This is a genomic window from Rhodococcus sp. IEGM1428 (assembly GCF_050321865.1).
In the GTDB taxonomy this organism is placed as follows: Bacteria; Actinomycetota; Actinomycetes; order Mycobacteriales; family Mycobacteriaceae; genus Rhodococcoides.
The window spans coordinates 114038-171708 of record NZ_JBNQFW010000001.1 but is presented as its reverse complement, the minus strand read 5'-3'; the positions used below and the strand labels follow the sequence as shown (position 1 = coordinate 171708).

Annotated in this window: 51 protein-coding genes and 1 tRNA gene (2 of these 52 running past the window's edge); 24 read left to right on the top strand and 28 right to left on the bottom strand. The window is 64.8% G+C overall.

Annotated elements, in window-relative coordinates; translation table 11 throughout:
• The 9 genes from ACQR3T_RS00845 to ACQR3T_RS00805 all read right to left on the bottom strand — a co-directional run.
• On the bottom strand, positions 1–174 hold the 5' end (the start) of the coding sequence (locus ACQR3T_RS00845) for a hypothetical protein (protein ID WP_428692239.1). It extends 1773 nt beyond the left edge of the window; 174 of the gene's 1947 nt are visible here — the first part of the coding sequence; the start codon lies at positions 172–174; the stop codon falls past the left edge of the window.
• The gene (locus ACQR3T_RS00840; protein WP_094616916.1) at positions 174–1559 is read right to left on the bottom strand and encodes an ATP-binding protein; all 1386 of its coding nucleotides are present in this window, start codon (positions 1557–1559) and stop codon (positions 174–176) included. Before ACQR3T_RS00840 ends, ACQR3T_RS00845 begins: the two co-directional genes overlap by 1 nt.
• Positions 1560–1675: 116 nt before the next feature.
• Positions 1676–2491 carry an endonuclease domain-containing protein gene (locus ACQR3T_RS00835; RefSeq protein WP_428692238.1) on the bottom strand — a complete coding sequence of 272 codons (816 nt, stop codon included), beginning with the start codon at positions 2489–2491 and terminating at the stop codon, positions 1676–1678.
• Positions 2492–2694: 203 nt separating this feature from the next.
• Positions 2695–4245, bottom strand: coding sequence for a bifunctional phosphoribosylaminoimidazolecarboxamide formyltransferase/IMP cyclohydrolase (purH, locus tag ACQR3T_RS00830; protein ID WP_428692237.1), 1551 nt, complete (start codon positions 4243–4245; stop codon positions 2695–2697).
• On the bottom strand, positions 4242–4934 hold the full coding sequence (purN, locus tag ACQR3T_RS00825) for a phosphoribosylglycinamide formyltransferase (RefSeq protein ID WP_428692236.1): 693 nt from the start codon (positions 4932–4934) through the stop codon (positions 4242–4244). Before purN ends, purH begins: the two co-directional genes overlap by 4 nt.
• A gap of 5 nt (positions 4935–4939) precedes the next feature.
• On the bottom strand, positions 4940–6376 hold the full coding sequence (locus tag ACQR3T_RS00820) for a cell division protein PerM (RefSeq protein ID WP_428692235.1): 1437 nt from the start codon (positions 6374–6376) through the stop codon (positions 4940–4942).
• Positions 6377–6447: 71 nt separating this feature from the next.
• The gene (locus tag ACQR3T_RS00815) at positions 6448–7641 is read right to left on the bottom strand and encodes a DUF5336 domain-containing protein (protein WP_428692234.1); all 1194 of its coding nucleotides are present in this window, start codon (positions 7639–7641) and stop codon (positions 6448–6450) included.
• Between the two features lie 95 nt (positions 7642–7736).
• Positions 7737–8861 carry a dimethylsulfone monooxygenase SfnG gene (sfnG, locus tag ACQR3T_RS00810; RefSeq protein WP_428692233.1) on the bottom strand — a complete coding sequence of 375 codons (1125 nt, stop codon included), beginning with the start codon at positions 8859–8861 and terminating at the stop codon, positions 7737–7739.
• 23 nt (positions 8862–8884) lie between these two features.
• Entirely contained in the window at positions 8885–10108 is a 1224-nt protein-coding gene (locus tag ACQR3T_RS00805; protein ID WP_428692232.1) for an acyl-CoA dehydrogenase family protein, read from the bottom strand.
• A gap of 301 nt (positions 10109–10409) precedes the next feature.
• Between ACQR3T_RS00805 and ACQR3T_RS00800 the strand changes: the two genes are divergently transcribed.
• The 3 genes from ACQR3T_RS00800 (at position 10410) to ACQR3T_RS00790 (ending at position 12790) form a co-directional block, all read left to right on the top strand.
• A complete protein-coding gene (locus ACQR3T_RS00800; RefSeq protein ID WP_032377327.1) occupies positions 10410–10928 on the top strand; it encodes a hypothetical protein in 519 nt (172 codons plus the stop codon).
• 7 nt (positions 10929–10935) lie between these two features.
• Complete coding sequence (locus ACQR3T_RS00795; RefSeq protein ID WP_428692231.1) at positions 10936–11946, top strand: hypothetical protein; 1011 nt, start codon at positions 10936–10938, stop codon at positions 11944–11946.
• Positions 11947–12334: 388 nt separating this feature from the next.
• On the top strand, positions 12335–12790 hold the full coding sequence (locus ACQR3T_RS00790) for a hypothetical protein (RefSeq protein ID WP_428692230.1): 456 nt from the start codon (positions 12335–12337) through the stop codon (positions 12788–12790).
• A gap of 6 nt (positions 12791–12796) precedes the next feature.
• Here the strand turns inward: ACQR3T_RS00790 and ACQR3T_RS00785 are convergent, their stop codons facing one another.
• From ACQR3T_RS00785 to ACQR3T_RS00770, 4 genes are all read right to left on the bottom strand, one after another.
• Entirely contained in the window at positions 12797–13138 is a 342-nt protein-coding gene (locus ACQR3T_RS00785) for a DUF2200 domain-containing protein (protein ID WP_032377330.1), read from the bottom strand.
• Between the two features lie 162 nt (positions 13139–13300).
• On the bottom strand, positions 13301–14212 hold the full coding sequence (sucD, locus tag ACQR3T_RS00780; protein WP_032371251.1) for a succinate--CoA ligase subunit alpha: 912 nt from the start codon (positions 14210–14212) through the stop codon (positions 13301–13303).
• 8 nt (positions 14213–14220) lie between these two features.
• Positions 14221–15384, bottom strand: coding sequence for an ADP-forming succinate--CoA ligase subunit beta (gene sucC / locus ACQR3T_RS00775; RefSeq protein ID WP_032377331.1), 1164 nt, complete (start codon positions 15382–15384; stop codon positions 14221–14223).
• A 146-nt stretch (positions 15385–15530) separates the two neighbouring features.
• Positions 15531–17396 (bottom strand): hypothetical protein, encoded by a 1866-nt coding sequence (locus ACQR3T_RS00770; protein ID WP_428692229.1) that lies wholly within the window; start codon positions 17394–17396, stop codon positions 15531–15533.
• A 232-nt stretch (positions 17397–17628) separates the two neighbouring features.
• Here ACQR3T_RS00770 and ACQR3T_RS00765 point away from each other — a divergent pair, with 232 nt between their 5' ends.
• Entirely contained in the window at positions 17629–18636 is a 1008-nt protein-coding gene (locus ACQR3T_RS00765) for a M23 family metallopeptidase (protein WP_032377333.1), read from the top strand.
• An 85-nt stretch (positions 18637–18721) separates the two neighbouring features.
• Here the strand turns inward: ACQR3T_RS00765 and ACQR3T_RS00760 are convergent, their stop codons facing one another.
• On the bottom strand, positions 18722–21211 hold the full coding sequence (locus tag ACQR3T_RS00760; protein WP_037155096.1) for a UvrD-helicase domain-containing protein: 2490 nt from the start codon (positions 21209–21211) through the stop codon (positions 18722–18724).
• 331 nt (positions 21212–21542) lie between these two features.
• Here ACQR3T_RS00760 and ACQR3T_RS00755 point away from each other — a divergent pair, with 331 nt between their 5' ends.
• Positions 21543–21833 (top strand): chorismate mutase, encoded by a 291-nt coding sequence (locus ACQR3T_RS00755; protein ID WP_032378292.1) that lies wholly within the window; start codon positions 21543–21545, stop codon positions 21831–21833.
• A 44-nt stretch (positions 21834–21877) separates the two neighbouring features.
• Here ACQR3T_RS00755 and ACQR3T_RS00750 read toward each other — a convergent pair whose 3' ends face one another.
• On the bottom strand, positions 21878–23329 hold the full coding sequence (locus ACQR3T_RS00750) for an NAD-dependent succinate-semialdehyde dehydrogenase (RefSeq protein ID WP_428693024.1): 1452 nt from the start codon (positions 23327–23329) through the stop codon (positions 21878–21880).
• A gap of 82 nt (positions 23330–23411) precedes the next feature.
• On the opposite strand from ACQR3T_RS00750, the gene pgi reads away from it, so the two are divergent.
• Both pgi and ACQR3T_RS00740 read left to right on the top strand, forming a co-directional pair.
• On the top strand, positions 23412–25061 hold the full coding sequence (gene pgi / locus ACQR3T_RS00745; RefSeq protein WP_428692228.1) for a glucose-6-phosphate isomerase: 1650 nt from the start codon (positions 23412–23414) through the stop codon (positions 25059–25061).
• A 125-nt stretch (positions 25062–25186) separates the two neighbouring features.
• A complete protein-coding gene (locus ACQR3T_RS00740) occupies positions 25187–26197 on the top strand; it encodes a type IV toxin-antitoxin system AbiEi family antitoxin domain-containing protein (protein ID WP_428692227.1) in 1011 nt (336 codons plus the stop codon).
• 9 nt (positions 26198–26206) lie between these two features.
• Here ACQR3T_RS00740 and ACQR3T_RS00735 read toward each other — a convergent pair whose 3' ends face one another.
• Positions 26207–27823, bottom strand: coding sequence for an acyl-CoA dehydrogenase family protein (locus ACQR3T_RS00735; protein WP_428692226.1), 1617 nt, complete (start codon positions 27821–27823; stop codon positions 26207–26209).
• Positions 27810–28412: a TetR/AcrR family transcriptional regulator gene (locus tag ACQR3T_RS00730; protein ID WP_428692225.1), complete on the bottom strand. Its 603-nt coding sequence runs from the start codon at positions 28410–28412 to the stop codon at positions 27810–27812. Before ACQR3T_RS00730 ends, ACQR3T_RS00735 begins: the two co-directional genes overlap by 14 nt.
• Positions 28413–28474: 62 nt before the next feature.
• Between ACQR3T_RS00730 and ACQR3T_RS00725 the strand changes: the two genes are divergently transcribed.
• The 3 genes from ACQR3T_RS00725 to ACQR3T_RS00715 are packed head-to-tail and all read left to right on the top strand — an operon-like array spanning position 28475 to position 30748.
• Positions 28475–29239, top strand: a complete 765-nt coding sequence (locus ACQR3T_RS00725; protein ID WP_037175462.1) for a crotonase/enoyl-CoA hydratase family protein — start codon at positions 28475–28477, stop codon at positions 29237–29239.
• Positions 29236–30486 (top strand): hypothetical protein, encoded by a 1251-nt coding sequence (locus ACQR3T_RS00720; protein WP_428692224.1) that lies wholly within the window; start codon positions 29236–29238, stop codon positions 30484–30486. The genes ACQR3T_RS00725 and ACQR3T_RS00720 overlap by 4 nt, the downstream gene beginning before the upstream one ends.
• A gap of 16 nt (positions 30487–30502) precedes the next feature.
• Positions 30503–30748 (top strand): DUF2630 family protein, encoded by a 246-nt coding sequence (locus ACQR3T_RS00715; protein ID WP_032378297.1) that lies wholly within the window; start codon positions 30503–30505, stop codon positions 30746–30748.
• 36 nt (positions 30749–30784) lie between these two features.
• On the opposite strand, the gene ACQR3T_RS00710 is transcribed toward ACQR3T_RS00715, so the two are convergent.
• The gene (locus ACQR3T_RS00710) at positions 30785–31543 is read right to left on the bottom strand and encodes an SDR family oxidoreductase (RefSeq protein ID WP_032377338.1); all 759 of its coding nucleotides are present in this window, start codon (positions 31541–31543) and stop codon (positions 30785–30787) included.
• A 29-nt stretch (positions 31544–31572) separates the two neighbouring features.
• Between ACQR3T_RS00710 and ACQR3T_RS00705 the strand changes: the two genes are divergently transcribed.
• The gene (locus tag ACQR3T_RS00705) at positions 31573–33015 is read left to right on the top strand and encodes a dihydrolipoyl dehydrogenase family protein (protein ID WP_428692223.1); all 1443 of its coding nucleotides are present in this window, start codon (positions 31573–31575) and stop codon (positions 33013–33015) included.
• Here the strand turns inward: ACQR3T_RS00705 and ACQR3T_RS00700 are convergent.
• Positions 33009–34415 (bottom strand): APC family permease, encoded by a 1407-nt coding sequence (locus ACQR3T_RS00700; protein WP_428692222.1) that lies wholly within the window; start codon positions 34413–34415, stop codon positions 33009–33011. The two genes, ACQR3T_RS00705 and ACQR3T_RS00700, sit on opposite strands and share 7 nt — an antisense overlap.
• An 80-nt stretch (positions 34416–34495) precedes the next feature.
• Between ACQR3T_RS00700 and ACQR3T_RS00695 the strand changes: the two genes are divergently transcribed.
• Both ACQR3T_RS00695 and ACQR3T_RS00690 read left to right on the top strand, forming a co-directional pair.
• Positions 34496–35089, top strand: a complete 594-nt coding sequence (locus ACQR3T_RS00695; protein WP_428692221.1) for a TMEM175 family protein — start codon at positions 34496–34498, stop codon at positions 35087–35089.
• A gap of 9 nt (positions 35090–35098) precedes the next feature.
• Entirely contained in the window at positions 35099–35875 is a 777-nt protein-coding gene (locus ACQR3T_RS00690; RefSeq protein ID WP_032377342.1) for an IclR family transcriptional regulator, read from the top strand.
• Here the strand turns inward: ACQR3T_RS00690 and ACQR3T_RS00685 are convergent.
• From ACQR3T_RS00685 to ACQR3T_RS00665, 5 genes are all read right to left on the bottom strand, one after another.
• Positions 35863–36852: a 2-hydroxyacid dehydrogenase gene (locus tag ACQR3T_RS00685; protein ID WP_428692220.1), complete on the bottom strand. Its 990-nt coding sequence runs from the start codon at positions 36850–36852 to the stop codon at positions 35863–35865. The genes ACQR3T_RS00690 and ACQR3T_RS00685 overlap by 13 nt on opposite strands.
• The gene (locus tag ACQR3T_RS00680; RefSeq protein ID WP_428692219.1) at positions 36849–37772 is read right to left on the bottom strand and encodes a hydroxymethylglutaryl-CoA lyase; all 924 of its coding nucleotides are present in this window, start codon (positions 37770–37772) and stop codon (positions 36849–36851) included. The genes ACQR3T_RS00685 and ACQR3T_RS00680 overlap by 4 nt, the downstream gene beginning before the upstream one ends.
• Positions 37773–39014 (bottom strand): CaiB/BaiF CoA transferase family protein, encoded by a 1242-nt coding sequence (locus ACQR3T_RS00675; RefSeq protein WP_037175471.1) that lies wholly within the window; start codon positions 39012–39014, stop codon positions 37773–37775.
• Between the two features lie 11 nt (positions 39015–39025).
• A complete protein-coding gene (locus tag ACQR3T_RS00670) occupies positions 39026–40417 on the bottom strand; it encodes a GntP family permease (RefSeq protein ID WP_428692218.1) in 1392 nt (463 codons plus the stop codon).
• 151 nt (positions 40418–40568) lie between these two features.
• A complete protein-coding gene (locus tag ACQR3T_RS00665; protein WP_428692217.1) occupies positions 40569–41129 on the bottom strand; it encodes a molybdenum cofactor biosysynthesis protein in 561 nt (186 codons plus the stop codon).
• A gap of 74 nt (positions 41130–41203) precedes the next feature.
• Here ACQR3T_RS00665 and ACQR3T_RS00660 point away from each other — a divergent pair, with 74 nt between their 5' ends.
• Positions 41204–42748, top strand: coding sequence for a carboxylesterase/lipase family protein (locus tag ACQR3T_RS00660; protein ID WP_428692216.1), 1545 nt, complete (start codon positions 41204–41206; stop codon positions 42746–42748).
• Here the strand turns inward: ACQR3T_RS00660 and ACQR3T_RS00655 are convergent.
• Positions 42741–43607: a DNA-formamidopyrimidine glycosylase family protein gene (locus ACQR3T_RS00655; RefSeq protein WP_094608328.1), complete on the bottom strand. Its 867-nt coding sequence runs from the start codon at positions 43605–43607 to the stop codon at positions 42741–42743. The two genes, ACQR3T_RS00660 and ACQR3T_RS00655, sit on opposite strands and share 8 nt — an antisense overlap.
• A 29-nt stretch (positions 43608–43636) precedes the next feature.
• Between ACQR3T_RS00655 and ACQR3T_RS00650 the strand changes: the two genes are divergently transcribed.
• Genes ACQR3T_RS00650 through ACQR3T_RS00640 form a run of 3 tightly spaced genes read left to right on the top strand, consistent with a single transcriptional unit; the run spans position 43637 to position 45324 of the window.
• Positions 43637–44437, top strand: a complete 801-nt coding sequence (locus ACQR3T_RS00650) for a thymidylate synthase (RefSeq protein WP_283164489.1) — start codon at positions 43637–43639, stop codon at positions 44435–44437.
• Positions 44434–44943, top strand: coding sequence for a dihydrofolate reductase (locus ACQR3T_RS00645; RefSeq protein WP_428692215.1), 510 nt, complete (start codon positions 44434–44436; stop codon positions 44941–44943). Before ACQR3T_RS00650 ends, ACQR3T_RS00645 begins: the two co-directional genes overlap by 4 nt.
• Before the next feature lie 54 nt (positions 44944–44997).
• Positions 44998–45324 (top strand): cupin domain-containing protein, encoded by a 327-nt coding sequence (locus ACQR3T_RS00640; protein ID WP_032377351.1) that lies wholly within the window; start codon positions 44998–45000, stop codon positions 45322–45324.
• Here ACQR3T_RS00640 and ACQR3T_RS00635 read toward each other — a convergent pair.
• Complete coding sequence (locus tag ACQR3T_RS00635) at positions 45317–46177, bottom strand: universal stress protein (RefSeq protein WP_032377352.1); 861 nt, start codon at positions 46175–46177, stop codon at positions 45317–45319. The genes ACQR3T_RS00640 and ACQR3T_RS00635 overlap by 8 nt on opposite strands.
• 98 nt (positions 46178–46275) lie before the next feature.
• Positions 46276–47181 (bottom strand): acyl-ACP desaturase, encoded by a 906-nt coding sequence (locus ACQR3T_RS00630; RefSeq protein WP_428692214.1) that lies wholly within the window; start codon positions 47179–47181, stop codon positions 46276–46278.
• Positions 47182–47509: 328 nt separating this feature from the next.
• Here ACQR3T_RS00630 and ACQR3T_RS00625 point away from each other — a divergent pair, with 328 nt between their 5' ends.
• The 6 genes from ACQR3T_RS00625 to ACQR3T_RS00600 all read left to right on the top strand — a co-directional run bounded on the left by ACQR3T_RS00625 (position 47510) and on the right by ACQR3T_RS00600 (position 55517).
• Positions 47510–48742 carry a PucR family transcriptional regulator gene (locus tag ACQR3T_RS00625; protein ID WP_032377353.1) on the top strand — a complete coding sequence of 411 codons (1233 nt, stop codon included), beginning with the start codon at positions 47510–47512 and terminating at the stop codon, positions 48740–48742.
• 87 nt (positions 48743–48829) lie between these two features.
• On the top strand, positions 48830–49531 hold the full coding sequence (locus tag ACQR3T_RS00620) for an ABC transporter ATP-binding protein (protein WP_428693023.1): 702 nt from the start codon (positions 48830–48832) through the stop codon (positions 49529–49531).
• A 50-nt stretch (positions 49532–49581) separates the two neighbouring features.
• The gene (locus ACQR3T_RS00615; RefSeq protein WP_428692213.1) at positions 49582–51999 is read left to right on the top strand and encodes an FtsX-like permease family protein; all 2418 of its coding nucleotides are present in this window, start codon (positions 49582–49584) and stop codon (positions 51997–51999) included.
• A 388-nt stretch (positions 52000–52387) separates the two neighbouring features.
• Positions 52388–52463 (top strand) — tRNA-Arg (locus tag ACQR3T_RS00610).
• A gap of 102 nt (positions 52464–52565) precedes the next feature.
• Positions 52566–53909, top strand: a complete 1344-nt coding sequence (locus ACQR3T_RS00605; RefSeq protein ID WP_428692212.1) for an HNH endonuclease — start codon at positions 52566–52568, stop codon at positions 53907–53909.
• Positions 53910–54131: 222 nt separating this feature from the next.
• The gene (locus ACQR3T_RS00600) at positions 54132–55517 is read left to right on the top strand and encodes a DEAD/DEAH box helicase (RefSeq protein ID WP_428692211.1); all 1386 of its coding nucleotides are present in this window, start codon (positions 54132–54134) and stop codon (positions 55515–55517) included.
• A gap of 44 nt (positions 55518–55561) precedes the next feature.
• Here ACQR3T_RS00600 and ACQR3T_RS00595 read toward each other — a convergent pair whose 3' ends face one another.
• Positions 55562–56827 (bottom strand): MFS transporter, encoded by a 1266-nt coding sequence (locus tag ACQR3T_RS00595; RefSeq protein ID WP_428692210.1) that lies wholly within the window; start codon positions 56825–56827, stop codon positions 55562–55564.
• A 39-nt stretch (positions 56828–56866) separates the two neighbouring features.
• On the opposite strand from ACQR3T_RS00595, the gene ACQR3T_RS00590 reads away from it, so the two are divergent.
• On the top strand, positions 56867–57671 hold the 5' portion of the coding sequence (locus ACQR3T_RS00590; protein ID WP_428692209.1) for a DUF2232 domain-containing protein. The gene runs 1229 nt beyond the window's last position; 805 of the gene's 2034 nt are visible here — the first part of the coding sequence; its start codon is at positions 56867–56869; the stop codon falls past the right edge of the window.

Below are 57671 nucleotides of genomic sequence, written 5' to 3'. Positions count from 1 at the left end.
GTCGAGCCCACGCATGTTCTTCGTCCCACGCCGCAGCATCTCCTGCAATGCCCGACGCGGCGACGCCCCCTCGAGTACATCCTCGCCGATGGCGTCGAGCGCCTCGCGCAGATCCACCGGTGGCGCAAGGGGATCCGGCCCGTCGTGATACCGCCCGTATCTGGAGCGACGCATCAGCTGTACACCGTCTGACCGTCGTCGTCGGGGTCCTTGGAGATCCGACGTGCGAGGTAGAGACCTTCGAGTGCGAGTTCGACCGCAGCTGCTTTCTCGCCGTCCGAGGTCGCGTTCAGCCGCTCGTGGATGTCGCCGATGACCTCGACGTCGGGTAGCTCGTCGAGCAGAGCTTTGGCGGTGATCCGGTCGCCGGTGACGATCGGCTCACCGGTCTCGACTGCGGTCACCAGCGCTGCGAGGTTGATGCCGCCGAGATGTGCCCGGACGGTATCGGCGGTCGCGCGGCGCAGCATGTGCTCGAGTACCTCGATTTCGCGTCCTTCCTCACCCGACTCGAACTCGACCTTGCCGCGCAGCACCTCGATGATGGTGCCGAGATCGACCGGCCGGGCCACGGGCTCGGCCTCGCCGAGTATCGCGGCCCGGTGAACGGCTGCGGCAGCGATGGTTTCGGCAGCTGCGATCGCGAATCGAGCGGAGACGCCGGAGCGCTGATCCACCGACGGCGACTCCCGCAGCAGTCGAGTGAAGCGAGCGAGCACCTCGAGGAGGTAAGTCGGGACGGCGGCCTGAAGATCCGCTTCCTGATCGATGACGGCTACTTCGTCGTCCAGTTCGAGGGGGTAGTGCGTCCTGATCTCTGCACCGAAGCGGTCCTTGAGCGGGGTGATGATGCGTCCGCGATTGGTGTAGTCCTCGGGGTTCGCGCTCGCCACCAGCATGACGTCGAGTGGCAGACGCAGGGTGTAGCCGCGGACCTGGATGTCGCGCTCCTCCATGACGTTGAGCAGCGAGACCTGGATGCGCTCGGCGAGGTCGGGAAGCTCGTTGATGGCCACGATGCCGCGATGGCTGCGCGGAACGAGACCGAAGTGAATGGTCTCCGGGTCGCCGAGGCTGCGGCCCTCGGCCACCTTCACCGGATCGACGTCACCGACGAGGTCGGCCACCGACGTATCCGGAGTGGCGAGCTTCTCCGCGTATCGCTCGCTGCGGTGCCGCCACTCGATGGGAAGGTCGTCGCCGAGTTCTCCGGCTTTGCGAATACTGGCCGGCGTGATCGGCTCGTAGGGATGCTCACCGAGTTCGGCTCCGGCGATCACCGGCACCCACTCGTCGAGCAGCAGATTCAGGGTGCGCAGCAGACGCGTCTTGCCCTGACCACGCTCGCCGAGCAGTACCACGTCATGACCGGCCAGAATCGCGCGCTCGAACTGCGGCAACACCGTCGAGCCGAATCCCACGATCCCCGGCCACGGATCTTCGCCGTCACGCAATGCCTTCAGAAGATTCTCCCGCAACTCTTCCTTGATCGACCGCTGCCGATGTCCGGATGCCTTGAGTTCGCCGAGAGTGGAGATGCCAGGTTTGGTAGAGGTCACTTCTCTACGCTACGAGCGTTTGGCAATTGCTGCCATCGAGAGTTGAAGAGCGCTGCCGCCGAGTTCGCACCTATGCCACTTGAACTAGACAAATCGCCCGCATAAGTGCGACCTCGCTACACCGGGGCACCCGCAGCCCGGAGCTTTGCCCTCACCCGGGCAACCACGTCGTCAGGTCGCAGCCGCATCTGCTCGGAGTTGACGCGGACGATCTGCCACTCGGCTCGGTCGAGATCCTCGAACCGCTCGATGTCACGGGTCCGCTGACGCTCATCGAGCCAGTGGTGAACACCTTCGTACTCCACCCCTACCTGCCAACGACGCCACCCCATGTCGATGCGTGCCACAAACCTGCCCGAACGGTCACGAATTTCGATCTGCGTCTCGGGCTTCGGTAACCCCGCCTCGACGAGCACGAGCCGGGTTCGCGTCTCCTGTGGTGATTCCGCACCGCAGTCGACGACATCGAGCGCGCTGAACAGGCGCCGGACGCCTCGGGTGCCCGGTCGCTGCAGCGCATACGCACGTATGGCTTCCCTATCGACGCAGGTTGCGGCAAGTAGCGAGTCGAGAAAGACCACAGACAGTGGAGACGGCACCCAGCGCCCGATATCGAATCCGGTGCGCACGGGTGTCGACACCGCGAATCCCTGAGCGATCATGACGTCGTCGGTGTCGAACGCGTCGTGGTGGATACGCAGCCCGGGCAACTGGTGTGATCTACCGTTCGCCAGCACACTCGGAGGGGTGCTCGGATCGATCCACTTCGCGCCGTGGACTGCCGCCGCGGAGACCCCTGCAATCACGGCACCATCTCCGACGCAGACCGACGCAGCGTGGGCCAATGCTTGTGCATCCAGCGTGGTACCAGTGCGCACATAGGTGTCACGGAACACGCGAACGTAGTCGCGGCCCAGTTGGTGACGGCTCACCGAACCGGAATTTAGCGCCTCCGACCCCCGAAACGGCCCGACCTGAATCCCCATGGGTCGACACTGGCACGCCCGACACTCCGGAAACGGCCCACGATGCAATATGTGGATAACTTTCTATCCATCCACAGATCGCCGAATTCGCAGTTATGCGGCCGAAAATGGGGTAAAGGCCTGCATAACTGCGAGCTCGGCGTCTCGCGCTAGTGAGCGAAGTGCCGCGAACCCGTCAGGTACAGCGTCACGCCTGCGTCCTGTGCGGCAGCGATCACTTCGTTGTCGCGAACCGAACCACCGGGCTGTACAACGGCTTTGACGCCTGCACTCATCAGAACCTGCAGACCGTCGGGGAACGGGAAGAAGGCATCGGAGGACGCGACCGAACCGGCCGCGCGATCCCCCGCTCGCTGGACAGCGAGGTGGGCGGCGTCGACGCGGTTGACCTGCCCCATTCCTACGCCCACCGACGCACCGTCGTGGGCGAGCAGAATCGCGTTGGACTTGACGGCTCTTCCTGCGCGCCAAGCGAATTCGAGATCTCTCAACGTCTGCTCGTCGGCAGGTTCGCCGGCCGCGAGAGTCCAGTTGGCCGGGTTGTCGCCGTCGGCATCGAGTACGTCGCGCTGCTGCAGCAACGTGCCGCCGGAAATCGGCTTGAGCTCGACGCCGGACGTGGGCGGCGCCTCGGCCAACAGAACGCGAATGTTCTTCTTGCGCTGCAACACTCCGAGGGCGCCGTCGGCGTAAGCCGGCGCGATGATGACCTCGGTGAAGATCTCGGCCACCTGCTCGGCCATCTCGACGGTGATCTCACGGTTAACTGCGATGACGCCGCCGTAGGCACTCACCGGATCACATGCGTGCGCCTTGCGGTGCGCCTCGGCGATGTCCTTGCCGACGGCGATGCCACACGGGTTGGCGTGCTTGATGATCGCGACGGTGGGCTCGGCATGATCGAAGGCCGCCCGCCACGCCGCGTCGGAATCGGTGAAGTTGTTGTACGACATCTCTTTGCCGTGCAGCTGCTCCGCCTGCGCGATGCCCGTGCCCGCAGCGTCGACGTACAGCGCCGCAGCCTGGTGCGGGTTCTCGCCGTAGCGAAGCACGGCCGCGCGGTCCCAGGTTCCGCCGATCCATTCGGGGAACGAGGACTCGGACTCGACCAGCACATTGCTCATCCACGACGCCACGGCGACGTCGTAGGCAGCGGTGTGCTGAAATGCCTGTGCTGCAAGCGAAGTCCGCTCGGCGAGGGTGAATCCGCCGCCTGCGACCGCAGTCAGCACGTCCTCGTAACGGTTGGGGTCGACAACCACGGCAACCGACGGGTGGTTCTTGGCCGCGGCGCGCACCATCGAGGGTCCGCCGATATCGATCTGCTCGACACATTCGTCGGGCGTCGCACCACTGGCGACAGTCTCGGTGAACGGGTACAGGTTCACCACGACGAGCTCGAATGCCTCGATGCCCAGCTCTTCCAGCTGCGAAAGATGTTCGGGCTTACGGGTATCGGCGAGCACTCCGGCGTGTACCCGGGGATGCAGCGTCTTGACGCGTCCCTCGAGGGTCTCGGGGAATCCGGTGAGGTCCTCGACCTTGGTGACCGGGATTCCGGCGTCGGCGATCTTGCTCGCCGTCGATCCGGTGGACACCAGAGCGACGCCCGCGCCGTGCAAGCCGGTCGCCAGTTCGATCAGTCCGGTCTTGTCGTAGACGCTGACCAGTGCGCGGCGCACTGCTTTACGTTCACTCATCGGATTATCTGAGCCTTTCGTCCATCGGAGGTGACACCTGTGGTGGCCACGGCTGCGATCACGTCGACCAGCAACCGTCGCTCGACAGTCTTGATGCGTTCGTGCAACGCGGCTTCGTCGTCGTCGTCGAGAACCGGAACTGCTTCCTGCGCCAGGATCGGCCCGGTATCGACGCCGGAATCGACCAGATGAACCGTCGAACCGGTCAGTTTGACGCCGTGATCGAGTGCATCCCGAACGGCGTGCGCACCCGGGAACGACGGCAGGAGCGCGGGGTGAGTGTTGACGATGCGTCCGGCAAAAGCGTCGAGAAATCGTCCACCGAGGATTTTCATGAAACCGGCGGTGACCACCAGGTCCGGCTCGTGACCCAGGACGGCATCGGTGAGCGCAACATCCCACTCGGCACGATCGGCATAGTCCCGCAGCCCGATCCGAAAGTGCGGTATCCCGGCCTCGTCCGCACGCCGGGCTGCGTCGCAGTCGCGATCGACTCCGACGGCGACGATGCGCGCAGGATAGTTCTCGGACGCTGTCGCCGCGATGATCGACTGCAGCAGCGAGCCGGTCCCCGACGCGAGGACGACGACCCGCGCGGGTGTCTCACGCAAGGCAGTCAGCGCACTACTCCTGAGGTATCGAGGGGGAACGTTCGAGCCAGCAGAAAGCCTAGTCGCTGCGCCCCACACACCGACTACCGGGCAGGTCCGTCCGTGTCCCCGGGCGGGGCGACGATCTCGGCGTCCAGCGGCTCGTCGGTATCGGCATCGACCGCCGGCTCGGCGACCGGTTCCTGGGCAGGCTCGGCCGGAAGTTCGTCCACGACCTCCGCCTCGACGACGTCTTCGACGTCCGGCCCGTCTTTCGGCTCGGCGGCGGGAGCAGCTTCGATCGCCACCTCGGCGGCGGGCACCACAGTCGAGGCCGGTTCGTCGTGTTCGGGTTCGGCTTCGGGTTCTGCTCGACGCCACACGACGATGGCCGCGGATATCGTGCCCGCGACGGCCAGCCATGCAAATGTCAACAGTCCGAAGCTCCAGACGGTCACCTCGACGGTTCCGAAGGTGCCGAGGCTTCCACCTGCGGCGTATCCGAACAGGGCTGCGAGTACTCCGGCTGCAGCTGCGACCACCCACACCGAGGACGCAGCGACCTGGATGTCGGCGCTGCGGATGGCGCAGTCACGGCCGAGCAGCAGCCCCGCGCCGATCGGGACGGCGAGCATGACGACCCAGATCGTCTGCGCAGGGCCTTCTGGAAGGACGGCCAGGATCGGCAACGGCGGAAGCGGGCCACCCGTCGTCGCGAAGAGACTTACCGACGCGTCGCCGAAACCAGCCGTGGACCCGGTCGCCACGGCGAGCGCGCCGATCAGGACGTTGGGGAGGTAGAGCACCGACAGAGCGGTCAGGCCGAGCATGCCGACGACGTCGCGGCCGCTCTCGACCAGTGCGCCGGCGGTTTCCCAGGAAGCGAGCAGAGCAAGCAGCACCACGGCTGCGCCACCTGCGACGAGGATCGACAGTGCGCGCACGAACGGTGCGACGAGGGCACGAACCCATTCCGGGACACCGCGGCGAAGCACAAGGGAATCCCAGCGCGCAAGGATCAACCCCGTTCCGGACGCTGCCGCGTGAACGCCGGCCACCCAGGAGAAGGCCGCGAGAGCATTGGGGCTCGACAGGCCGATGACGGTGGACGCGTCCCCGGCAACGGCCAAGGCGATAGCGGTGACGGCGAGCGGACCGGCCAGGGAGGCGGCGAACACCCACCGAACCATGCGACGGTCGGTGTCCGGATCCACCGCGCGGTGCACGGTACGAGCGACGGACCAGCCGATGATCAGGGTGGGCAGTAGCGGTGCGACGCCGAGGGACGTCCCGCCGATGGTCAGGGGAACCAGATGCATGGCGAACCACGTGCCGGCGATCGCTCCGAGAGTTCCGGTGAGATCGCTGTTCACCGAGACGAGAGTGACCAGAACGAGGGTGGTGGCGATCACCACGACCAGCCCGGAGGTCTTGAACGCCACGGCGGCGAGCATGCGCGACTGGTCCGGGGTAGGCCCGGTGCCGACCCGGGCAGTCCTCGCAGCCGCGCGTCGAGTGTCTCGGTTCAATAGATCGCTCATTGCAACGAGAGTCGCATCAACTTCGCGGCACGCCGGTCAGGCGCGCCGCGAAGTGGGATGTGATGCCTGAATCAGTCGTGCTTCTTCTCGTCGCCCACGGCGGGCGTGGCACCGAACGACTGCGTGGGCGCGCCGTAGGGCGTCGACTGATCGCCCGATGCGGGCTCCTCGGGCTTCACCGGGGGCTGGCCGTAGCCCGACGGCTGACCGTACTGATACTGATTCGGTGGGTACGCCTGCCCCGCGGCGGGAGTGCTCGGACCGGTGTAGGGCGGCGGTGAGTAGCCGCCCTGCGGCGACGTGTTGGGCGCAGATGGACTGCCGTACGACGGCTGCCCACCTGGATTGTACGAATGCTGACCCGACGACTGTCCGCTCGGAGCCTGACCGTAGTTCGACGGAGCTCCCGGAGCCTGTCCGTACGACGGCGGATTGCTGTAGTTCTGGGGCTGCGACGGCCCACCGAACGATGTCGTGGGCGCGTTGTACGGGTTCTGCTGGCCGTAGCCGGACTGCTGGTTCTGGCTGCCGTAGCCTGCGGGCTTGGGGGCAGGTGCCTTGACGATGCCTGCGTCGAACAGCAATGCCACCACAGCGGCCGCAGCCTGTACGAAGCCGAGGACCAGCACCAGGATTGCACCGATACCGAGCGAACTGGTGGTGCTGGCGAACTCGTTGCCCTCGGCGCTCGGCAGACTGAACGACTGGAAGACCAGCACCAGGAATCCGGTGATCGCCAAGGCGGCAACCACGGCCTGGTTCTTGGCATCCTTCTGCAGCAGCGACGCACCGGCGATCAGGCCGGCGGCCAGCAGCAGCGCCACCGACACCGCGCTGCCACCGGAAGCGAAGAACGTGGTGCTGAACGACGTCTGGATGCTGCTCGGCAGTTCCTGCGCCGAGCTGACTTCGGCAGTGACGAGATCGAGCAAACCGAGCAGGAAGTTCACGATGCCGAGCCCGAGCACCACGAACGTGAGAATCCTCGGCAGGTTCGTCAGTCCCGATCCGGGCGACTTATGTTCGGCTGCAGGGGATCCGGGCGCTGACGTCCCGGGCGCGCCTGGCGCCGAGGTGCCCGGCACCGGAGGCCCGAAAGGATTGGATACCGACGGTTGATGGAACGGCTGACCCTGACCGTGGCCCTGCGCAGGTGACGGAGGCTGATTCGGCGAGGAGGACTGACCGTAGGACGGTCCGCCTCCGCCGTAGCCACCAGAGTTGGAGCTGCCCCCTGATTCAGGGCCGCCGGGCGAGTAGGTCATCGCGTCTCCTCATCCTGATAGTTACGTACCCAGGGTCGGTCGGGTCCTTTCGACTCACGCTACTGCACGGACCCGACCGATCCAGGCACTCCAGGTCAACGGGCCCCGACGAGCTCTTGGTCGTCGGCTTCGGCGGCCTCGAGCTCCCGCACCAGCGGCAGCACCTTGGCTCCGAAGTACTCGATCTCCTCCTGGAAGTGCAGGAAGCCACCGAGAATCAGGTCGACACCGCGGCGACGGTAGGCAACGATCCGCTCGGCCACTTGCTCCGGCGTCCCGATCAACTGGGTCTTGAAGCCGTCGTTGTACTGGACGAGATCCTCGAACGACGAGTCGGCCCACATCCCTTTCTTGTCGGCCGTCGAATTGCCCGCCTGTTGCACCGCCGATTTGAACCCCTCGACGGCAGGCTTGTTCGCCTTCTCGATGATCTCGCGCAGGGTGTCTCGGGCTTCCTTTTCACTATCCCGCGCAATGATGAAGCCGTTGAGCCCGAACTTCACCTCGCGTCGGTGATCACGCGCAACGCGACGGAGATTGTCGAGTTGCTCGGTGACGCCGTCGAAATCCTTGCCGTTGCTGAAGTACCAGTCCGAGTACCGACCGGCATTCTCCTGCGCCGCAGAAGAATTGCCGCCTTGGAACAGCTCGGGATTGGGCCGATCCGGGGTGTTGAGCGGTTTCGGCTTGAGGGTGAAATCGTGGATCCGATAGAAGTCGCCGCGGAAGTCGACGTCGTCCTCGGTCCAGATCTTGCGCAGTACCTGCAGGAATTCGGCGCTGCGACGGTATCTTTCGTCGTGCTCGAGCCACGGTTCACCCAGGTGGGTGAACTCGTCCTTGAACCAACCACTGACGACGTTCACCGCGAAGCGGCCGTTGGACAGGTGATCCGCAGTAGCGCCCAGTTTGGCCAGAACGGCCGGCTGCCACAGCCCAGGATGCACCGCCGCAATGACTTTGAGCCTCTCGGTGGCCAGCAGGAGTGCGAGCGAGAAGCTGGTGGATTCGTGCTGGAACTCCGCCCCGTAGCTGGCCTCGTACCGAACCTGGCTCAGCGCGTACTCGAAGCCGTTGTTCTCGGCGGTCTGCGCCAGCTTCTTGTTGTACTCGTAATCCCAGCTGGTGCGTTGCTCGATGGTGCTGGTGACCAGACCACCCGAGACATTGGGAACCCAGTACGCGAATTTGATTGCGTCGGGGATTTTTTCGGTGCTCACAGTTGTTCTCCTCCGAACATGTTCTACGAATACCAGGTGGGCTCGGGCAGCTCGCCGGTGAGAACCCAGCGGCCGACCTCGCGTCGCTTGTACGCGACCGGATCGTGCAGGGTGTGGGTACGCACGTTGCGCCAGAAGCGGTCGAAGCCGTACTTGCTGGCCGTCGCACGCGCACCGAGGGCCTCGAACACCGTCGACGTGATCTCGAGCGACACCTCGGTGGCGCGAGCCTTGACCGCGGCCACCCGAACCTCGTGATCACCGCGCTCCTCGGCGGTAACGTTCCAGGCGTTGTCGTGAATCTTTTTGCCTTCCAACGCCACTGCGTCGGCAAGGGCTTCGACGGCCCACAGCTTGGCGGTCAGGTCGCCGTAGATGTCGATGATGTACGGCTCGTCGACCGCCTTGTCCACGGTGCTGTGCAGCCACGCACGCGTCTTGTCCTTGGTGTACGACGCCGCCTCCTCGAGAGCACCCCTCGCGATTCCGAGGTAGAAGTTGACGAACACCAGTTGGATGGTCGGAACGTTGAGCGTGTTGTAGACGCGAGGCTGAAAGGCCTTGTCCACGAATCCTGCTGCACTGGCCCAGTCGACGCGAACCTTGTCGATGGTGACGCTGCCGCTCTCGGTCTGACGCTGGCCGATGTTGTCCCAGTCGTCGTGGAAGGACAGGCCTTCGATGTTGGACGGCACGATCGCGAACACGTGATCGGTACTGCCGTCGAGCGCACCTTCGAGCACGGTCACGTCCGAGACGCGGCTGCCGGTGGAGAAGGTCTTGGAACCGTCGAACACGATGGTGTCACCCTCGTCGGTGACGGCAACGTCGTTGTCCCGAGGATTGACGGCACCGCCGAAGAACCACTTGTTCTTCGTTGCGTCGGCTTCGACGGCCTCGATCTGCTCGGGTGTGCCGACGAGTCGGGCGGCCCAGAACCACAACAGGTGGTAGCCCAACAGCTGACCGATGGAACCATCGGCGGCGGCGACGGTACGGATCACCTGGTACGCCGTCGGCCAATCCTGACCTGCACCGCCATGTTCGACGGGACCCAGCAGCGTGACGAGACCGGCGTCCTTGAGTAGCTGAACTTCGGCGGTGGGAGCCTCACGCCCCTTGTCGCGGGCGACCGCGTCGACGGCGAGGAGCTGAGCTACCTCACCGGCGCGCGAGATCCACCCGGCAGCGGTGGTGGGAGCGTCGGGCCAGTCCTTGGTGAGAACACGGTTTTCTGTGGTTGTCATGACGCACAGTGAAGTCTCGCTCCGAGCCCGTGACCACACTTCGACTCAGCGTGATTCTGAGAAGAGATGGCCGGTTTCTCAGCATGTCGGTCACCGCGAGACGGATATCGGAGGCCTTCGAGCCCACGGGTCGGTGTTGCTGTACTCAAACAAGACCGTCGTTCGACCCGTTATCCAGGGTCGAAAAGTACTTCGTGACAGATACTGCCAATCTGTAACGTGTCACAACTTGCGGCGATTAATGTTGTGCTCACCACAAACCGGCGGGTCCGAACACTCGCCCTCCCCTAGGACGCCCCTCATGCGCAAGTCACTCTTCGCCACTGTCGCCGTAGCCGGCGCATTCGCCGCTGCCGTCATCTCGCCCGCCGTGTCCAACGCCGTACCCACCAACGTGACCTTCACGGTCGCGGGCGGTGCGCTCACCATCACAGCCCCGACATCCCAGGCGCTGACCGTGACCGGCAATACAGCGAGCGGAGGCATCACCCCCGTCGTCGTGTCCGACCAGCGACTTGGAATCAACGGCTGGACTGCGTCGGCGATCAGCACCGCATTCGACAAGCCCGCGCCGGACCCCGCGTCCATCCCAGCGACCGCAGTAACCTACTCGGCGCCGCTCCTACCTGCGCGCACGGGCGTCTCGACGGTGGCCGGAGTATTGGTTCCTCAGACCATCGACTCCACCAAGCCTGTCGTGGTCGCGACAGCGGTCATCGGAGCGAACACCGCCACCTGGACCGGCACCGTCTCCGTCGCACTGCCCAGTGACGTCGTGGCAGGTACGTACACGGGCGTTGTCACGCATTCGGTGGCCTGATCTGTACATGTCACTTCATCGGGGATTGGCGGCCGGAGTCCTGACCGTGCTGATGTTCGCTTCGGCGTTCGTCGCGCAGGCTCCGGCCGCCGCTCAACAACCAACCGAATCGGCACCGGTGGGCAGCGTGGGTATTCGCCTGCTCGAAGCGCCCGTATCGCTACAGGACGATCCGCGGGCACTGGCCTACATCATCGACAACCTGCCGCCCGGCACCACCATCACCAGGCGCATCGAGGTCAGCAACAGCACCGATCAACAGCAGCCGGTCACTCTGTACCCCGCTGCTGCATCGATCGGAGCGGACGACTCCGGCTTCGAGGTAGGTGACGACCGCGCCGTCAACGAGCTCACGACGTGGATGTCGGTGACGCCGACAGACCTCACGCTGGCTCCGAACTCGGCGGCCGAAGCGGTGGTGACCATCGCAGTTCCACCCGACGCCCCCGAGGGCGAGCAGTATGCCGTCGTATGGGCTCAAACTGCCGGCGCCCCAACCGGAACCGGAATTCAGAACGTCAGCCGCGTCGGTATTCGCACTTATCTCTCGGTCGGAGCCGGGAACGGACCGGCCGCCGATCTGGAAATCGGCGATGTCGCGGCGTCACGGAACGAATCGGGTGCGCCGGAGATCGTTGCCACCATCTCCAACACCGGTGGGCGCGCCCTCGACCCGAGCGGAACCGTGGAGTTGTCGGGCGGTCCCGGCGGGATTTCGACTGCACCGGTCAAGGGTTCGGGCGGATCTATCGCGCCAGGGCAATCGGGAAGTGTTACCTTCACGCTCGACCCTGCGCTCCCGGCGGGCCCGTGGCAGGCAGCACTCACCATCACGAGCGGATTGGTGAGCAAGACATCGGCCGTCGAAGTGACGTTCCCTGATCAGGGCTCGGTCACGGCGGCGGGAACATCGTCGGATTCCGGTGTTCCTGTGTGGATCTGGGGACTCGCCGCGCTGGTCGTCTTCGCGATCGCAGCTGCGGTCGTTGTGCTGATGCGGCGGCGAAAGGTCGGTTGAGATGCGACGTCTCGCGGTAGCTGTCGGGGTGGCGGTGGTTCTTGCAGCCACCGCCAACCCGGCGGTGTCTGCGCAACAATTGGCAGATCCCCCTGCAGCCGAACAGAATTGCGTCGTCGCACCTACGACAACCACAAGTCCCGTCCCGACCACCTCCACGGCGGTTCCGACACCGGCGTGTACGACCACCTCGACCCCGCCGGTGCAGATCGCTACCACTGACGCTCCGGCACCACCCGCAACAACCACGACCACGACCACAACGGATGCTGTGTCCAGCGCGCCGACCGAAACATCGAGCGCCGTACCGACTTTCGAGGTTCCGACGTCAGTGTCAGCCGTGACGCCGACAACCACGGCAACATCGCCCCCGCCCGCGGCGACGCCGATGACCACTGCCCCCCGCCCGGCCGCGAGGGCCGCAGCACCGGCCGCAGCCGCAGCGGACAATCTGCTGAACATTTCGGTGCCATCGACGATGACCGGATCATCGACCGTCATACCGGGAACGACGTGGACGGGAACCATGAGCCTGACGGTGTTGGGCGTCGGATTGGCCGGCTGGAAGTCCGATGTCAGTCTGTCGAACTTTGTCGGATCCAACACCGGTCGCATTCTGGCTCCGACGTCGGCGACCTACCGTGCGCCCCAGTCGAACTGCACGGCCGGTGTAACCGGCAACTCCAGTGCAGTCAATGTCGGATTGACCGCTCAGCCCACCCTCGCCAAAACGGGCGGGGCGCTCTGTCTGACGAGCTGGATTTCGACAGTGTCGGTGGACGTCCCATCATCTGGCGTCATCGCCGACACCTACACCGCAACCCTCACTCATTCGATTTACTGATCACGGTCAGCTGCGCAGAATCTTCTCCATCGCCTTGCCCTTGGCGAGTTCGTCGATCAGCTTGTCCAGCAACCGGATTTTCTTCATCAACGGGTCCTCGACATTCTCGACGCGAATGCCGCAGACGACTCCGGTGATCAGTGTCGCGTTCGGATTCAGGTTCGCCGCCGCGAAGAAGTCCTCGAATGTAGTCTCGGCGTCGAGATGGTGCTGGAGAGTCTGTTGATCGAATCCGGTGAGCCACCGAATGATCTCGTCGACCTCCGCTGCGGTGCGACCCTTTCGCTCCACCTTCTTGATGTAGAGCCGATGGACCGTCACGAAGGCGGTGGTGAAGATGTTGTGCACGCCCCACAATCTAGACCCCTTCGTGTCGACGTGACATGGCGTAGCCGGGCTCACTCCTTGTGCGCGTTTTGCGTAGGCAGAGGTACGCAAAACGCGCACAAGGGATGGGGCACGAAAAAGCCCGCCACCGGATTCGGTAGCGGGCTTCTTACGATGTGAAACTTACTTCACAGAAAGCGATTCCAGGATTTCGCGCGCGAGTGCAGCGGTCTCGGACGGCGTCTTGCCGACCTTGACGCCTGCAGCCTCGAGTGCGTCCTTCTTCGCCTGCGCCGTTCCCAGCGAGCCGGAGACGATGGCGCCGGCGTGGCCCATGGTCTTGCCCTCGGGAGCGGTGAAGCCTGCGACGTAGCCGACGACCGGCTTGGTCACGTTGGCCTTGATGTAATCGGCTGCACGCTCTTCGGCGTCGCCGCCGATCTCACCGATCATGACGATGATCTTGGTCTCGGGGTCCGCCTCGAACGCCTCGATGGCGTCGATGTGGGTGGTTCCGATGACCGGGTCGCCGCCGATGCCGATGGCCGTCGAGAATCCGAAGTCGCGGAGCTCGAACATCATCTGGTAGGTCAGCGTGCCACTCTTGGAGACCAGGCCGATGGGGCCGGTTCCCGAGATGTTGGCGGGCGTGATGCCGACGAGAGCCTCACCGGGAGTGATGATTCCGGGGCAGTTCGGGCCGATGATGCGGGTCTTCTTGCCCTTCTCCACGTTGTAGGCCCACGCGTACGCGGAGTCCTGCACGGGGATGCCCTCGGTGATGACGACGAGCAGCGGGATCTCCGCGTCGATGGCCTCGACGATGGCGTCCTTGGAGAATGCCGGCGGCACGAACGCGATGGACACGTCGGCTCCGGTCTTCTCCATGGCCTCGGAAACCGAAGCGAACACCGGCAATTCGATGTCGTTGCCCTGAGCGTCGACGTGCTTGACCGTGGTTCCGGCCTTGCGTGCGTTGACGCCGCCGACGACCTGGGTGCCGGCCTTGAGCATCAGGGCGGTGTGCTTGGTGCCTTCGCCGCCGGTGATGCCCTGGACGATGACCTTGTTGTCCTTGTTCAGAAAGATAGACATTGTTTCCTCTACTTCGCTGCCAGCTCGGCGGCCTTGTCGGCGCCCTCGTCCATGGTTCCGGCGAGCGTCACCAGCGGGTGCGCGGCGTCGGCGAGAATCTTGCGGCCCTCTTCGACCTTGTTGCCGTCGAGACGGACGACCAGCGGCTTGTTGGCGTCGTCGCCCAGCTTCTTCAGCGCGCCGACGATGCCGTTGGCGACTGCGTCACAAGCGGTGATGCCACCGAAGACGTTGACGAACACGCTCTTGACCTGCTCGTCACCGAGGATGACGTCGAGGCCTGCGGCCATGACCTCGGCCGACGCTCCGCCGCCGATGTCGAGGAAGTTGGCAGGCTTGACGCCGCCGTGTGCCTCGCCTGCGTAGGCGACGACGTCGAGGGTCGACATGACAAGTCCTGCACCGTTTCCGATGATTCCGACCTGTCCGTCGAGCTTGACGTAGTTGAGGTCGTTCTCCTTGGCCTTGGCCTCGAGGGGATCGGCTGCGTCCTTGTCCTCGAACTCGGCGTGGCCGGCCTGGCGGAAGTCTGCGTTGGCGTCGAGCGTCACCTTGCCGTCGAGGGCCAGGATCTGATCGTCGGGGGTGCGAACCAGCGGGTTGACCTCGACCAGGAGAGCGTCTTCGTTGATGAAGACCTCCCACAGCTTCTGGATGGTCACCGCAGCGGCGTCGAGCACCTCGGCGGGCAGCTTGCCCTTCTCGGCGATCTCACGAGCGAAAGCGAGGTCGACGCCCTTGACTGCGTCGACCGGGATACGTGCGAGTGCGTCGGGGTTCTCCTCCGCCGTCACCTCGATCTCCACTCCACCCTCGACCGAACACATCGCGAGGTAGGTGCGGTTCGTGCGATCGAGCAGGAAGGAGATGTAGTACTCCTCGGCGATGTCGGAGGCTTCTGCAACGAGAAGCTTCTTGACGACATGGCCCTTGATGTCGAGTCCGAGAATCGCTTCTGCGTTCTCGGTGGCTGCTGCGACGTCCTTGGAGTACTTGACTCCGCCGGCCTTGCCGCGGCCGCCGACCTTGACCTGCGCCTTGACCATTACTGGCTTGCCGATTTCTTCGGCAATCTGTGTTGCTCCGGCGACCGTGTCGGTGACACGACCGGCGGAGGTGGGTACGCCATGCTTGGCGAACAATTCCTTCGCCTGGTATTCGAAGAGATCCATCAGCTCACCGTCTCGTCTACGTTGACGCCCGCTCCAGGGGTGTGAGCGGGTCTGAGCATGGACTTTATCCAGGTGCCCCGACGGCGCATCGGGCGCATGCATGCTATGTGGCCTATCTCACCGCCGAGGGCGCGATGAAATGGCCGTCACCGATCGGCGCGGCGGGCCGAAAGTGCCGCAGCGACACCGAGAACGACGATTCCCACCACCAACGGCAGAACGGCGGGCCCCATCACCGGATCCGTTGCACGCGCAGATGTCAGCGGCCACGACGCGAGATGAACGATGCCGGCGACCGCCGCTGCTGCGAGCAGAACTGAGCCGCGCGCGGCCCGAGCACGTGCGGCGACGAGGGCTGCGACGACGATGCCGACGGCGAGCACCATCTGCCCCCAGGTATCCCAACCCCACGGAAATTCGGTGACGGTTGCCGCGGTGACGTCGCTGCCCCGATACAGCGGCAGCGCTAGGCCGATCGCGAGAAGTGCGGCACCGAACAAACCGACGCCCAGCACGACGCCGTCCGTCGACACGTCCGCGGATGTGTCGACATCGTCGCGTTCGGCCGATCCGGCGAACAGTGCCAGGAGTCCGGTGACTGCCGCTGCGACGACGCCCGCGATGATCGCGAGAGCGCCGATGCCGGTGTCGACTCCGTCCACGTCCTCGGCGAGCACGACCGATTGCAACACCGAAGCCGCCGCCGACACCGCGCCGAGCCAGAACAAGGCCACGAACGGGCGTGCAGCAGAGGCGAACTCGGAGAACAGCAGCGGCACCGAACCCAGAATCATCACGAAGCCGGCAACCAACACGACCCGGGTGGCCAGGATCTGCGGCACGGCGATGCCCGAGTCGGTCTCGAGAATCGGCAGTAGCGAACCGACGACGAACAGCGCGCCGGCGAGGACGCCTGCACCGCCTGCTGCGGCATGCCATCTGGTCGCTCCTGGACCGGCGACGCCGCGGGCACTTCGCGCACCCGCCTCGCGTTCCTGCGCTCTCTGCAGCGCGCGCCGGTCTCGGGCAGCGGCGACGGGTGCGAGCGCTGCGCCGCAGACCAGCAATCCGATTCCGGCCGCCGTCCCCAGGTACGCCCCGGGCCCGGCACTCACCCGAGCCCCGGTGCTCAGTCCGGCGAGCAGACCGACGCCCGCGAACCCCAGCACGCCGAGTCCGGCTCCGACGGACGCGCCCGAGGCCACCAGCGGCGACAGCGAGGCCAGCGCCGACGCCACCACCACGAGTGCCGCGACGCCGACGACCCCGGATCCCACGGCGACGAACACCGGCGATTCCACGACGGCGGTGACGATCACCACCGGATCTTCCGAGCGGTACAGCGACGAGAACGCCGCGACGGCCGCGAGTACACCGAACGCGCCGAGCAACGCCCCCAGCAACGAACCGACCCGACCCGCCGACGCGCGCCCCACATGCTCGGAATAGACCGAGTGGCCGTACCCGTCACCGAGCCCGGCGCGATGCACCGCGGACCACCCCGCAACGCCCGCCAGCACCGACGCTGCGTGACCGACGAGCAGAATCCGGGCACCGGCGGTGGCATCGAGCATGGCGGCACTCAGGGGACGAAAGAGCTCGAGCCGATTCGCATCGATCGGGTCCGACAGCAGAGCGATGTCCAGTAGTGCGATGCCGAGTGCCACCGCGCCGTACCCGGCCAGAAGTGCCGCGGCGAACTCGATACGCCTCGTGGCCGCACCCACCGCCGCTGCGACGGCAACCAGGACAGGAAGAGCGACGGCGACAACCGCGGCCGACGCGGCGCCGCTTCCCACCGGCGAACCGTCGACGCTTCGGACGACGCCGACGAGTGGGGCCGCCACCGCGGCAGCTGCTGCGATCAGAGCGAAGACGAGTGCAACCGCGACGCGCGACGTGGGTGACGGATCGTCCGCTCTGTCGCCCGGCCCGTCGAGCGGCTCGATTCGTTGCGGTTCCGCACGCTCGGAACCGCGGGCGGACGAGTCGTCGAAGGTGGGAGTCGGCATTCGGATCACGGTATCGGCTCGACGGGCGTGGACACCGTTACTGTTGCTCCATGCACTCCGGGTGTCCGATTACAGATGTGGCTCTTCACGACATAAACACTGGTCGGGCTGTGAGCCATCTCACATATCCTCCCAGTTTGGGCTGTTAACTTGCGCGCCCCGCAATCATTTCGTTACCGTCTGCCGAGTCTTTCAGTAACGGCCAGGTCACGGATAACGGAGGTTGTAGGTCTTGCAGCAACACCGTGCGTCCTTCACCTCCAGCCGGTTCTCTCGACCCGCCGCTGAAGAAGCGACCACGGTCTACAGCTACGAGCCTGCCGACGACAACGGCGCGTACGACGCTTACTCCTACCCCGCGTACCAGTACGCCGAGGCAGAGTACGTCGACACCGCCTACGTAGCACCCGACGAAGCACCGACCGTCGTCACGACGTTCGCGACCACCGCAGACGCCACCCCCGTGGCCCGTCGCGGCGGAGCACACCGAATCCCGCTTCCCCCCACCGCTCTCAAAGGCCGCGCTGCTGTACTCGCCGTGGCTGCCGGTGCTGTCGTCGCTGCAGGCCAGGCCGTCATCAACGACGACTCACCCACCGCGGTCGCCACCTCCGAGTACGCGCTCGCCGCCGGTGAAGCACCCGCCGCCGCAGTCGCGGCCACCACTGCCCCGCAGACGGCCGAACTCGACGCAGATTCGTCGAGCGCGACGCCGTCGCAGGCACCGCAGATTCTCAGCGTCGCGGCACCGGCCGATCTGAGCCAGTTCAACGACTTGCTCGCCAAGGGTCAGCGCTTCAGCGAAGAGCGTGCTGCACGTGAAGCCGCCGCCCGCCGGCCCCTGTTCGCTCTGCCCGCGCAGGGCACCTACACCTCCAACTTCGGTACTCGATGGGGCGTTCTCCACGCCGGTGTCGACGTTGCCAACGCCATCGGAACTCCGATCTACGCGGTCGCCGACGGCAAGGTCATCGACTCCGGTCCGGCTGCAGGCTTCGGCATGTGGGTTCGACTGCAGCACGCCGACGGCACGATCACCGTGTACGGCCACATCGACAGCACGCTCGTCACCGTCGGCCAGGATGTCATGGCCGGCGATCAGATCGCACGTATGGGCAACCGCGGCTTCTCCACCGGACCGCACCTGCACTTCGAGGTCCATCTCCCGGGCGAAGTCAAGATCGACCCGCTCCCCTGGCTCGCCTCCCGAGGAATCTCCCTCGGACCCGAAATGGACTGAGCCTCTTCCACTACTGCACAACAAGCCGGACCCCGCTTTCGCAGGGCCCGGCTTTCGCGTTGTCGGGGGCTTTACAGCTTGGTCTCTACAGCTTGGTCATCGGGACGCCGCCGATGAGCATCATCTTGACGCGGCCGGCCGAGCCGAAGTCGATCAGGACCATTGCTTTGACCCCGGCACCGGTCGATTCCAGCACCGTACCCAGGCCGTACTTGTCGTGACTGACTCGATCACCGACGGCGAGAACGAGATTGGAGTTGCGCCCCTTGGCGGCACCGAAGCTGGGCGACGAGCTCTGGCCGCGTGACGAGGAGCCGCCGTAACCGCCCGAGCCATAGCTGTTCGAGCCGTAACCACCGCCCGAGCCGTAACTGTTCGAGCCGTAGCTCCCGGATCTGCCACCGCCGATCGCGCGGCCGCCGCCGGTGCCGGGATCCTCACGTCGCCAATCGATCAGGTGTTGCGGGACTTCCTGCAGGAAACGTGATTCCGGATTCGCAATGGGCTGGCCCCACGCCGACCGCATGATCGCGCGCGTGAGATAGAGCCGCTGCCGTGCGCGCGTGATACCCACGTATGCCAGGCGTCGCTCCTCGGACAGTTCGTTGGGGTCACCCAGGGCTCGCATGTGCGGGAATTGGCCGTCCTCCCAGCCGGTCACGAAGACGACCGGAAACTCCAGGCCCTTCGCGGTGTGCAGCGTCATCAAGGTGACGACTCCGGTGCCCGAGTCGGGAATCTGATCGGTGTCGGCCACCAGGGAGACCCGTTCGAGGAACGCCGCGAGCGAACCCGGTTCGGCCAGCCCGTCGACGCCACCGTCGTCCTCGCTTCGGTCGTCGCCTGTCTCGAGCGCTTCCTCCGCCACCGCGGCTTGGTTTCGCGCCTCGGACGTGAACTCCCTTGCCACGCTGACAAGTTCGTTGAGGTTGTCCAGGCGTGCGCCGTCCTGCGGATCACTGCTGGCTTCGAGTTCGGCGCGGTAGCCCGTGCGGTCGAGAACGGCTTCGACGACATCACCGATATCGGCGATGTCGTTTCCGTCGCCGTCGGTCGCGGTGAGTACCGCGCGCAGTTCGTCGAGCAATTCCATGAACTGTGCGATCAGCTTCTGCTGCCGCGAGTTCAGCAACGCCACCTTGCCCGCGGCCGCGTCGTGCAGGGCGCGCGAGAAGCTGATGTCACGTTGCTCCGCGTGGACGGCGACACACGCCTCGGCACGATCGCCGATACCTCGGCGCGGGGTGTTGAGGATGCGTCGCATGCTGACGGTGTCGTCCTCGTTGGACAGCACCCGCAGATACGCGACCAGGTCCCGGACTTCCTTGCGCTCGTAGAACCGGACGCCGCCGACGACCTTGTACGGAAGACCGAGTCGAATGAAGATCTCTTCGAGCGCACGCGAGGAGTTGTTGGTGCGATAGAACACCGCTACCTCGTCGAAGCGCACATCTCCGCCGTCGACGAGTCGGTCGATCTCCGAGGCCACGAACGACGCCTCGTCGTGCTCGTTGTCTGCGACGTAGCCGACGATCAGCTCGCCCTCACCGGTGTCGGTCCACAACTTCTTCTCGCGGCGACCGATGTTGCGAGAGATCACCGCATTGGCGGCCGAGAGAATGTTCTGCGTCGACCGGTAGTTCTGCTCGAGTAAGATAGTGCGAGCGTCGGGGTAGTCGCGCTCGAATTCCTCGATGTTGCGGATGGTCGCGCCGCGGAAGGCGTAGATGGACTGATCGGCATCGCCCACCACACACAGCTCTCCCGGAGCGACGGTGCCCTCGAGCGCTCCGTCGGCATCGGGAGTGCCCACCAGCTCTCGCACCAGCATGTACTGAGCGTGGTTGGTGTCCTGATACTCGTCGACCAGCACGTGCCGGAATCTGCGGCGGTAGTACTGGGCCACCTGCGGGAAGGCCTGCAGAATTCCCACTGTCTCGCCGATGAGGTCGTCGAAGTCCATGGCATTGGCCGCGCGCAGACGCTGCTGATAGATGCGATAGACCTTCGCGACGAGCCGCGGCAGCTCGGCAGGGTCGCCGTCGGCGTCCTCGGTGGCCTTGTCCGGGCCGATCAGCTCGTTCTTGAGGTTGGAGATCGCCGTCGAGAGCAGCCGCGCCGAGAACTTCTTGGTGTCGATCTGCAGATCCTTGGAGATCATCGTCAGCAATCGGCGCGAGTCGTCGGCGTCGTAGATCGAGAAGTTCGAGTTCAGCCCGGGTAGCAGCGCTGCCTGTGCCCGCAGAATTCGCACACAACTCGAGTGGAACGTCGATACCCACATCGCATTCGCTCGCGGTCCCACCAGACCGGCGACACGCTCGCGCATCTCCGCAGCGGCCTTGTTGGTGAACGTGATGGCCAGAATCTGACCTGGGGACACCCCGCGCTCGGCGAGCAGATACGCGATACGACGCGTCAGCACCGCTGTCTTGCCCGAACCGGCTCCAGCCACGATGAGCAGCGGCGATCCGGTGTGCACAACGGCCTCACGCTGCTGGGGATTGAGCCCTTCCAACAACGCGTCGGACGCAGCATTCTTACGGGACGCGAGGCCTTGGAGGAATGTGTTCATCGTCAGGTCAGGTTACCGGCGCGTACCGACAAACCCACATCGCGTGGTCCCGGCCCCGACGGATGACTTTTCAGGACGGTCGGCCCGTGGCACACTGGATCGGTGATCGAAAAAACGGTACGTCATCGCCTGCGTCGGGTCGGCCGCTCCTCTGCCACACGTACGGGAGCCTGTCGATAGACGCAACGCCCCTGGTTCCAGGCGGGGGCTCGAAGGTCCGGGCAGGAAATTCGAGCCGGGAACCGAGCCGCCGAGCGATGCAGCTCCGAATACGAAAGGCGTAACGGTGACGGACGACGCAGCGATCCAAGATGTGACCCGAGGAGAGACGATGGCCATGACGACGAAGATCGACTCAGAGATTGCAGTGCCTTCCAGTGAGGCCGAGATCAACGATTTGCGCCAGGAAATCGACCGCCTCGATGCCGAGATCCTGACGGCCATCAAGCGTCGCTCCGAGGTCTCGCAGATCATCGGCCGCACCCGCATGGCCTCCGGTGGTCCGCGCCTGGTGCACAGCCGTGAGATGAAGGTCCTCGAGCGTTTCAGCAGCCTCGGTCAGGAAGGCCACACGTTGGCCATGCTCCTGCTCCGCCTCGGTCGCGGTCGCCTCGGACACTGATAGACCCCTCGGTTGGGCGCGCGGATGCACGCCCAACCGACGTTCTACTTCAACGCGATGTACTTGGTCTCGAGGTATTCCTCGATGCCCTCGGATCCGCCCTCACGGCCGAATCCCGATTCCTTGACTCCACCGAACGGCGCAGCCGCGTCCGAGATCACTCCGCGGTTGACGCCCACCATTCCGCTCTCGATGGCGTCGGCCACCCGTAGCGCGCGGTCCAGGTTCTCCGTGTAGATGTACGACGCCAGGCCGTACTCGGTGGCGTTGGCTGCGTCGATACCTTCCTGCTCGGTGTCGAAGCCGACGATGGGAGCGACAGGCCCGAACACTTCCTCTTTCAGGATCCTGGCCTTCGCTGGAACGTCGGTGAGCACGGTCGCCGGGTAGAAGTACCCATCTCCGCCCGGTGCGGTACCGCCGAGCGCGACTGTTGCTCCCTTCTCCACTGCATCGTCGACGAGCTCTTGAACGGTGTCGAGCTGATCTGCGTTGATCAGCGGCCCGAGCTTGGTGTCGGGGTCGACGCCGGGTCCGAGCTTCATCTCGGACATCTTCGCCACCAACTTGGTGGTGAACTCCTCGCGAACGCTGTTGTGCACGTGCAGCCGGTTCGCCGCGGTGCAGGCCTCTCCGCCGTTGCGCATCTTCGCCAGCATCGCGCCGTCCACCGCGTCGTCTATGTTCGCGTCGTCGAACACCACGAACGGGGCATTGCCACCGAGTTCCATCGACGTCCGCAGCAACCTCGTCGCAGATTTCTCGACGAGCGATTTACCGACTCCCGTCGAGCCGGTGAACGTGAGCTTCCGCAAGCGTGGGTCTTCGATCAGTGGTCCGGTGACGTCGCCGGACTTCGACGTCGTCAGTACCGAGAGCACACCTTCGGGCAGGCCGACCTCGTCGAAGATCTGCGCGAGCAGCAGCATCGTCAGCGGAGTCTCGCGGGCGGGCTTGACGACGATGGTGCAGCCGGCGGCCAGAGCAGGCCCGATCTTCCTGGTACCCATCGCCAGCGGGAAGTTCCACGGGGTGATCGCCAACACCGGGCCCACGGGAGCCTTGGTGACGAGAATCCGACCGTTGCCCGCCGGAGCCGGGGTGTAGCGCCCGCCGATGCGCACGGCTTCCTCGGCGAACCAGCGGAAGAACTCGGCACCGTATTTCACTTCGGCCTTGGACTCGGCGAGAGCCTTGCCCATTTCCAGAGTCATCAGCAGCGCGATGTCGTCGGCGCGTTCGGTGACCTTCTCGAAGGCCGCTCGCAGAATCTCGCTGCGCTCGCGCGCAGGCGTTGCCGCCCAGCTCTTCTGCGCTGCAGCGGCGGCGTCGAGCGCCTTCATCGCGTCGGCGGGCGATGCGTCCGCCACCTCGGTCAGGGGCTTGCCGGTCGCCGGATCGTTCACCGCGAACGTCTTGCCTCCCTCTGCGTCGACGGCCTTGCCGCCGATCCACAGTTTTGCCGGAATCGATTCGATCAATGCACGTTGGTCCATACCGTCCATGATGCCTCCGCAGCGGCTGACGCAAACGGAAACGACGCGCGCGCGACTCGGCACGGGATTACTGTTGGTTCGTATGAGCGTCGATATCACCGGCACGGATGCCTGGCAGAAGCTGACCGATCACCACTCCACGATCGCCGATACTCATCTTCGGACCCTGTTCGCCGAGGACTCCGACCGAGCGCACACATTCACCCTCGATGCCGCCGATCTTCACATCGACTACAGCAAGCACAGGATCACTCGCGAGACCGTCGAGTTGCTCGTCGAGCTCGCCCGCACCGCCGATGTCGAAGGCAAGCGCGACGCGATGTTCTCGGGCGAGCACATCAACACCTCCGAGGACCGCGCCGTTCTGCACACCGCGTTGCGTCTACCGGCCGACGCGTCGTTGACCGTCGACGGCCAGGACGTCGTCGCCGACGTACACGAAGTCCTCACTGCTATGGGCGAATTCACCGATCGTGTGCGTTCGGGCGAATGGGTCGGTGCCACCGGCGACAAGATCTCCACCGTCGTCAACATCGGCATCGGCGGATCCGACCTCGGACCGGTCATGGTCTACAACGCGCTCCGGCACTACGCCGACGCGGGGATTTCCGCGAAGTTCGTCTCCAACGTCGACCCAGCCGATCTGGTCGGTGCACTCGACGGACTCGACCCGGCATCGACGCTGTTCATCATCGCGTCCAAGACGTTCTCCACCCTCGAAACATTGACCAACGCGACCGCGGCCCGTCGCTGGCTCGTCGACGCACTCGGTGAAGACGCCGTCGCCAAGCACTTCGTCGCCGTGTCCACCAACGCCGAGCGCGTCGCGGACTTCGGCATCGACACCGCCAACATGTTCGGCTTCTGGGACTGGGTCGGCGGACGCTACTCCGTCGAGTCGGCAATCGGCTTGTCGGTCATGGCCGTTGTCGGCAAGGAGGCGTTCGCCGAATTCCTGGACGGCTTTCATCGCATCGACGAGCACTTCCGCACCACCCCGCTCGCCGAGAATGCGCCGGTTCTGCTCGGCCTCATCGGCCTGTGGTACAGCTCGTTCTTCGGCGCGGAAACCCGTGCAGTGCTGCCGTATTCGAATGACCTCTCCCGCTTCGCGGCGTACCTGCAGCAGTTGACGATGGAATCCAACGGCAAGTCCGTCAAGGCCGACGGCTCCCCCGTCACCACACCCACCGGCGAGATCTTCTGGGGCGAGCCGGGCACCAACGGCCAGCATGCCTTCTACCAATTGCTGCACCAGGGAACACGTTTGGTGCCTGCGGACTTCATCGGATTTGCCGAGCCCACCGACGATCTACCCACCCGCGACGGCACCGGCTCGATGCACGATCTGCTGATGAGCAACTTCTTCGCCCAGACCAAGGTGCTCGCCTTCGGCAAGACGGCCGAGGAGATCGCCGCCGAGGACACACCCGCAGATGTGGTGCCGCACAAGGTGATGCCCGGCAATCGTCCGTCCACCTCGATTCTCGCGTCGAAGCTCACGCCCTCGGTGGTCGGCCAATTGATAGCCCTGTACGAACATCAGGTCTTCGTCGAAGGCGTCGTCTGGGGCGTCGACTCCTACGATCAGTGGGGCGTCGAACTGGGCAAGACTCAGGCCCTCGAACTGACACCGGTGCTCACCGATTCCGAAGCTCCTGCCGCACAGTCGGATTCATCGACCGATTCCCTGGTGCGCTGGTACCGAGCGCAGCGGGGTCGTTCGGCCTGAGGTCGGTCGGTGGATCTACGGCCCTGGTAGGAATCTGCGCACCCTGTAGCCGGTGCAGATTCCTGTGAGGGCCGTAAATTGCCGCTGGGCGGATCCAAACGGACCAGCCGTGCGTCCAATCGAGCATGGACTTCGACCAACGTGGGCTCTTCACCCGTGCCGATGCGCTCGCGTCGGGCTTCACCGATGACGACCTTCGCCGGGCACGCGCACACAGGTCCATCGTTGCAATCCGTAGAGGCTGGTTCGTTCGAGGGGACGTTTTCGCGACACTGAACTCTGCGCAGCAGCATGCCCTCCTGGCTCAGGCGACCTATACCGATTCCGGCGACGACGTCGTGCTCAGCCATGTGTCCGCAGCGGTGGTTCTCGGACTCGACGTGTGGAACTTGCCGCTCCACACGGTGACGATGACCACGACTCGCGGCCACTCGGGCAAGCGCAGTCGACGCCGGTTCCTCCACGGCACCGAATTACTCGACGACGAGTGGCTCCATATCGACGATATGCGCGTCACACGCCCAGCGCGCACAGTCGTCGACATTGCCAGGACTCATCCACTCGACGTCGCAGTGTGCCTCGGTGATCGGGCATTGCGCCACGGCCTCACCACGATCGAGGAACTCGAGAAGTATTGCGAAGCAGCGCAACACCGAAGTGGTGCCGGACGCGCCAGACGTGCTGTCAGCACGATGAGTGCGCGCAGCGACAGTGTCGGCGAGAGTCGATCGCGACTGATCCTACAGACGGTGTCGCCTCCGCTGACCAATCAGACGATCTTCGACGAAGACGGTCGACGCATCGCCCGTACCGACTTCCTGTTTCCCGACCTGGCCGAGGTGATCGCCGAGTTCGACGGGGAAGAGAAGTATGGTCCGCAGCCACGGAAAGCCATCATCGCAGAGAAGAATCGCCACAACCGACTCGCTGAGCAGGGCAGGACCTTATTCAGATTCGACTGGCGGGACTTGTCGACTCCGCACGTCATCATCGACCGGCTTCATGCTGCCCATCGGCGCGCAGTGGTCCTCGGCCCGCCGAGCGGACGGTACGCCGAGCTACCCCTCCCATCGGCTACGGCGCTCGTAGGAATTTGCGCACCCTACAGGCGGCGCGAATTCCCACGAGGGGCGTAAATCCGACGTTCACACCCGCGCCAACACCGCTGAGGTATCGACACCCGTCGGCAGGGTGCCGAAGGCGATGCCCCAGTCGCGGTCGAGTCGAGTGGCGCAGAACGCATCGGCCACAGCAGGATTCCCGTGCATCACAAGCTGCGCACCCTGGAAGGTCAGAGCCATCAGTTCGACGACTCGTCTGGCCCGGTACTCCATGTCGGAGGTGTCGGAGAGCTCTTTGCCGACACGCGCGATGGCGTCGTCGAGGCGAGAATCCACGCCCGACGCCTGGCCGATCTCACCGAAGAAGGCCTCGACGCTGTCCGGCTGCCGCGCCAACGCACGGAGGGAATCGAGTGCGGCGACGTTGCCCGACCCTTCCCAGATCGACATCAACGGCGATTCGCGGAACAACCGGGGCATACCCGATTCCTCGACGTAGCCGTTGCCGCCGAGACATTCGAGGGCTTCGGCGGCATGTGCCGGTGCCCGCTTGCACACCCAGTACTTGGTGATGGCCAACGCGATTCGGCGTAGTGCGCTCTCCTGCTCGTCGCCGCGAGCCGATCCGTCGGTGGCCTGCGCCAGACGAATCATGGCGGCGGTCGCGGCCTCGGATTCGATGGTCAGGTCTGCCAGCACGTTTCGCATCAGCGGTTGATCGATCAGCTGCGCGCCGAACGCTGCTCGGTGCCGGGCATGATGAACCGCGCGGACGGTGGCGTTGCGAATTCCCGCCGCAGATCCGATGACGCAGTCCAGCCTGGTCATGTTCACCATCTCGATGATGGTGCGCACTCCGCGGCCCTCTTCACCCACGAGCCAACCGGTCGCCCCGTGGTATTCGAGCTCGCCGGATGCATTCGACTTGTTGCCGAGCTTGTCCTTCAAGCGCTGCAGCATCATTCGGTTACGAGTGCCGTCGGGCAGGACGCGCGGCAGCATGAAACACGACAGTCCGCCCGGTGCCTGTGCCAACGTGAGGAACATGTCCGACATCGGCGCAGAGGTGAACCACTTGTGGCCGACAATCGAATACGTACCGTCCGACGACGGAGTAGCGGTGGTGGTGTTGGCGCGGACGTCGGATCCGCCCTGCTTCTCGGTCATCGACATACCGGCGATCAGTCCACGCTTCTCGGACGGAACACGCAGCCCGAAGTCGTATTCCCGCGTGGCCAACAGTGGCTCGTATTGTGCTGCCAGAGAGGGGTTGTGCCGCAGAGCCGGAACGACGGCATAGGTCATCGAGATGGGACACATATGACCCGCCTCGGTCTGTCCCCAGACGTAGAACTTCGCAGCGCGGGCAACGTGCGCACCCACACGATCGTCGGTCCAGGGGCTGGCATGGAGTCCGTGCTCGACGGCGACGGTCATCAAATCGTGCCAGTGCGGATGGAATTCGACCTCGTCGATGCGATGACCGTAGCGATCGTGCGTCTTCAGCACCGGTGGGTTCTCGTTGGCGAGCCGCCCCCATTCCTGCGCGTCAGCTCCGCCTGCGAGGGCTCCCAGCTGCCGAACCTCGTCGAGCGCCCAGCCGCCGCCGGCCCGCGCCAGGCCGTCGAGCAACGACGCGTCCGCGGATGTGTCGTACGGACTCAGGTCGACCGACTGATTGAATACCTCATGCGTGTCCATCTCGAACTCCTAACGCGCGCAACGACAATGCCACCAGACCCGGGACCGGATCCTTGGATTCGTGTGAAGACAACGGACCGACCAGCACTTCGCCGACGGCACCGATCAGACCTGCTGCCGAAATCGCCGCGTCCTGCTCGGGAATCTCTCCGGCTGCGATGCCTGCCGCGATCGCGTCGGCGAATGCCTCGGTGAATTTCCGCCGGAAGACCAACCGCTCGGCGTCGACGGCAGGGTCCACCGGTTCGGCGAGCAGCGCGTACGCCATCGTTCGGTTCTTCAGGGCTCGTCCGGCGAAGGTCTCCACCACTGCCGTCACCCGCTCGGCGGTGCTTCCGTGCCCGGCAACGGCGACCACAGCGGCAACCTCGCGGCCGCAGACCTCGCGGAAGATGGCGACCACCAGGTCCGCCTTGCCCTCGAAGTGGGTGTAGACGCTGCCCGCGGACACTCCCGCGGCCGCGGCGACCGAGGCGATCGACAGCCCTGCGTAGCCGTGCGTCGAGAGCACCTCGATGGCGGCAGCGAACAGCTTCTCGCGGCCGGCGTCGAGCCTGGCTTGCACCGCGGGGGTTCGGCGATAGGGCATGCCAAGGATTGAAGCACTGATTCATTGCTTCACGCAAGAGAACTCGAGTAGGGTTCACAGACATGCCGGTACGGATCGAACGATCAGGCCCCGTCACCACAATCGTTCTGTCGCGCCCGGAGGTGCGGAACGCCGTCGACGGCCCCACGGCCCAAGAGCTGACGCAGGCATTCGAAGAGTTCGACGCCGACGAGGCCGCATCGGTGGCGGTGCTGTGGGGCGAGGGTGGCACGTTCTGCTCGGGAGCCGACCTCGAGGCGCTCGGAACATCCCGCTCGAACCACGCGACCGAACACGGTGACGGCCCGATGGGTCCGACGCGAATGCGGTTGTCCAAGCCGGTCATCGCTGCGGTCTCCGGGTACGCCGTCGCGGGCGGACTCGAGCTGGCACTGTGGTGCGACCTACGCATCGCCGAGGACGACGCCACCTTCGGCGTGTTCTGCCGCCGGTGGGGTGTTCCGTTGATCGACGGCGGCACAGTGCGATTGCCGCGCATCATCGGTACCGGTCGAGCGATGGACATGATCCTCACCGGTCGCGCCGTCGATGCCCAGGAAGCTCTGAACATCGGACTGATCACCCGAGTCGTTCCGGTCGGGCGTGCCCGCTCCGAAGCGGAGGCCTTGGCCGCCGAACTCGCTCTGCTACCCCAGACGTGCATGCGTGAGGATCGATTGTCCGTTCTGGAGCAGGACGGCCTCGACGAGGAGTCCGCGCTGAAGAACGAGTTTCGACACGGTGCCATCTCGATCACCGCCGACGCGCTCTCCGGCGCGAGCAAGTTCGTCTCGGGCGCGGGACGCCACGGTACCCCGAGTCCGTGATCTCGACGCGCCTGTCGGTGATCGACGAGATTTTCCTCCGCACCCATCGTGGATATGGCATTCCGATTGCACTGCAGGGCATCTGGCGTACAACCGAGACGGTGACGAGGCAAGAACTCGGCCGGGTACATCGAGAATTGGCCGTCGGGCAACTCGGCCGCAGAGTCGGCAAGCCCCGGGTACCCGGTGCCCGACTCCGCTGGGACATCTTACCTGAGTCGCTGCCGCTCGAGTACGGCACCGATGCCGTCGACGACGTCATCGGATGGGCCGATACCCAGGCCGACGTTCCACTCGACCCACAGTACGGTCCCGGTTGGCGATTGACGGCCGCTCCCCTCACACACGGCGGCACCGTGGTGTCGTTGGTCTGCTCACACGCGTTGGCCGATGCGCGAGGTCTCATAGATGCTGCCGCACAGGCATTCTCCGGTGACACAAGGCCCGTGCCCGTCCCGCATCCGGGTTCGGATGCCCGAGACGCGATCGCGATGATCCTGACCGTCCTCGTTCGATCCATCGCAGCGACGGCGAGGTTGTGGGTCAGCAAGAAGGCCCGAGCCGAACTGCGTGCGTTCACCACCGCCGACACCGGCGGCGTCACACCGCGCCGGGCACGGCAGATGCACGCGGTGATCGTCGATATCGATGCCGCAGAATGGGATTCGACGGCAGAACGTGTCGGCGGTTCGGCCAATTCCTTGTTCGTCTCCGTTGTGGCCGCCACGATGAGCGAACTCGGCTCACCCGCCGTCACCGTCGACATCCCCTTCCGCAGCGGATCCGGTGATGCCAACTCGATCGGGATGGCCACCGTCGCCGTCCGTGGAAGCGACTCGCCCGCGGACATCCGAATCGCCTGCAAGGCCGCATTCGGAGCTCCCGTCGGAGCGCCGGCCGGCTATCCACCGGAGATCGTTCAGCTGCTGCCCCACCGCATCGCCGCAAAATTGACATCGACACCGGGACGCGGAGAAGTGTTGTGCTCCAACATCGGCGACATCCCGACTGCCGTCACCACCCTCGGACCCCACCGATCAGGTGGGCTGGCCACCCGTGCGATCCACCCGAATCCGTCGGGCGCGGTGTCCACCATCAGAATGTCGACCTACATCTCTCGAATGAACGGCAACTACACACTCTCGCTCGTGTGCACCGACGACGCCCTGGTCGGTTCGTCGGCCGAGCTCACCTCAGCGGTACAACGAGCTCTCGCCACGCGAAACCTGGCCGGTAAACCCTGGTAGGTCTACCGTGGTCGCCATGAACGAGCACGATATCCACACTAAGATCCAGCAGCTCATCGCCACCGAGCACAAGCTCCGCAGCGAGACCCAGGCCGGCGACATCGACCCGACTACCGAGAAGGCCGAATTGGCCTCCCTCGAGCACGCCCTCGATCAGTGCTGGGACCTGCTGCGCCAGCGCCGCGCACGCATCGACGCCGGCAAGGACCCCGATACCGCAACCGCCAACAGCGTCAACCAGGTCGAGGGTTACTTGCAATAGATCTGGTCGTTCCTGCAGGCTCCACTCCTGCAGTAGTCACACCATTCGATCCGTCAGCACGTTCGGCAGAAACCGCAGCGCCGCGTCGATGCCTCGCCACTTGAGGCCGGGCAGCGCGGCGCGGCGGGTTTCGCTCTCGATCGCGTCGACCATGGCGGTCACACCCTGGTCCAGAGTGGCTGTGAGAGCGGCACTGTCGCCCGCCTTGGCGGACATGTCGGTGGCGATGAAGCCCGGCAGCAACGTGGTGACGGCGATGTCGGTTCGCGCCAGTTCGGTCGCCAGCGATTCGCCCAGCGAGGCCACGGCAGCCTTGCTCGCCGAGTAGGCCGCTTTGGCTCCCGGCAGTCCCCGGTCTGCGCTGATGGACGAGACGAACACCAGGTGCCCGCGCTTCTGCTCTCGGAAGATCGAGAGTGCGGCCTCGGCCTGCGACAGGGCACCGACGAAGTTGGTGCGCGCGGTCTCCAGGTTGGCCTCGGCCCGCCCGGTGCCGATTTTCGCGCCCTTGCCGAGCCCGGCATTGACGATGACGCGATCGAGTCCGCCCAGTTCGTCTCGCAACGTACCGAACACCTCGCCCACTGCGTCGTGATCGGTGACGTCGAGGGCACGGACCGAGACGGTGATGTTCGGGTTCTGGTGCATCAACTCGACGCGAAGTTCGTCGAGTCGCTCCACTCGCCTGGCACACAGCGCCAGATCGCGGCCCATGGCGGCGAACCGTCGGGCCATTTCCTCACCGAGCCCCGAGCTCGCTCCGGTGATCAGAATCTTGTTCCGAGTGGTCGCCATAAACGGCGAGCCTATGTCACTGTGGAGTGATGGCCCCAGAGAGCTCGGAATTCGATGTCATCGTTATCGGCGGTGGCCCGGTCGGCGAGAACGCCGCACAGTACGCAATACAGGGCAGCGATCGCACCGCAGTGATCGTCGAGCACGAACTGCTAGGCGGTGAATGCTCCTATTGGGCCTGCATGCCCAGCAAGGCCTTGCTGCGTCCGAGCGAAGTTCTCGACACCGCGCGAAACATGCCGGGAGTCAAAGAGTTGGTCGGAGATCAGCCCCTCGATGCCGACGCTGTTCTGGCCCGACGCGAGTCCTACACCCACAGTCTGGACGACTCCTCGCAGGTGACGTGGGCCGAGTCGGCGGGCATCTCGGTGATCCGTGGCCATGGGCGACTCACCGGGACCAAGACCGTCGAGGTCGACGGCCGCACACTCACTGCCCGTCACGCCGTTGTCCTCGCCACCGGAACCACAGCCTCGGTACCGAACACCCCCGGTCTGCGCGACGCCCGGCCGTGGATCTCCCGCGATGCCACCAACATTCACGAGACGCCCGGGCACATCGCGGTGATCGGCGGTGGCGTCGTCGCGACGGAGGCGGCCACCTGGTTGCTCTCTCTCGGAGCGAAAGTGACGATGATCGTGCGCGGATCGTCGCTGCTGGCCGGTTCCGAACCGTTCGCCGGCGAACTGGTCGCCGAGGCTCTGAAGAAGCGCGGCGCAACGATCATGCTCGACGCCTCCCTCGAGTCGGTGTCACGAGAGAACCCTGCCGACACCGGCATCGGTCGAATCCACGGCGGACCGGTCACCCTCGTCGTCGACGGTAGCGAGATGGTCGCCGACGAAGTTCTCGTCGCTGCAGGACGTACTCCGGCGAGCTCTGACCTCGGCCTGTCGAGCCTCGGACTCGACGAGGGCCACTACATCGACGTCGACGATCACCTGTCGGTTCCGGGTCACGACTGGCTGTACGCAGTGGGTGACGTCAACGGCCGTGCGCCGCTGACGCACATGGGGAAGTACCAGGGCCGGGTGGCCGGTGACGTCATTGCCGCCAGGGCCGAAGGAAAGCCGCTGGACCAGAAGCGATTCCGCGCCACGGCGGACCACGGACAGATCCCTCAGGTGGTGTTCACGCCGGTCGAGGTGGCGTCGGTCGGACTGACCGAGGCCAAGGCCCGACAAGAAGGCCTCGACGTCGAGATCGTGGCGCAGGACATCGCCGTCGCGGGATCGTCTCTGCAGCAGGACGATTACTCGGGCCGAGCGCAGCTGGTGATCGACCGCGGCACCGACACGATAGTGGGCGCGACGTTCGTCGGGCCGGGCGTCGCCGAGCTCGTTCATGCCGCCACTGTCGCGGTGGTCGGTAAGGTCTCGCTCGACGATCTGTGGCACGCGGTGCCGTCGTATCCGACGGTCAGCGAGATCTGGCTCAGGCTCCTCGAGGCTCGTCGAACAACCGATCACTGACGCATGTAGGCCGCGGCGATGCCCTCGTAGGTCTTGGGGTCGGCACGCCTGATGCGCAGTGCCACAAGGACCCCGAGGATCGCGGCGAGGATCAACACCACAGGGATCGCGTTGACGACCGCAGAATCGGAACCGGTCAGGATGCTGTAATGCGTTCCGGCGAGCACCAATCCGGTCATGAACCCGGCGAAGCCGATGCCGGGGGCAATGCCGGTACGCCACAGGGAGCGATCCGGATGGCCGATGAAGAACACCACCACCGACAGCGCCGCAGCGGCTTGGAGGGCGATCACTCCGAGGGTGCCGAGGCCGATGGCACCGGCGGCGTAGATCAGGTACGGGTCGGCACCGGTCACCGCGAACGCGGTCAGCGACACGGCAGCAACGACCGAGGCGGTGACGCTGCCGATGTGCGGGCTCGAGTGGCGCGGGTGAATTCGGCCCAGTCGCACGGGAAGTACGCGCTCTCGCCCGAGGGCGAACAGATATCGACTGGCCGCGTTGTGCACAGCGAGATACGACGCGAGCACACTGGTGCACAGCAGCACCGCGGTACCGTCGTACAGCACGGTTCCTCCGTACTGCTGCGCCAACGTGAACAGAAGATTGCCCAGTTCGGTCTGGGCCAGCACCGGTGCGTCGACTCCGCCCGCGGCCCCGACGATGATCCAACTGGTCAGCACGTAGAAGACGGCGATGAGCGTGACCGCGATGAACGTCGCGCGCGGGATGCTGCGCCTGGGATCCTTGGTTTCTTCGCCGTACAGTGCCGCAGACTCGAATCCGATGAAACTCGAGAAGGCGAACATCATCGCTATCCCCAGCGATCCGGAGAACACCTGCGTCGGGGTGAACGACTCCAGTGGCACCGCCGCGGTTCCCTTGTCGCTCACCACCAGGACGTTGAACACCGTCAGAAAAGCGAACTCGAGCACCATCAGCGTTCCCAACACCTTGGCCGAGAGGTCGGCATTTCGGAAGCCGAGGAAAGCGACAATCACGACAGCGGCTGCCGTGAAGACGTACCACGGAATGTCGATACCGGAATCGGCGAATACCAGATGCGTGAAATATCCGAATGCCCCCGAAAGCCCGCACGCCAGCGAGGTATACGCGACAACTGCGACATATGCGGCAGCAACACCGGGCGGCTTCCCCAGCGCCAGACCGATGTAGGTGTAGAACGCACCGGTGCTGTACACCTGCTGACTGATCGCCGCGAATCCTACCGAGAAGCACAGCAGCACAACGGCACTGATCGCGTAGGCAGCCGGCAGTCCGGCACCGTTTCCGCGTATCAGAGCCAACGGTACGTTGCCGATCATGGCCGCCATCGGTGCCGCGGCGGCGACAACGAGAAACACAACTCGACCGGTGGTGAGAGTACGTCGATCGGACATCGTCCGGACGCTACTCGCACAGAGTGCACAATGCTGACATGGAAAGCGAGAGGGCTGACATGCAAACCGATCGAGCTGACATGGAATACCAACGCGGTTTCGACAGACTGGTCAACTTCAGTGATGCTGTGGTCGCCATTGCCGCGACGCTTCTGGTGCTTCCGCTCGTGGAGTTGGCCGAGCCGGGCCAGAGCGAAAGCTTCGTCGACGTCTTTCGCGAACACGGAGTCGAGTTCTACGCGTTCGTGCTGAGCTTTCTGGTGATCTACACCCAATGGCTCAGCCACCATCGAGTCTTCAGGAACCTGATCGGCTACACGCGGGCATTGATGTGGGTGAACTTCGTGTGGCTGCTCTCGATCGTCTTCCTACCGTTCCCCACCAAGCTGATCGCCGAGAAGAACGGCTACGACTCGAGTTCCTCGACGCTCTACGTCGCCAACATCGCGGTGTCCGTCATCGCGATGTTCGTCGCGGACATCATCGTCTCGCGGCACCCGTCCATCGTGGCCGCCGACTCCAGACACCTCGAGCGCGTCCGCAACGGCGCGATCAGTTCGGTGTTGATCCTGATCGCGTTCGGTGTCGCGTTCACCTCGCTCGGACTGTGGTCGCTGATGATCCTGTTCCTGACCAAGCCCATCGATCTCCTGGTGAAGCGGGCGACCGAGTAGATTGGCCTGGTGAGTACCGAGAGCACGTCGAAGCAACAGCCGCTTCTGGTGCTGGGCAAGATCACCGAGATACTCGACGCCTTCTCGTTCGACCGTCCCTCGTTGACGCTCGGTGAGATTCAACAGACCACCGGACTACCGACCTCGACTGTCCAGCGTCTGGTCACCAATCTGGTGCAGCAGGGATTTCTGGACCGGAGCGGCGATCGCATTCGCATCGGGGTACGTATGGCCTACTGGGCCGCGACGGCGACCAAGGACCTCGACGTGCTGTCGGTCGTCAACCCGATACTCAAGGACATGCGCGATCTGACGACCGAAACGGCGTGCTTCTTTCGACCCGAACAGAACTATCGCGTGTGCGTCGCAATCGCCGAGACGCGGCATGCGTTGCGACGAGACATGTACGTAGGCAAGGTCATCCCGCTCAGCGCGGGATCGGCCAGCCGCGTCCTGCTGGCGTGGGATTCGGAACTGGCCGAGCGTGTTCTCTCCCGTGAGCTCGAATCGATGACCGAGCAGACGGTGACCGAGGCCGAGACGATGCGAGCGTTGTTGGCGCAGACCAGGTCCGACGGCTACGCGATCACTACCGGTGAGCGCGAGACCGGAGCGTCGGGCCTGTCCGCTCCGGTGTTCGACTCGGCTGCGGACATCGTCGGTGCCGTCACGATCAGTGGCCCGACACTGCGGATGCCGCAATTGCAGTGCGAGGCCTGGGTGGATCTGCTGATCTCCCACGCCGAGCAGATCACGAGAACCCTGGGCGGACGCTACCCCGCGTGACCCCACGCGTCGGGATTCACCGGATGCGGTGGCATCGAACCACCGAACATCGCCGCTGCGTTGGTGGCGCACAGCCGTGCCATCTCCGAACGCACCGACACCGTCGCGCTCCCCACGTGTGGGAGCAACACCGTGTTCGGTAGCGACGCCAGCCCCGGTTCGAGGGCCGGCTCGCGCTCGTAGACGTCCAAACCTGCTGCGGCAACGGTGCCCTCGCGAAGCGCGGTCACCAGGGCTGCCTCGTCGATCACCGGACCCCGCGCAGTGTTGATCACGATCGCCGACGGTTTCATCGCGGCGAGTACCTGCGCGTTCAGCAGATGGTACGTGGAATCCGACAACGGCACATGAAGGGAGAGGAAGTCGCTGGTCGTGACGATCTCGTCCCAGGACGCGTGCTCGACGCGACCCGCGAACTCCCCGAGCTCGTCATCGGAGACATCGCGGTCGCCGGGTGGGCGGGGACAGAACTTGACCGTCATACCGAAACCCAGTGCTCGACGCGCGGTGGCGCGGGCAATACGACCGAAGCCGGCCAGCCCCAGCACTCGACCCGAGACATCACTGCCGAGAAGCAGTTCCGGCTCCCATCCGGTGAACGAGCCGGAGCGGACGAACGCGTCGGCCTCGACGGCGCGGCGGGCCGTGGACAGAATGAGCAGCATCGCGATGTCTGCCGTCGAATCCGTCAGCACCCCAGGGGTATTGGCCACCGTGATGCCGTGTTCGGTTGCGGCTGCAATGTCGATGTTGTCGAATCCGACGGCGTAATTCGATATCCCGGTGATCGATGCCGAGGCCAGCAGCTCCGCGTCGAACCGGTCACGCAATTGGGACACGACGACCGAGTATTCCCCGGAGGAGCAGGCGGCGACCAATTGCTCGTGGTCGACCTCCCGTAGGTCCACGTCCCCGGCGGCGCGCAGGATATCCATGCCCGGGGCCGGGATCTCGGTGGTGACGAGGATGCGGCTCATACGACCCACTCGAAGGCACGTGCTTCGGACCGCGCACCCTGAACTGTTTTCGATCTCATGGGCTCGCCCAGTTCGGTGAGCAACTCCTCCGACAGAGTCGCCATGGCGGCAAGGGTTTTCGGCTCGAACCAGTCCGGCCGCGTCGCAAAGAGAATGTCCTCCGACGAGGTGTTACCACTGGCACCGGGGGCGAAAGGGCACCCGCCCAGTCCGCCGAGCGAACCGTCGACCATCGTTGCTCCGGCGGAGATCGCGGCAAGTGTGTTCGCAACGCCCAGGCCCCAGGTGTCGTGACCGTGGAACACCACTCTGCGATCGGGAGTTTCGGCGCGCACCCGCGAGATCAGCGACTGCACTTGCACCGGCACCGCCTGCCCCAGGGTGTCGCAGATGACGATATCTGTTGCGCCCGTTGCTCGTTCGTCGTTGGCGATCTCGATGACCCGATCCGGCGGTACCTGTCCCTCGAACGGGCAGGTGAAGGACGTCGCGATGCACAACTCGATCTCACCGTCCACCGATCGCGTGATGTCGATGGCATCGGGCATGGCCGCCAGCGACACCTCGGTGGTACGACCGATGTTGGCCTGATTGTGCGAGTCCGACGCGGAGAAGCAGTACTGAAAGTTTCGAGCCCCGGCGGCAGCGGCCTTCTCGACGTGACGTGGAGTGGCGACCCACACCCAGCATCGCGCGAGTTCCTCGGCGGTCAATTCACCGATGACCTCGAGGGTGTTGGCCATCGGCGGCACCTTGTCGCCCCGCGCCATCGACCCGATCTCGAGCGACGGTACACCGAGTTCGATGAGCGCCCTGATGATCTCGAGCTTGCGTTCGGTGGAGAGCATCTTGCCGGTGAGTTGAAGTCCGTCGCGCATCGTGACGTCGCGCAACTCCGCGGCGGGGGTGAATCGGTACATCTACAGGCCCATCTCTTCGTCGGTTCGGCCGAGCAGGGTCGACAGTACTTCTCGGGTGTGTTCGCCCAGATCCGGTCCGACCGAACGAATCGGCAGAGATGCGTCACCGATCACCGGAACGACACCGACGAATCCGACGTCGGTCGGCTCGTCCTCGCCGGTGTCGACCTGGAAGTGCTGGATCATGTTGCGGGCGGCATACTGCTCGTCGGCGACGATATCGGCCGCGGTGTAGATCGGTCCCGACGGCACTCCGGCGGCGTCGAGGATCTTCAAAGCCTCTTCGCGCGAGTGCAATCCGGTCCAGGCCGAGATAGCGGCGTCCAACTCGTCGCGTCGACGCCATCGGCCGGCGTTGGACGCCAGGTCCGGATCGGCTCCCAGATCGGGACGGTCGATGGTCTCCATGTAGCGCTGGAAGATGGCGTCGCCGTTGCCGGCGATGATGATCGAGTGACCGTCGTTGCACGGGTATGCGTTCGACGGTGCGATGCCTTCCATCCGGCCGCCCGTCCGTTCGCGCTCGACGCCATAGGCGAGGTAGTCCGGGATCAGCGATTCCATCATCGACAGAATCGACTCGTTCAGTGCGACATCGATGGAACGTTGCGCCAGCGTGAGCGGAGTCTGCTGATCCGGTGCCTGCGCCGCCCGCAGAGTCTGTCGCTGAAACAGGGCCATGACACATCCGAAGGCCGCGTACAGACCGGCGATCGAGTCCCCGATCGAGACACCGACTCGCACCGGGGGCCGGTCCGGATCACCGACGAGGTTGCGGAAACCGCCGTATGCCTCTGCGACAGCAGCGAATCCGGGTCGTTGCGACATCGGGCCGGTCTGTCCGAAGGCCGAGATACGTGTGATGATCAGTTCGGGGTTGGCTGCGCTGAGCACCTCCGGTGAGATGCCCCATTTCTCCAGAGTGCCGGGACGGAAGTTCTCGAGCACGATGTCGCACTCGGCGGCGAGATCGACGACGTCCTTACGCCCCTGCTCGGTGCGCAGGTCCAGCACGATCGACTTCTTGTTCCGGTTGATCGTGCGGTAGAGCATCGACGTGGTGCCCGAGTACAACCGCCAGTTGCGCAGTTCGTCTCCGGTTCCCGGACGTTCGACCTTGATCACCTCGGCACCGAAATCGGCGAGCATGCGCGCCGCAGTGGGTGCGGCTATGTAGTTGCCGAGTTCGAGAACTCGAACTCCGCTGAGCGGCAGTGCCATCGTGTTCCTTTCGATACTCATAGGAGACAAGCTCACAGGATCCAGCTCATCGGCACGATCAACGCGATGGCGATGACCGAGGCCAGCGAGACACCCACCGAGCACGTCTTGAGTGTGCCCCTGGTCGACTGACCCATCAAGGACTGCAGCAGCCAGAAGGTGTTGCTGGTGACGTGCACGGCGAACAGCGACCCCGCGCCCGCGGCCAACGCGATGAACACCGGGTCGAGGCCGATGAGCGGAGCGACCGGGGCGAGGATTCCGGCCGAGGTGATGGCGGAGATCGTCACCGATCCGACGGCGATGTGCAACGCGGCAGCGATGACCCACACCATCAACAGCGGAGCCGCGGTGCTGGCCGTGAAGTACTGGCCGAGGATGTCGCCGAGACCAGCCTCGTTGATGACGGCCGCGAGCGAACCACCGACACCGGTGAGAATCAGAATCTGACCGCTTTCGGCGAATCCACGAGCCAGTGCTTTCTCCACTCGTGCCTGACCGACGTGGTAGCGGCCGATGAGACACGTCCCGACCAAGCCGATGAGCAACGCGATGACCGGGCTGGCGATGAATTCGACCACCGGAACCGATATTTCGGCCACTTCGAGTACGGCACCGATGGCGATGAGGACGAGCGCGAGCAGCAGCGGTGAGAGCAACACCACCAGCGACGTCTGCTTCTCGGTGCGCACCTTCTGCGCCACGCCACCTCCGGTTTCGACGGGCTCGTCGTCGGAATCGACAGGCTCCGGAACCACGGGCTCCGGAACCACGATGATCTGCTGCTCGTCCTTCTCCTCGTTCCACCAACCGTGCCGGAACACGAACGACATGATGGCCACCGACAGCACGACGACCGGAACGATCAGGATCAGTCCGTAGATCATCATCTTGCCCAGCGGCACGCCGAGCAGGCCGGCCAGCGCGAGCGTCGCGACACCAGGGACCATGAACACGATTCCGCATTCGAGCGAGATGGCCAGTGCCGTAGCCATTCTCGCTGTGCCGTACTTGCCGATCTTGGGGGCGAGGTTCCGAGCGAGCGGCGCGGAGATCACCAACAGCACGTCGAGGAAGATGGACTGCAACACAGTCGCGATGGTCAGCGACAGCGCGTACGGGAGCCGTTTGGGCCCGAACGTTTTCAGCAACGTGCCCACGAGCCGCTGAATGGCACTCATCTCCTGCAGCACCGACCCCATCAGCACGCCGAAGGCGATGAGCAGGCCCACCTCGGCCATGATCTCGCCGAACCCGCCCGTGATGGTGTCGACGGTGGCCCCGACTCCGAGCTTCGTCGCCAGACCCAGGTACGCAGCCCCGAGTACGAGCGAGATCACCGGGTTGAAGTGAAAACGAACGATGAAGACCACCACCGCCAGCACGGCAACGACGGTGTTGATCACGATCCACATATCGGACATCGGCAATTCTTCCCGCTGGATTGAGTGACCCACGCCATGGCGCGCGGTTCGGTGTGATCCGTCACACCAATACTCATATTATGGGCACAGATTCGCTTCGTGAGCAAGCTGGTGGGTCGCCTTCGATGACGCAGGTGCATTGAGAAGGAGGTCAGATCGGCTGCGCACGCCTGACCGACAGTGCTGCACGTGCCGCATCCAGCTCGACCGGGGAGCGCACCGCCAACTCTCCGACCCGCAGAATGCCGTCGGACAGCGGTTCGACGCGCAGGCCACCACGACCGATCAGCGCCTTGCGCGCACCGTCGGCCACCATGCGGTCCATCCACGCGCACGGGTGAGCCGGCCGGCCGCCGCGGAACGTGATCCAGCCGTCGCCGGAGTTCAGCTGAAACTCCTCCCCTCGCAGCGGGTCGAGTTCGAGCCCGCGAACCACGAGGTTGCGCCTGGCCACGGCCGGATCGGGTACCTCGACATCGAGCACATCTCCCACCGCCTCCCAGGCCTCGACAGCCAGGAGGCTCACCGCGGCCTCCGTGTGCGCCTTCACGCCGAAGAAGCGATCGCCGCGGATGCCCTTGTGCGCCACGATCTCGACACTGGACGGCAGATCGGTCGGTACCTCGGCCGGGCCGTCCTTGGATCTCCCGAAGTACGCGTGCGTCGGCGCTCGCAGCAGCTGCACGATTTCGGCGCGATAATCGAAAGACATGTATTCGAGTCTGCCCGGTGCCGAACACCGCCGGTTCTTACCCGGGAGTAAGGACCGGTCAGTACACTCGCGACATGGCTGTGACGACACGCGTGACCACCTCCGACGGCATCATCGAGGGCAAGCCCGTCGGTGACCTCACCACCTGGCGAGGCATTCCCTACGCCGCCCCGCCCGTCGGCCCGCTTCGATTTCGAGCGCCGCAACCCACCGAGCCGTGGGAGGGCGTGCGCGACGCCACCGAGTGGGGCAACGCCTCGATTCAGCACAAGCGCGGCACGATGCTCGCGATCGGCAAGTATCAGCCGTCGAGCGAGGACTGCCTGACGCTCAACGTGCTGGCACCGAACGCACCGAGCGCGAATCCGCGTCCGGTCATGGTGTTCATCCACGGCGGCGCGTACACACTCGGTACGTCGGCCACCCCGCTGTACGGCGGCGGCTCCCTGGTGCGACGCTCACTGAAGGACGGCGACGGCATCATCTACGTCTCGGTCAACTACCGGCTCGGCGCTCTGGGCTACCTCGACATGTCTCAGTTCTCCACTCCCGAGCGGCCGTTCGACTCCAACCTCGGTTTACGGGATCAAGTCGCTGCTCTGGAATGGGTACAGCGCAACATCGCCGAGTTCGGCGGCGATCCGAACAACGTCACCGTCTTCGGCGAGTCCGCGGGCGGAAACGCCGTCACCACGCTGCTGGCGGTTCCTGCTGCGAAAGGCCTTTTTGCTCAGGCCATTTCCGAGAGCTCCGCCCCGGGCATGACGACGACCAAGGAACGCGCCGATCAGTGGGCCCGCGAATTCGTCGGCTATCTCGGCGGCACGGTCGACAACGCTGCCGAGACACTGGAGAACGCCGAGGTACTGCGGCTCGGGCGGGCGGGCACCAAACTCGGTCTCACCACGTTGCACCGCACTCCGGGCCTGCTCCCGTTCGGCCCGGTCATCGACGGTGACTTCCTGCCGGTCAGCCCGATCGAGGCCTACGCGAACGGCACCGCGCACCGCGTTCCACTGATCATCGGCACCAATGCCCGTGAGGGAACACTGTTTCCGAAGTTCCTCGACGCGTTGCCGACCAACCCCGAGCGCATCACCAAGCTGTTCTCGCTCACCGACCCCGACGCCGAAGCCGTTGTCACTTCAGGCTACCGGGGCTACCCGAACGAGCGCTCGGCCATCGACTTCGGTGGCGATTTCACCTTCTGGAAGCCGTCACTGGAAGTGGCCGAGGGACATTCGCGTCACGCATCGACGTACTTCTACCGGTTCGACTTCGCCCCGCGGTCGATGAAGATACTGGGCCTCGACGCCACCCACGGGTTCGAGTTGTTCGCCGTGTTCGGCATCAGCAAGACGCTGTTCGGTAAGGCGCTCACGCTCGCCGGCGGACGAAAGGCCTTTTCCGACGTCACCGAGCAGGTGCAGTCACAGTGGATTGCGTTCGCCACCAACGGAAAACCGCTGGACTCGTGGCCGGAGTACGACGAGGCCGAACGCAAGACGTTGATCTTCGACACCCGCACCCGGGTACAGAAGGATCCGCGGAGCGACCGGCGCAAGGCGTGGGCCGGCTACCGCGGGTACGACAGCCAGAAGCTCGAGCCCGTTATTTGAGCAGACGGGACATGCGGCGGTCGGCGAGGATCTTGCCGGCCGTCTGGCACGTGGCGCAGTACTGAAACGATCGATCGACGTACGCGACTTCGCGTACCGGGTCGCCGCACACCGGGCACGGGAGTCCGGTCCTGGCATGCACCCGCATGCCCGATCGCTTCTCCCCCTTCAGACGCGCCGCATCCTGTCCGGCCGAGCGCGCCACCGCGTCGGACAGCACCGAGCGCATCGCCGCGTAGAGCGTGGCGACGGATTCGGGATCGAGCTTGCTCGACGACGCGAACGGCGAGAGCTTCGCGACGTGCAATATCTCGTCCGAGTAGGCATTGCCGATGCCTGCCAGCAGGGACTGGTCCACCAACGAGGTCTTCAGTCGCGCAGTGGTGCTTCCGAGAATCTCGGCGAACTCGAGTTCGGTGACCGTCAGCGCATCGGGCCCGAGGCGCGCGATGCTCGCTACCTGCTGAGGATCGCGGACCACCCAGACCGCCAATCGCTTCTTGGTACCGGCTTCGGTCAGGTCGATGGCAGGCGTGGCTCCTTCGGGGGTGAAGAAATGGATGCGCAGTGCCAACGGGCCCTTGCCGGGCTTGGGCGGCGCGGCGCTGGGATTGTCCACCCACCGCAGCCACCCGCCGCGCGAAAGGTGCGTGATCAGCCACAGGTCACCCGCGCGCAGTGCCAGGTGTTTGCCGAAACGGGCAGCATCGGTGACGTCTTTGCCCTGCAGCTCGGTGAGCGGCGGATCGAACGTCTTGAGAACACTGAGTGCGGCGATGTCGATGCGTCCGATCACGGCACCGACGGCATGCTCGCGCAGAAAGCCGGCAAGGGCTTCCACCTCGGGTAATTCCGGCATGTGTCCAGTATGCAGCTACGATGACCGTCGTGATGGTTCCGACTCCGTACGAAGATCTGCTGCGCCACATCCAGGGCACCGGGACGGCGAAGTCCGACCGAACCGGGACCGGCACCACCAGCGTGTTCGGGCATCAGATGCGCTTCGATCTGGCTGCGGGCTTCCCGTTGATCACCACCAAGAAGGTCCATCTGAAGTCGATCGTGTACGAGTTGCTGTGGTTCCTGCGGGGCGACTCGAACGCCACGTGGCTACAGGAGCGCGGCGTGAGCATCTGGGACGAGTGGGCAGCTCCGGACGGCGAGCTCGGCCCGGTCTACGGAGTGCAGTGGCGGTCGTGGCCCACCCCGTCCGGCGAGCACATCGACCAGATCAGCCAGGTCATCGAGACTCTGAAGACGAATCCGGATTCGCGTCGGATGATCGTCTCGGCCTGGAACGTCGGCGAGATCCCGCAGATGGCACTGCCGCCCTGCCACGCGTTCTTCCAGTTCTACGTGGCCGACGGCAAACTCTCGTGCCAGCTGTACCAGCGCAGCGCAGACATGTTCCTCGGTGTGCCGTTCAACATCGCCAGCTACGCGCTGCTCACGCACATGGTGGCTGCGCAGACCGGGCTCGAGGTGGGCGATTTCGTGTGGACCGGCGGCGATTGCCACATCTACGACAACCACCGCGAGCAGGTTGCCGAGCAGCTCTCCCGAGAGGCATATCCGTACCCCACTCTGAAACTGGCACAACGGGATTCGATCTTCGACTACACCTTCGAGGACATCGAGATAGTGGACTACCGGCACCACCCGGCGATCAAGGCCCCGGTCGCGGTGTGAGTGCCGAACGATTCGTCGGTCTGATCTGGGCTCAGAGCCGGGCCGGAACCATCGGTGACGGGGGTGGCATCCCCTGGCGCGTTCCCGAGGACATGGCGCACTTCAAAGCCACGACGGCCGAGCATCCGGTGATCATGGGCCGCAAGACCTGGGACTCACTGCCCGCGAAGTTCCGTCCGCTGCCGGGGCGTCGCAACATCGTGGTCACCCGCAATTCCTCGTGGTGCGAAGACGGTGCCGAGAACGCATCGAGCGTCGCCGACGCCGTGGCCAGGGTGGGCGACGACCCGGTCTGGATCATCGGCGGCGGCGAAATCTATCGCAGTGCAATGAGTATCGCGACCCACCTCGAAGTCACCGAAGTCGATCTCGACGTCGACGGCGATACCAGTGCTCCCGAAATTCCGGAGGGCTGGATCGCGAAGGCCGGCGAGTGGCAGAGCAGCCGAGTGAACGAGACTCGATTTCGCTTCGTGGAGTACGGAAAGGCTACCCAACCTTCCTGAGCGCGTTCAGGATTCCCCCGTCGTGACTGCGGGCAGTGCGTCATACTGACGATCATGGACAAGAAGTCACTCACCGCCCTTGCCCGTCAACAACTCAAGCTTGCCGTCGGCGCGTCGAGTGGCCGCAGTTCGCAGACGGTCTACGGCGGTCATCGACGCCACCTGAGGCAGACCGTCGTGGCCCTGGCCGCCGGGAACAAGTTGGCCGAACACGACCTGTCCGGCGAATCCACCGTCCTGGTCCTGAGCGGAAAGCTCGAGCTGATCAGCGGCGAGCGATCGTGGAAGGGCTCGACCGGCGACTTGCTCGTCATCCCCGACGCCCGCCACAGCGTCGAGGCCATCGAAGACGTGAGCTTTTTGCTGACCGTCGCTATGTGAGCGCTTTTCTCACTACGAGCACGGGGCAGTCCGCCGTGTTGACGAGTGCGAAACTCGTGGACCCCAGCAGCATTCCACCGAATCCGCCGCGTCCCCGGTTGCCCACCACTATCAATGCCGCGGTTTCGGACAGGCCACTGAGAACTCGTACCGGTCGGTCCTGAGCCACGATTCGCTGCACCTCGACCTCGGGAAACCGCTCCTGCCAGCCGGCGAGACTCTCGGCCAGTAGTGCCTCTTCGCCGTCCGCGATGGCGTGCCAATCCTTGGGCGCGCGGCCGAACGATTGCGTCAGATCCACATCGGACCAGACGTGTACAGCGATCAACACGGCCGCACGCGCCGACGCTTCGGCGAACGCCCACTCGACGGCAGCTTGATTTACGTCCGATCCATCGATGCCGACGACGACCGGGCCCTCGGCAACCGGGCGACCGTCGATGTCACGACCCCGCACCACGGCCACCGGCGATACGCTGTGAGCCGCCAAAGACAATGTGACAGCGCCGGTTTCGCTGGCACCGATCACCAGAATCTCGGCCTGCGCCGAGACGCCGATGAGAACGTCCATGACACCGCCCTCGATGGCACTCGACGTCACCTCGAACGCGGGATCGTCGACGACCAGCGCGGCCAGAGTCTCGGCCGCCACCAACCTGGACTTGGCTGTCGCAACGAATTCCGTTGCTTCTCCGGCAAATTCGCTCAGGTCGACTACTCCCGGCATGTCGACGGCAGTGACGATGTGCAACCGCCGATCCCGTTTGTGCGCACAGAGGGCCGCCCATATCACCGCCTTGTCCGCCGCGGCGGATCCGTCTATTCCGACGATGATCGGTCGAGAGCCTGTCACGATGGGGGCCTCCGGTCGTTGCCCCGAGTACGAGGTGTGGAGCGTGCAGAAGAGTAGAAGTTCAGGTTAGTCGATGGACCCCGCCGAAGTAAGTGGTCTCAGCTGGCGCGCAATGCGTTTGCGTACTCCTGCGTTCGCATGGAGCTGCGCTCGATGGTGGCGGCCTGGGTATCGAGATGGTCCAAGTAGTCCGCCAGTTGATCGCGTTTGCGCGCTCCGGCACCGAGATCTGTCCGCTCGAAGATGCGCCACTGGGCCAACATGGGTCGCAGCACCTCGTCGAGATGGCGAGCGAGGTCGTAGATTCCGTCGCGCGCGATGAGCATCGCACTGCGGGCGAAACCCGGCAGGTTGGTACCCGGTAGCTGGAAGTTCATGACGACCTCGGTGATGGCGGTGACCGTCAGGCCGGGTGCCACGGCGAGCGCTGCCGAAACCAGGTTCTCGAAGAATCGGACGTGCAGTTCCTGATCGGCGACGATGCGTCCGAGGAGACGATCTGCTACCGGATCGTGGCACTGATCGGCGGTGTTGCGATGACTGATGCTCGAGACCGACTCGTCCAGGGCCACCTGAACCAGTGACCGGAGCAGGTGCGCGCCGTTCATCGGGGAGTCGAATCCCACCGCCATACATTGCGCTCGAGCTCGTCCGAGGGCGACCGGATCGACGCTGCGGGTGGCGACCAGGTAATCGGTGACGGCCGCGGCATGCCGACGTCGTTCGTTGCTCCAGTCGGTGAGCCAGGACGGCCAGGCACCGACTTCGGTTGCCACCGCATCCCGGCGGTAGAGCGGAATGTTCTGCTCTACCAGGAGATTCGTCACCAATGCGGCTTTCGCGGTCTCGGTCAGCGTCGAGGGACGCGATCCCCAGTACATCTCGGCACGGACGAAGTCGGCCGGTTCCCACTGAACGGACTCGGCGCGGTGACGGGCGAGATTCTCCTCGATGGTCGGGCGCAACTCCCGGAGAACAGTGAACTGACCGATATCACTGTGCATGCTCGTCCCTTCGTCGCCCACTCCCAACGAGATCAAGGTAGATGTGCGCTGCACACCCCGTGAACGGCTTCGGCATTGTTTAGGGCAAGTCGCAGCCGTCCGCGCCACTCGCTCGAGATAGATCACAACGAGTTTTGCCGAAAACCTGGATCACACGTTGATAACAACCTATGATCGATCCTGTTAGAGGCCAGGAAACAAACTTGAGGTACGAAAACACCGCGGTTTTGCGCAGGATTGCATAGATTAAGCCGTGGAAGCGCGTTGATTCGCGTGATTAAGTTTGCAGTCCGAATGACCTGAAGAATCCAACACGAAGGGTTGATCTGTGACCGTTCACAACTCGACTAGCCTCGGAATCATGGTCGCGGGTCAGCCTGCGTCGGCTCCTCTTCGCGACTTCCGTGCGGTGGCGCGGCTCCTGGTAGGGCATTTCGCAGCCAACACTCCCTGCGGGTCCCTGCCGGGCGAACAGCTCCACGGCGACGTCACCGAATTCACCGTCAAATGCATCAGCATCGCCGTGCAGATGCTCGACGAACGCCGCGCTCCGGCCGAGTCCGACCTGGCCGAGCTCCGCGCCAAGGCCAGCCAGTGGGCTCGCGAAGGTGTTCCACTCGAATCCGTGCTCAGCGTCTACCACGAGGGCATCCAGATCGGTTGGAACCTGGTGTCGAAGCGGGCAGGCGAGGGCGATGCCGCACAGCTGATCGAGGCCGCGCGCATGTTCGTGCTGCTGTCGGAGAAGGTATCCATCGCCGCCAGCAAGAGCTACGTCGAAGAACTGCAAGCAGTGGCCAGCGAACACCACACTGCAGCGCACACTCTGGTCACCTCACTTCTCAGCGGCCACAACGCGGTGTCGATGGCACGTCAGTCCGGCATCGAACTCGCCGACAGTTACCTCGTGCTCGCCATCTCGGTACCGCCGCACCCGGACGAGAACGACCCCAACATCCAGAAGACGGTCGCCGCTCGCAGAAAGCTGCGTCGTGTACAGGCCGAACTGGCCACGATCTGCGGCCGCACTCCCCTGTCTTTGCTGAGCACGGAGGGCGGCACCGTCCTGATTCCCGGTGTGCACGACGACGAGTGGGTCGAGGCTCTGGTGCATCGCATCGGTACCGCCGCCGAGGTGCCCGTCACCGTCACGGCCGAGCAAGCCGCCACCGCGGACATCCCCACCGCAGCCGATCAGGTACACGAACTGCTGTCCCTGGCCCATCAACTGCACCGCCCGTCCGGCCTGTACCGCATGGACGACCTTGTCCTGGAGTACCAGCTGACGCGTCCGGGCCCCGGCCGTCGCCACCTGACTCAGATCCTCGAGCCACTCGATTCGTCACCCGAGTTGCTCGAGACCCTCGAGATACACATCTCGCACGATCTGAACCGGCAGCGATCTGCCCGCCAGCTCCATCTGCACACCAACACCGTGGACTACCGCCTCAAGCGGATCGCACAGCTCACCGGCTTCGACCCCACGCGTCCGTCCGGAATCCGGCACCTGCAGGCAGCGCTGGTGGCCCGCCGACTCGAATCCTCGCGCGGCGCAGCCTGATCTGAGAGTTCCGACCGGTTTCTCGATCCGACGGCAGGTAGCGTCGAAGATACATTCGAGAAGCAAGGGGATTCGTCCGTGGCGAAGTTGATGCTGGAGTTGTCCGGGGTGGTCAAGGAGTACCCCACCGGAGAGCAACCGGTTCGGGCGTTGGACGGCATCGATCTCACGATCGAGGGCGGCCAGTTCGTCTCGCTCGTCGCACCGTCCGGCGCCGGCAAGTCGACGCTGCTGCACATGCTCGGTGCACTCGACACCCCGACGTCGGGTTCCATCCGGTTCGACGACGTCGAAGTCACCACCCTCGACGACAACGCACAATCCGATTTCCGACGCCACCAGGTGGGCTTCGTCTTTCAGTTCTTCAACCTGTTGCCGACGATGTCCGCGTGGGAGAACGTCGCCGTCCCCAAGTTGTTGGACGGCACACCCATCAAGAAGGCCAAGGTCGACGCGATGCGACTGCTCGAGATGGTCGGGCTCTCGAATCGATCCGAGCACCGGCCGGCTCAGCTGTCCGGCGGCCAGATCCAACGCATCGCGATCGCCCGAGCATTGATGATGAATCCGGCACTGTTGATCGCCGACGAACCCACCGGAAATCTCGACTCGAAGACCTCCCACAACATCCTCGAAATACTGGCGGACGTGGCACACGCCAGCGAGGGGCGTCGAGCAGTGGTGATGGCGACCCACGATCTCGAGGCCGCGCGCTCCACCGACCGCATCGTCAGCATGATCGACGGTCGCGTCGAGTCCGACACACCGACGGCCGGTCTCGATCGGTGATCGGGACCGCGCTCAGCAGATTTCGAGTCATCAGCCTTCGCGACCTCCGCATGCACTGGGTGCGTTCGCTCGTCTCGGCCGGAGTCGTCGCCGTCGCAGCCGGGTTGCTCATCGCTGTGCTCGGCACGTACGGGTCGTTGACCGGATCGGTCGAACGTCTCGCGGTGACGATCGCAGGCAACGCGAGTTACGAAGTCGTCGGCGTCACCGACTCGGGCTTCGACCAGAGCGAACTCGACGTGGTGCGCTCCGTTCCCGGCGTCGACACCGCGGTTCCCCTGCTGCGCAGTACCGTTCGGTCCGATGTCGGCGATCTGACGGTTCTCGGTGTCGACGCGTCCATCACGGCACTGCAGTCGGATCTGCAGGGCGCGGTCGGCAACGCGGCCGGGCTGTTGTCCGATCCTTCCGGTGTATTGGTCGGTGCCGCAACGGGTCTGAAACAAGGTGACACCGTCACTATCGACGACGTTCCGACGGCTGTGGTCGGCGTGGTCGATGGCCCGGGTACACAGCGCGTCGGTGGAGGCATGTTCGCGGTCGCGCTCCTTCCCGCTGCGCAGGCGCTGACCGACCGTCCGGGTGAGCTCGACTCGATCTTCGTCCTGGGCAGCGGCGACACACTGCGTTCCGACCTCGACGCCGCGCTCGCCGGCCGAGTGTCGGTGATGAATCCGGACTTCCGAGCCGACCGCGCGAACCAAGCGATGAGCTTGACGCGAAATGCCACGCTGATGGTCTCGCTCATCGCGTTCGTCGTCGCGGCCTTCCTCGTCTTCAACGTCATGAACATGGCCATCGCGAAGCGTCGACCCACGATCTCTCTGCTCCGGGCTGTCGGCGGTCGCCGCGGCGATATCGTCCGCGACCTGTTGTTCGAGTCCGTTCTGGTGGGACTGATCGGCGGTGCCGTCGGTGTTCCGTTGGGAATCGCGATGGGCCGCATCGCCATCGAGAGCCTTCCGCCGTTCCTGTCGCAGGCATTCGACGCACGGATCGAGTACGTGTTGCCCGGTTTTGCGATTCCCGTGGCGATTGCGGCGTGCGTCCTGGCCTGTGTCGGTGCCTCGGCCGTCGCCGCGGTGCAGGTGTATCGCATCTCGCCGATCGAAGCACTCGCCGTCGGCGGCGGGGAAACTGCAGGCGGACCGCGCCGTCGATTCGTTGCTGCTGCCACCGTGTTCGGCCTCGTTGCCATTGCCGGATCGTTCGTGTTCGCCGTCAACGTCGACGGACAACTGACCCTCGGTGCCGGTGCTCTGTTCATGTTCGGCGTCGTCGCGCTGTGCGTCGGGGCGACGGGACCGATCGTGTCGGCCACAGCGGCCGTCCCGCGCCGCTGGGGTGGTGCCGGCCGACTGGCCACCGCCACCATCGAACGAGCGCCGCGGCGGATCTGGGCAACGGTGATGACGATCGTGATTGCGGTGGGAGTCAGTGTCGGAGTGTCGGGTTCGTTGACCAACATGACCGACTCGGCGGCCGAATCGCTGTCTTCGTTGGCGAACACCGACCTGTACGTGTCGATGAGCTCACCCGACGCCATACCGTCGGGCCCCATCGTTCCCGCCGAGGTGGAAGACGCCGTCGCATCGACTCCCGGTGTGTCTCGCATCGTCGAGGGGCAGTGGGCATACGCCACGATCGACGATGAACTGGTGTCCATCCAGGGCGTCGCCGACGGCAGCAATGCGGTGACACTCGCGTCGCTCACCGACGACGTGCGTTCCCAGGTGCTCGCCGGTGACGGTGTGGTGCTGTCCCAGGGGTTCGGCAGAACGTTGGGTGTGTCGGTGGGCGACTACATCGACCTCCCGACGCCGACCGGCGTGCAGAACGTGCGGGTGCTGGATCTGGTGGACTACATCAATGCCGCGGGCGGCACAATGGCGATCTCGTTGGACTCGATGCAGCGCTGGTACGACCGGCCCGGCGCGACCTACCTCGAGATCAGCGTCGACGGAGACGTTGCCGCCGTACAGGATTCACTGCGCGCGACACTTCCGCCCGAGGCTTTCGTGTACACCGGCGCTGCCGCACTCGAGGGCACCAGCGCGGCCATCAGACAGTCCGGCGCACTGGCCATCGCGTTGCAGTGGATCGTCGCGCTCGTTGCTGCGGTCGCGTTGCTCAACACGTTGACGCTGTCGGTCCTCGAGCGTCGACGTGAACTCGGCGTCCTACGTGCCATGGGCGGTGGACGGGGAACTCTTGCACGAATGGTGTTGGCGGAGGCACTGTCGGTCGGCATCGTGGGCGGTGTACTCGGACTGATCATCGGCGCGGGCCTGCAGTATCTGAGCACACTGATCCTCGGTGCCAGCATCGGAATCCCGGTTGCCTACACCGCCGGTTGGTCGGTGCTGCTGTACGGACTCGTGGCCCTCGGCCTGTCGCTGCTGGGTTCCGCTCCCCCTGCTGTGCACGCCTCTCGACTGAACATCGTGGACGCCATTGCGGCGGATTGAGTTGTGGACACCGGTTCGGCGCAAACGCGCGCGCGTTCGTCAGGTGCAAGCGAAATAGGTAACGAGCCTGCGCGCGTCTGACAAATGCGCTCGCGTTTGCGGGAGGAAGGGTGATCGGCCCGCGATATGCAGTGTTTCGTCGGGATCGAATCGACTGCCGATTACACCGCTCGCCAGCATCGCACCGCCCTGAACCTGATCTCTTCAGTGACCGGGACCGTGACGAGCAGCGGCGACCTGCTTCACGATCGCCATGGTGGGCCGCTAGACTAGCGAGCGCGATGTGGGCCAGCTGAGCATCTCGGCAGCGAACCCATCCGCACCCGATTGTTCGCTGGATCGAAAGCCGTTGCTGGACAATGGATTCGAACCAAAAGAACGGTCACCAGCCTTCGTAGCTCAGGGGATAGAGCAACCCTCTCCTAAAGGGTAGGTCGCAGGTTCGAATCCTGCCGAGGGCACCACAGAGCAAGTTTTGCGACCCCTCCCCAGTTTCGTGCATCTATTGCGGAACCACGAAAACGCCCGTACTATCGAACATGCATTCGAGTACTGGGGAGGAACTCGTGGTCACAGTCGTACAAGATTCGCCGCTGACGTCCGATGAAGTGTTGCGTTTCGTCGCGCGCCTTCAAGCGTCCGATGTCGATGTCGACGCAGCAGCCGGCATCGATTTGATCTCCGCTCTCGAGACCGTCAAGTGCGTCAGCGTGGCAACACAAGCCGTGGTGACCGACGCCGTCGCAACAGCCATCAGCACCGAGCGAAAAGAACTCGGCAGACCGAAAGCTCAGTGGCGCAGTGGGATTGCGTCGCAAATCGGCCTGGCCCGACGCGAATCACCGAACCGTGGGGGCACTCATCTGGGACTCGCTCGCGCGCTGGTACACGAAATGCCGCACACTCTCGCGCGCCTGAAAGCCGGCGAACTCAACGAGTGGCGGGTCATGATTCTCGCTCGCGAGACCGCATGCCTCACCGTCGACGATCGCCGCACCATCGACGAGCGACTGTGCGCAGACCCTGCCACCCTGGCCGGTGCCGGCGACCGCACCATCGAGGTTCGCGCCCGCGCACTTGCCAACGAGCTCGATGCCGCCTCCCAGGTGAAGCGACGCGCCAAGGCCTACGCAGCGCGGCGCACCAGCACCCGCCCGGCACCCGAATCGATGGGCTTCTTCACGGCGTTGACGTCGATGGAGAAGACAGTCTGCATGTGGGCCACGTTGCGACGAGACGCCGACACCATCATCAACGCCGGCGGCAACACACGCACCCGCGACCAGATCATGGCCGACCTGGTGTTCGAGCGAATCACCGGCGCATCGGCGGCTCAAGGACCGCCGGTGACCGTCGACATCGTTATCTCGGACTCGACCCTCCTCGCGGGTGGTGACACCTCCGCATATCTGCACGGCTATGGCGACATTCCGTCCGACGTCGCCCGGCAACTCATCCGAGACACGCTCGACAGTGAGACGCACATCGCATTGCGCCGTCTCTACGCCCATCCGAAATCCGGAGCGCTGACGGCCGTGGAGTCCACATCGCGAGGTTTTCCCACTGCGTTGGGACGCCTCATCGATCTCCGAGATCGCACCTGCCGCACCCCATGGTGTGACGCGCCGATCCGACACCACGATCACATCAGGCCGCACACCGCAGGTGGCAAAACCAGCGCCGAGAACGGCGCAGGCCTTTGTGCCGCATGCAATTACGCGAAAGAAGGGGAAGGCTGGACGGCCGAAGCGATACGAGACAAACGCAAAGCGCGACATCGGTACAGGCTCATCTCACCCACGGGGCACACCTATGACTCGAGTGCCCCGCCCATGCCGGTGGTCGAGCTCTACAACTCGCGGATCGAGAACGTGATGATCACCGGGCTCTTCGACGACGACGCTGCATGACGCGTCGCCGCGGGAAGAGACTGAGCCACAACTCGGTTACACTCGGTGACGACGCGCGTAGCTGCACGTCAGACGTCGTGGAATGCTCCCGAATCACCATGTGCACCCTGCACAGGCTTCTCTTACGGCGATCGAAACTGCCCACCGGCAGTCTCGCCACCTTGCATCTCGGCCCAAGGCCCGCAGGTGCAACACCCTGCCCGAAAGGCACTTTTCATCACTATGACGACCCCACAAACCTTTGCTGCACTCGGCGTACCCCAGGCCATCGCGGATGTACTCGCGAGCCAGGGCAAGACCGAGGCGTTCCCCATCCAGGCCGACACGCTCCCCGACACACTGCAGGGACGCGACGTACTCGGACGCGGAAAGACCGGCAGCGGAAAGACACTCGCATTCTCCATCCCGATGGTCGCTCGCCTCGCCGGACAGCTTCCCGGCAACCGCAAGCCCGGCCGCCCGCGTGGCCTGATTCTCGCGCCGACGCGTGAGCTCGCCACCCAGATCGCCGTCGCGATCGAGCCCCTCGCCTCCGCATACTCGCTGAAGGTCACCACGATCTTCGGTGGTGTGTCGCAGGTTCGCCAGGTATCCGCACTCAAGGGTGGTGTCGACATCGTCGTCGCCTGCCCCGGTCGCCTCGAAGACCTGATGAAGCAGCGCCACCTCACTCTCGACGGCGTTCAGATCACCGTCCTCGACGAGGCCGACCACATGGCCGATCTGGGCTTCCTGCCCGTCGTCACCCGCATACTCGCCGCCACCCCGGACAAGGGCCAGCGCATGCTGTTCTCGGCGACCCTGGACAACGGCGTCGACAAGCTGGTCAAGCGCTTCCTGCACAACCAGATCACGCACTCCGTCGACGAGGCCACCTCACACGTCGAGGCCATGACCCACAGCGTCTTCGAGGTCGACGGCGTCGAAGCCAAGAAGAAGCTCGTCCATCAGCTCGCCTCGGGCACCGGACGACGCATCCTGTTCATGCGCACCAAGCACCAGGCCCGCAAGCTGGCCAAGCAGCTCACCGACGCCGGGATCCCGTCCGTCGACCTGCACGGCAACCTCTCGCAGGCCGCACGCGACCGCAACCTCGCAGCCTTTTCCTCCGGCCAGGCCCGCGTTCTCGTCGCCACCGACGTCGCAGCCCGCGGAGTCCACGTCGACGACGTTCAGCTGGTCGTCCACGTCGATCCCCCGGCCGAGCACAAGGCGTACCTGCACCGCTCCGGCCGCACGGCACGCGCCGGAAGCGCCGGCGACGTCGTGACCGTCGTCCTCCCAGAACAGCGCAAGGACACCGCAGTGCTGCTGCGCAAGGCCGACATCAAGGTCACCCCGATCCGCGTCACCGCCGACTCGCCCGCAGTGGCGAACCTGGTCGGCGAGCAGGCCCGCTACGTCGAGCCTGCACCGCGAGTCGAGCAGGCCCCGGCCCGCACCGGAGCCCCGCGCAACAACAACGCGCGACGCGGTGGCCCCGCCCGTGCGGGTGGTCAGCCGCGCAGCGGTGGCGGTCAGCCCCGTAGCGGCGGTGGACAGCCCCGTAGCGGTGGCGGCCACAGCCGTCGTGCAGCAGGACCGGCCACGAGCCAGCGCAGCCGCTGATCTGAGCACGTAAGAATCCCAGCCTGAGCGCGGAAAGCCCTTTTTTACGAGGGCTTTCCGCGCTTTCCTGTTCTCACGCTCACCACGGCAGCAACCGCACAGAGGCCGGCCGCACCGAACCACGCCATCGTGTACGCCCCGGTCGCGTCCCGCACTACGCCTGCGACGACCGATGCGATACCGGCACCGATCTGGTGTGAGGCGAACACCCATCCGAACACCAGCGAGCCTCGATCACCGAAGACCTCTCGACACAGCGCAATCGTGGGCGGAACCGTTGCAACCCAATCCAATCCGTAGATCACCACGAAGATCACGATCGACGGCTGGATGGTCGCGGACAGCAACCACGGCAGGAACAGCAGCGATACGCCACGAAATCCGTAGTACGCCGCCAGTAGGTAACGCGGGTCGACGCGGTCGGTGAGCCACCCCGATCCGATGGTCCCGACGATGTCGAAGATTCCCACCACCGCCAGCAGTCCCGCTGCGGTGGTTTCGTGCATTCCATGGTCGTGTGCGGACGGGATGAAGTGAGTTCCGATGAGCCCGTTCGTCGTCGCGCCACAGATCGCGAAGCCCACTACGAGAGCCCAGAACGTACGAACGCGGCTCGCATCACGCAACGCCTGTATCGCGGCCCTGGCAGGATTCACCGTCGGGTCCGTAGCCACCGCCGTGTAGCCCTCCGGCGCTCCGTACGGTGTCACTCCGATGTCCGCAGGCATATTTCGCAGCCACCGCAGCACGAACGGGACCACGATCAGCGAGCCACCCGCGATGAGGAACGACGCGGCCCGCCAACCCGACCTGTCGACGAGTTGCGCGATCACGGGCAGGAAGATCAGCTGCCCCGTCGCGCTGCCTGCCGTCAAGATGCCCGACACGAGGCCACGACGCCGCACGAACCACCGATTGGTCACCACCGCCGCAAAGACCAGAGCCATCGATCCGGTGCCGAGACCGATCATGACGCCCCAGGTCAACACCAACTGCCACGCCTCGGTGACGAAGACACTGAGAGCGCTGCCTGCCGCGACGATCGTCAACGCAATCGACGTCACCGCCCGGATTCCGAAGCGATCCATCAGGGCTGCGGCGAACGGAGCCGTCAGGCCGAAGAGCACCAGATTGACGCCCACCGCCAGCGACAGCATCGACCGCGGCCAACCGAACTCCTCCTGCAACGGCACCATCAACACGCTCGGTGCCGCACGGAAGCCTGCTGCACCGACAAGGGCGAGGAATGCCACGGCCGCGACGATCCACGCCGGATGAATCCGCCTGCGGGTCCCGATCTCGGAAGTCACGAAGACAGTGTGCCTCAGCTGAGCTGGCACACTGGAGCGGTGACCGTCAGTTTTCCCCGCACTCCGAAGTCAGGGCCCCTCGGCCCTCAGGAATTGGCGACCGCCGCGGTCATGAGCAGCTTCACTGTCGCGTTGACGGTGATCGGTGTGCTCGTGCCCATGGCAACGATTCTTCAGGTCGTCGCGGCCATTCCCATGTCGGTGGTCGCGCTTCGGTATCGGACGCGCGCGCTGCTCACCGCTGCGGTAGCAGGCACCCTCGTCGGATTTGTCGCCGCCGGAACTCAGACGGCCCTCACCGTGGCCAGCGCCGCGCTGTTGGGCGGCCTGGTCGGGCGGGCGAAGCGCAAAAAGCAAGGACTGTTCGGCGTGCTGGTCACCTCGATGGTCGTCGGGCCGGCGCTCGGGGCTCTGACGGTCTTTCTGCTCCTGATCCTCGTTCCGCTACGCACGTTGTTCCTCGACACCCTCCGCAACACCCTGGAGGGAGTGTCCAGGTTGCTCGAGCGCACGTCGGCCTTGCAAGGTGCCGCCGACGTGCTCCGCAGCAGCTCCACCGCGGTGCTCGACAACTGGTGGTGGTGGGTCGGCGGTTCGATCGCATTCGGGATCGTCACCGGAACGCTGTTCGCCTGGCTGATCCTCACCGCCATCCTCGACCGTCTCTCCACCATCCCCACTCCCGAGGCACTGGTCTCGAGCACGGACGACGAGGAGATCGGACCACTGCCGGTCACCCTCACCTCGGTCGGATATCGGTACCCGGGAAGCGCCACGGCTGCGTTGACAGGAGTCGAACTCCACATCGGACAGGGTGAATTTGTCGCGATCGTCGGCCACAACG

Excerpts from the sequence above, each read along its gene's own strand:
- ACQR3T_RS00680 (WP_428692219.1), bottom strand. The coding sequence starts at position 37,772 with ATGTACCGATTCACCCCCGCCGCGGAGTTGCGCGACGTCACGATGCGC.
- ACQR3T_RS00755 (WP_032378292.1), top strand. The coding sequence starts at position 21,543 with ATGGCCATGACGACGAAGATCGACTCAGAGATTGCAGTGCCTTCCAGT.
- ACQR3T_RS00735 (WP_428692226.1), bottom strand. The coding sequence starts at position 27,823 with ATGGACACGCATGAGGTATTCAATCAGTCGGTCGACCTGAGTCCGTAC.
- ACQR3T_RS00665 (WP_428692217.1), bottom strand. The coding sequence starts at position 41,129 with ATGTCTTTCGATTATCGCGCCGAAATCGTGCAGCTGCTGCGAGCGCCG.
- ACQR3T_RS00820 (WP_428692235.1), bottom strand. The coding sequence starts at position 6,376 with ATGAGCGATCTATTGAACCGAGACACTCGACGCGCGGCTGCGAGGACT.
- ACQR3T_RS00670 (WP_428692218.1), bottom strand. The coding sequence starts at position 40,417 with ATGTCCGATATGTGGATCGTGATCAACACCGTCGTTGCCGTGCTGGCG.
- ACQR3T_RS00660 (WP_428692216.1), top strand. The coding sequence starts at position 41,204 with ATGGCTGTGACGACACGCGTGACCACCTCCGACGGCATCATCGAGGGC.
- purH (WP_428692237.1), bottom strand. The coding sequence starts at position 4,245 with ATGAGTGAACGTAAAGCAGTGCGCCGCGCACTGGTCAGCGTCTACGAC.
- ACQR3T_RS00655 (WP_094608328.1), bottom strand. The coding sequence starts at position 43,607 with ATGCCGGAATTACCCGAGGTGGAAGCCCTTGCCGGCTTTCTGCGCGAG.
- pgi (WP_428692228.1), top strand. The coding sequence starts at position 23,412 with ATGAGCGTCGATATCACCGGCACGGATGCCTGGCAGAAGCTGACCGAT.
- ACQR3T_RS00615 (WP_428692213.1), top strand. The coding sequence starts at position 49,582 with ATGCACTGGGTGCGTTCGCTCGTCTCGGCCGGAGTCGTCGCCGTCGCA.
- ACQR3T_RS00750 (WP_428693024.1), bottom strand. The coding sequence starts at position 23,329 with ATGGACCAACGTGCATTGATCGAATCGATTCCGGCAAAACTGTGGATC.
- ACQR3T_RS00705 (WP_428692223.1), top strand. The coding sequence starts at position 31,573 with ATGGCCCCAGAGAGCTCGGAATTCGATGTCATCGTTATCGGCGGTGGC.
- ACQR3T_RS00700 (WP_428692222.1), bottom strand. The coding sequence starts at position 34,415 with ATGTCCGATCGACGTACTCTCACCACCGGTCGAGTTGTGTTTCTCGTT.
- ACQR3T_RS00715 (WP_032378297.1), top strand. The coding sequence starts at position 30,503 with ATGAACGAGCACGATATCCACACTAAGATCCAGCAGCTCATCGCCACC.
- ACQR3T_RS00740 (WP_428692227.1), top strand. The coding sequence starts at position 25,187 with ATGGACTTCGACCAACGTGGGCTCTTCACCCGTGCCGATGCGCTCGCG.
- ACQR3T_RS00630 (WP_428692214.1), bottom strand. The coding sequence starts at position 47,181 with ATGCACAGTGATATCGGTCAGTTCACTGTTCTCCGGGAGTTGCGCCCG.
- sucD (WP_032371251.1), bottom strand. The coding sequence starts at position 14,212 with ATGTCTATCTTTCTGAACAAGGACAACAAGGTCATCGTCCAGGGCATC.
- ACQR3T_RS00685 (WP_428692220.1), bottom strand. The coding sequence starts at position 36,852 with ATGAGCCGCATCCTCGTCACCACCGAGATCCCGGCCCCGGGCATGGAT.
- sucC (WP_032377331.1), bottom strand. The coding sequence starts at position 15,384 with ATGGATCTCTTCGAATACCAGGCGAAGGAATTGTTCGCCAAGCATGGC.
- ACQR3T_RS00675 (WP_037175471.1), bottom strand. The coding sequence starts at position 39,014 with ATGAGTATCGAAAGGAACACGATGGCACTGCCGCTCAGCGGAGTTCGA.
- ACQR3T_RS00760 (WP_037155096.1), bottom strand. The coding sequence starts at position 21,211 with ATGAACACATTCCTCCAAGGCCTCGCGTCCCGTAAGAATGCTGCGTCC.
- ACQR3T_RS00790 (WP_428692230.1), top strand. The coding sequence starts at position 12,335 with ATGACCACTGCCCCCCGCCCGGCCGCGAGGGCCGCAGCACCGGCCGCA.
- ACQR3T_RS00710 (WP_032377338.1), bottom strand. The coding sequence starts at position 31,543 with ATGGCGACCACTCGGAACAAGATTCTGATCACCGGAGCGAGCTCGGGG.
- ACQR3T_RS00805 (WP_428692232.1), bottom strand. The coding sequence starts at position 10,108 with ATGACAACCACAGAAAACCGTGTTCTCACCAAGGACTGGCCCGACGCT.
- ACQR3T_RS00795 (WP_428692231.1), top strand. The coding sequence starts at position 10,936 with ATGTCACTTCATCGGGGATTGGCGGCCGGAGTCCTGACCGTGCTGATG.
- ACQR3T_RS00770 (WP_428692229.1), bottom strand. The coding sequence starts at position 17,396 with ATGCCGACTCCCACCTTCGACGACTCGTCCGCCCGCGGTTCCGAGCGT.
- ACQR3T_RS00600 (WP_428692211.1), top strand. The coding sequence starts at position 54,132 with ATGACGACCCCACAAACCTTTGCTGCACTCGGCGTACCCCAGGCCATC.
- ACQR3T_RS00815 (WP_428692234.1), bottom strand. The coding sequence starts at position 7,641 with ATGACCTACTCGCCCGGCGGCCCTGAATCAGGGGGCAGCTCCAACTCT.
- ACQR3T_RS00695 (WP_428692221.1), top strand. The coding sequence starts at position 34,496 with ATGGAATACCAACGCGGTTTCGACAGACTGGTCAACTTCAGTGATGCT.
- ACQR3T_RS00800 (WP_032377327.1), top strand. The coding sequence starts at position 10,410 with ATGCGCAAGTCACTCTTCGCCACTGTCGCCGTAGCCGGCGCATTCGCC.
- ACQR3T_RS00730 (WP_428692225.1), bottom strand. The coding sequence starts at position 28,412 with ATGCCCTATCGCCGAACCCCCGCGGTGCAAGCCAGGCTCGACGCCGGC.
- ACQR3T_RS00640 (WP_032377351.1), top strand. The coding sequence starts at position 44,998 with ATGGACAAGAAGTCACTCACCGCCCTTGCCCGTCAACAACTCAAGCTT.
- ACQR3T_RS00725 (WP_037175462.1), top strand. The coding sequence starts at position 28,475 with ATGCCGGTACGGATCGAACGATCAGGCCCCGTCACCACAATCGTTCTG.